We start from the raw sequence: 57671 nt of genomic DNA on the forward strand, positions 1-57671 counted from the left end.
GAGCCGGCGATAGCCGTTGACACCCATGTTGAAAGAGTAAGTAAGCGTCTTGGTATATGCAGATGGAAAGACAGTGTACTGGAAGTAGAAAAAACACTGATGAGAAAAATCCCCATTGATGAGTGGTCCGTTTCCCATCACCGCTTTATTTTCTTCGGTCGGTATCATTGTAAAGCCCAGTCCCCAAACTGCCCGGAATGTCCCCTTTTGGAACTGTGCCGGGAAGGGAAAAAAAGAATGAAAAAAAGGGGATAGAAGAGTGACGTCAGAAAATACTCCGCCAAAAATGAAAAGGACTCCCTTTTACGAGGGCAGCAGTTCCAAAGAAGCTGCCTTGTTCCATGAAGACATTACCCGAGACCTGCAGCCGTGGACTGCTCCGAAAGATTCAGTCACAAAGATACTGAAGGAGTGGAAAGAAACTGGGGAGCCTCTTATAAGAGAAGCGTTTAAAAAGCGGGATAAAGAAAAAGCCAGACCGCTAATGGTTAATTATACAGCCCGTTATATACAGGCAATGATCTGGGCAAAAGGGGAACCGGTGACTGACCTTATTCATATTGAAAGAGACATAGGTAACCTTCAGTATGCCCCGGTAAACATAGAAGAGAGACTTTCCTTTGTTATCAATACTCCTGCTCATCACCATGCTTTTATAACTCTCTCTCAGTTGTTTGATGAATCAAAAAAGAAATGGGCTGTCTACTTTTTGAAAAGTGGCAAATAAACATAAAAAAAGGTGCCTCCGTATGGGGCACCTTTTTTAATACTTTACTGATCTTGATCCTGCTCAGTGTCATCAGTATCCTCGTTATCATCAGGAGGGCTTTCTTCTTCCTCACTCTCATCATTTTCTTCTTCGCTGTCATCCTCATCCTCATCCTCATCATCAGGAGGACCGTTCCCCTGACCGGGTCCGTTCCCTTGTCCCGGACCGTTCTCCTGACCAGGACCGTCTCCGTCTTCGGAACCGTTGTCCTCATCAGAACCGTCATCATCAGGAGGACCATTACCTTCGCCGGGACCTTCTTCATCTTCATTTCCTTCTTCGATTTCATCTTCGTCTTCAAAGATTTCATCTGGAATGTCTTCTTCAATTTCCTCTTCTTCCTCAGGTATGGTTACTTCTACTGTACCCGGTTCACTGCGGAGGTCTTCATCCTCATCAGAAATGGCAGTTACCCGGATGGAATAGGTTTCACCGTATTGAGGGTTGTTGAGAATATATTGTGTGTCATCTGTAATCGCCATTGTCTCGTAATCGCCATCAGGACCACGGACTTCCAGTTCGAAGCTGAAGTCACCAGGAACATCGGTGTCAAAGCTCCAACTTGTATAAATCGCATGTTCCTCTTCATTATATTCAGCACTTACACTTGGAACCGGCAGGTCATCAGCGTCTACTTCATACTCTTCAGAGACGCTGGATGGTTCAGTTCCTTTTACGAAGTACTCATTGATAATTTGGTCTTCCGGAGTAAAGTCACTCGGAAGAAGTCCGGTATCACGTTCGATCGCGACTCTTACAACTGAATCAGGCTGATTAAAGTCCGGGGTTTCTTCACCCTCATGAACGTGCTGCATCACTTCACGGAAGAGCTGGCGTGCAATGAGGTTGGACCCGTTATCCTGTCTGATCACGCCCTCAGAAGGGGAGTTGTAGCCCGTCCAGACAGAAGCTGTATATCTCGTAGTGTATCCTGCAAACCAGGAATCCCGTACTGCTCCTACATTTTCAGGAATAGAGTGTGTCTGTCTGTCTTCCTCAGTAAAGTTGGTTGATCCGGTTTTTCCGGCAACAGGAAGTCCGGAAATGGCCGCCTGCTGCCCTGTACCGTTCTGAACAACTGATTTAAGCATGTCTGAGATCATAAACGCCGTGTAGTCTTCCATTGCCTTTTCAGGTTCAGGTGCAAGATTGATGGTACGGCCGTTGGCAAATTCCACACGCTGAACGGTATGAGGACGGTTGTATTCTCCTTCATTTCCGAAAGCAGCATACGCACCTGCAAGCTGGAGAGAGGAGATTCCCTCACTGAACCCTCCAAGGGCATAAGTTTCACCCATCGTGTCCAGTGGAATACCGAGTGATTCACCAAACGCCTTTGCTTTTGAATCGCCCACTTCGTGGAATGCTTTCAACGCCGGTACGTTTAATGACTGCGCTAAAGCATACCGCATGGATACATCGCCTGAGTAGCCGCGTCCTGCGTTCCGGATGGTCTGGTCAATAGTTTTGTATTTATATTCCTCATCACGGATCTGGTGGTACGTAGACCATTTCAGGTGCTCGATGGCCGGTCCGTAATCAAGAATAGGTTTAATTGTTGATCCGGGCTGTCTTTTTGGCTGTGTTGCCCAGTTAAATGTCCGCATTTCCTGCGTCTGCTGTCTGATACCGCCAAGAGCGGTAATCTGTCCGGTCTGAGTGTCCATCAGTGTCAGTCCGGCTTTCATTTCTTCATCAGGCCAGTTGATGTAGTCGTTTGACTGCATAACCGTTTCAACATGTTCCTGTGCGCCTGTATCAAGGTTCGTGTAAATCTTCATTCCCGAAGAGTAAATATCATTCATCTCAATACCGTCTATGTTTTCCACTTCAGAAAGGACACGGTCAAGGTATGCCTGATACGGATATGGATCGCGCTCGCTCTGCTGGAGCTGGTCTTCAACCGGAGTGTTCCTTGCTTCTTCTGCTTCTTCGGCAGTAATTTTACCGTAACGCTCCATCTGGTTAATGACGACGTTACGACGCTGTTCAGCAAGCTCCGGGTTATTAAACGGGTTGTATGCATTAGGACGCTGTGGAATACCAGCAAGAAGAGCGGCGTCTGCAACTGAAAGATCGTCTAATTCTTTGCTGAAGTAGTAATCCGCAGCTTCCACGATACCGTACCGGCCTCCGGACAGATAAATAACATTAAGGTACATTTCAAGAATCTGATCTTTTGTATATTTTTGTTCCATGCGGACAGCCAGATACTGTTCCTGAACTTTGCGTGTCAGGCGTTTGTCAAAATCAAGATACAGGTTTTTTACGACCTGCTGTGTAATGGTACTTGCCCCTTCAGCCCCGAAGCCGCTTCTTACATTGGCTACGACAGCTCCTCCGAGACGGCGCATATCAATACCAAAGTGATCGTAGAAACGAACGTCTTCAATGGAGATAATGGCATCTTTCATTCTATCGGGTACATCATCGATGTCTGCCATCCGTCTGTTCTCGGAACCGGAAAGGGTGGTTACCAGTTCGCCGTCTATATCGTAAATTTCAGGGTTGTTACTCATCATAAGTCTTTCTTCATCAAGTGGAGGGGCGCCGGCAATCATCGCTACTGCTGTGATGGCACCTGCTGTTACCATAATGATAAAAATGATCATTAATGCGGTGAGGATTTTCTTGAAGCGTGATTTCCCTCCGCCTCCGGATCCGCCTTTTTTTGTTTTATTTGGCTTTGATGTTTGCTGCATCGCTTTTTTACGTTCCTGTCTGGAGCGATATTCTTCTGACATCTTTCATCTTCCTTTCATGAACCTGTGATCAGCTTATCCACAATTTTTAAGTAATCAATTCTCGGATGAAACCCAAGAGGGATAAGGTAACCGAAATGTTCTATGTCTTTCTTTTTCATGGATTTGCGGGTATGGTCCCGTTCCTCATAAAACCTGATAAGGTGAGTTGCCTCCAGTAAAAAAACTTCATCAGTATAAGAAAATCGTAAAATTGCAAAGGCGATTCCACCTTGATCGAGAACCCGTTTCATGTGCTCAACCTGGTGGTCGTGAAAGTTTTTAAACGGAAATGACAATTTGTTTTTTGTTTCTTTTGCTTCAAAGTCGATGTGCCTTCCTTTATAAACCCCATTGTAATCTGTGGTTGAAGGTTTCTGGAAGTATGCCTCAGTCACTACGGCTGCACTGCGTGACGGGTAATGCACGTTTACAATCTGAAGCGGAGTCGGTTTTTTATGAATGACTGCAACCTGGTGGGCAAGATAATATTCGTTTGTTTCGTTAATATCCTCCTCAAGGGTCATTCCACGGTTACTGAAGCGGGCATCTTTATTGACGCTCTTCTTCGTCATTTCGTTTCGTTTCGGCTCAAATTTTCTGCCGTCAGGGTAGCGGAATGCCACGGTAATCCCCCTCCATTCAACACTTAAGTTCTCCAGCCATCACTATATATTACCATAGTTAAATCGGGAAACCATAGTCTTTGTGACTATTTTTGCGGCCATTAAACCATATTAAGAAGGGTGATGGCACATGCTTGAACAATCTGATCAAAAGATAATCAGAATGATTGAAAAGGAAACAGAAAAAGGGAATCTGGATAATATTTCACGTACCGAATTTTATCAAAAATATTATATTAGAAACCCGGAAATAAAATGGGCATACCTTGCAAGCTTCGTTTCAAGAAATGCAGGGTGGGCGATGACTGATCTTAAGAGCAGACCGTTCGCCGTTCTTCTTGACGAAAAATTAAGGAACGACCTGTTTATGACTTATGAGAGAGCCAATTGGCTGATCTTCAGCGATGCCTTTCCGCAACTTCTCATTTATCAATGGTCAAAGCGACAGGGAAAGCCTTATTTTCATTTATTGCCAAAATTCGGTGTAAGCAACTGGATTTCAGAAAAATGGCTGGAATTTTGGCAAAAAAAAGATGAAGAGAGGCTGATGATTGCTTTAATCGTTAACGAACAGCATTTGATTCAAAGGCCTGTCCTGGATCAGACCTTTTACAAAAAACAGGTGTTTAACTCAGCAGCATTCAAATGGCAGGACCGGCTTCACTTTAGTACCGTGTTGTTCCCTGATAAGAAAGGAAGACTGACCGGTTCGTCCGTTTCTGATTTTACAAAAACGGACAAACGCATTGAACTGGGGAAAAAACTGGCGTGGATTTTGTTTCATTCAGACCAAAAAGAAGAGATGGCCGATTTTCATCAATCAATTCCCCACACTGGTTCCAGGAAGGATTACCAGCGTTTTCTGAAAAGACGTTATCCTAAAACACCGATGGTAAGGTCCAGCTATCCGGTCATAACCCACCACAGGGATTTTAAGTTCGACTGGTCAATACACTTATTGAAAAATCCTGACCGTTACCTTAAACAGCTTAAACCTGTGAAGCGTTTCAACCTTACGGAATGGTACGAAGAGAAACTTCATCAAATGGAGGTCGCTGTCAGGATTGAGGAATTTTATAAATCCACAATGAAGCAAAAAGGAGACTCTTACCGGTAATCTGCCGGGAGTCTCCTTTTTCATGGTTTAGGCTCATAAACGTTTAGTTATGTGCATTACTTTTTCGTAAATCTTTTCACGTCCAGCTTCAGCGCCTGCGAGCTTGAGGTCATTTTATTCCATTTAATTAAGCCAAAAAGCGGCTTAAATTTGATGGCCTCCTTCAAATGCTTGTACTAAAGCACTCGCCGTCATGGCGAAAACCAAGTTTTCTTTATCGCTCGTGACCAAGGCGCTTGTGCATTTGTTCTTAAGTACTTGGCTGGTCGGGGCCTTCTGTTTTCTTATCACCAAAGCCTGTTTTAGACTGCTGGGCCTGGCGGTTTTTTGCCTGCTGTTTTTCCTGTGCAGGGTTTTGGGACTGTTTTTTCTGTGGCATCTCTTTCACTCCCTTCAAATAATTTCACAGTTAGTTTTGCATTCCTGAGTCGAAATCATGTGGCGCCTACACAAACATACACTTTCTTTGGCGAAAGCAAACTAGTTTTGTCAGGCATGAAGGAAGTCAAAAGGTGAAGGGAGAAAGGTATGAGCAAATGAAAGCGAGGGGGAGAAAAAATGGTTACAGCTTTCAAAACTAAAACAGTGGCGGATGAGCTTGGTGTTAACCCGACAACGGTGCAGCGGTGGATAAAGTTCTTTAAACTTGATTGTGAAGTCAATGATCTCGGGCACTATGTTCTTACAGAGGATACAGTAAAAACGCTCAAGTCTATTCACCATCAGTTAAGTGAAGGAAAAAGATTAAAAGATGTGACGGTTGAAGGCATCAGCCATAAGAAAGAAGAAACAGATTCATCCGGGATCGTCTCAAGCCAGATCTTTAATGATCGTTTCGGTCAGATTCTTGTTCATGTGGATCAGCTTGAGAAAAAGCTTTCGGAAAAGGCAGACGAGGTCGTTGAATATCAGATGCTTCAGCACAGACAGGAGATCGATGACCTTTCGGAAATGTTAAGGACAGTTGATCGGAGACTGAAGTCCTTGGAGGACAACCTTTCTGAGAAAGAGAAACAGGTCGTATATATGAATAAAGGGAAAAAGAATAATAAACCACCTAGAAAGAGAATGCTGGCAAACATTTTCTCTTTTATGGTTAAATAGCGATTTGCCTTTTCCCCCTCTTTTGTTACGATAGTGTAGGAGGTGGAAAGATGGGTTCACAACACGATAGACTTCATACCCTTACAAAACAGGTACTTGAATTAAATGTTGAAGCATTTCAGTCATTTGAACAATATGCCAAACAAAAAGAAAATGCTTCCTTTAATGATTACGTTAAACCATTTGCGGATCGTGTAAGGGAAGTGAGTGACGAGTGGCTGCCACTGGCATCACAGTACGTTACAGAAAATAAACCAAAATATATTCATTTGAAACAGATTGAAGCAGCTCACGAGAACATCAATATTACTGCAGTAACGTGTTTTCAGGCTGATACGAAAAAGAAGCGGTTTATCGAGACGAATAAATCAATTCGTTATACGGCAGAAGCGTTAAAAACGGATATTGAAAAAAGAGGCGATTCATAAGGCCGCACTATTCCTTATGAGTCGCCTTTTTACGCATTGTGCAAGCTGATATTTTCTTATCAAAAACGTAACGGGTGATTTTCCCGTATATGCACGTATAGAGCCAAGCCATTGCCGGTATGATTTGGCACCTTTAAAACACCCTCATTTTTATTTCATAGGGCGGGTTAAAGGTCATTGTTGACCATAAACAATGTTGATTGCAGCGAATCGTCGACACTTCTGCGGGAGCTATGAACGTTTACTTACGAATCAGCTTCGGGTTGCTTCGACACAGAAAGCTGCGTATAACTGGCAGAGTAAGAAACAGGGGTTCTGTTTGTGCAACGAAACGCCTCTACGGAAGGGAGTACGATGAGCGTAAATTAACACCTGAGTTTAACAGAGCTATTTCAAAAACTGCAACGTAGCACTGGGCTGTTTTTTTCGCTATACTTGACACTGGAACTGAAAGAAAAGAGAAAGAGGGACGTTATTTTGCAAAAAAGGTTTATTACACTGACTCTCACATTAATCTTAATTGGTTTGATTGCAGCCTGTGACGACCCGGAGTGGTCTGAATCAAATGAGGAAACAGCTCTTAAGGTAGAGGAATTTATGAGATCTTTTAAAGACGCCTGGTATGAAAGCCTGACCAGTCAGTCCTTTCGTCCAATTGAAGAATACCTTTATCCAAATTCACAGTTTTTCCATATGAAACGAAGAACACATCAGCAGTATTCTACACAGAGGGTCATCGAGGAGACGGTACGTTTGGATATTTCAGAGGTTGAAGAGACTGAAGATGGAGAGATACGCGTTACTGTTGAGGAAGAAATTGAGCAATCTGGCGGGCAGACGGGAGTGGAAGAGAGAATCCGCACCTATTACCTTCATCCATACCAGGACACGTACCGCGTTACATCGATGGAACGGCATAGTGAAGAATAAGAAAGAGGTTGACCCAAAAGGTAAAAACCACCTTTTGAGTCAACCTCGAAGCCATTGTAATTTATTTTATTCTTTTGAAACGGCCTCTGAAGCACGGAAAGAACGATTCCCGCGGCTACTTTTGGATTGCAGAGTTGCCCTCTTTAACATGTCTGTGAGGAAGCTGCCATCTATACTGAACGCTAAGCATTCGGAGAGTAACAATTGCAAAAGCCAGCAAAAGCAGCTGCCAAGTGGTTGCTGCAATTCCAAGACCAATAACAAGCCCCCCGAGAATTGCCCATAAAACATAGATGTCACTTCTGAATACGAGTGGTTTTCTCCCGGCAAGTATATCCCGGATAATACCACCTCCGGTTCCTGTCAGAACAGCTGCAACGATGATTGCACTTAACGGAAGCTCCATCCCTTTTGCGAACAGAGCCCCTTGAATGGCGAATGCTGCCAATCCGATTGCATCAAAAAACATTCCCCATTTCAGCCATTTATTTATCCAGATAGGTGTTATAAAGGCGAAGGTCATAACAATAAGGGCTATCGTAAACAGGGTTCCCTGTTCCCACAGAGCAGTAACAGGCAGCCCGATAAGCAGGTTGCGGACCGCGCCGCCCCCAAATGCAGTAACAAGCCCCAATATATAAATCCCCATAATGTCATAATCTTCTTCCATTGCTACGATTACGCCACTCAGAGCAAAAGCAATTGTACCGATTACGTTAAATAAATCCCATGTCAAATCGTTTCATCCTTTCTGTCCTAAAATAAAGTATCACGTTTATCAACATGTGCCAAGCAATTTTTATTCTGTCGGATAAAACGAATGGGAAGGAAAAATAATAGGTACAAGACAGAAGGCAGAGGAGCAGAAAACTTGACGAATTATAATCAGATGGACCAATTCATTACAGAAATAAGAACAGTGATGGAAGAAGCGGAAACCCAGCTTGATAACTCCAGGAGAGTAAATCCCGGTGATCCGGCAGATTTTGCAGATGCCCAGAGGCACCTTCAGGAAGTTCACCTTGAACTCGAGAAGATGATCAGAAGTGCAAACCCTGAGCAGCGTGATCAGCTGATAAGGGTAGAACAGCAGATCCATCAATTACAAAACAGGATGATACTGGGAATGTAGGGAATAAGATTGTTTTCGCAAAAAGGAAGTAACAGCATAAGTAACGGGACTTCATCAAAACTGCGAGAGCAAAGGGTACATTAAAGTTTCAGTAAATACGAAAAACAAAGAGGCGACTGATAAGGTATAAATTGCCACCTTATGAGTCGCCTCTTTTTCATTGATGTAACCTTAGCAGATGTAGGCTGAACCCACGATTACAAGGAGAATGAAAAGCACAACAATCAGTGCAAACCCATTGTAGTATCCAGACATGAAACAACCCCTCCTTTGTTTCATTAGTTAGGTGTTCATTTACAACATATGTATAAGAGACAAAAGTGTATAGGCTGTTTACCTCCATTGTGTAAAGAGGAAGTTCCATAGTCATCAAGTTAAGGTGTGGCTCTATTTTCAAAAGCTGAAGGTTTCAGGATGTAGCCGGAATGTCCTTCGCTTTCCGTGGTGGTCCGGTGAGCCTCCTCACTTCGATTCGGGGTCTCACCTTGGCCCCGACTACCACAGGAGTCTCGGCTATTCCGGCTGCATCCTCTTTCATGTTCAACATAAAAAGCGTATATCATGAGGTCGCTTAATGTTTTTCACATGCGGGTATCCTCCGTTTACAAAAATTGTTTCTACACCTGATCTTTATTCTATATATTCATTCGTTGGCAGATTGAATTGATGTTTAAAACATGTAAATCAGATTATGAAATTCATAAGGTGAAAAACAACAAAAAAGGAGCGCTTTGAATGTCACCTGTATGGCCAACTCATCGCTCTTTTAATCTCCAGTATGATTACATTTGAGGGGCGTAGTGCGTTGTTTGAGAGGGAAGAGATTGAAATCAGTCAGATGAAATGCATGAAAGAGTTTCGTGAAAGTGCAGAAGAGTTCTTTCGACCATGTACATCACCAAATGATGCGATTCGCAGTCGATGTAGAAAGTGTAAAAAGAAGATAAGAGAAACACCAATTGCGATTTTGAAAAACACGATTAAAAAGAAAGAAGACAACTTGTCTCGTGTGAATCCTTTTTGATAAAGAGAAATGGAGCGAAAGGCGGCGACTCCAGCAACGAGCGTTTACATCACGAATAATCATCGAGTTGCTTCGACGCAAATACTTCGAAGCATACGCTAGTAGAGGAAGAAGCAGGAAAAACCCACCCGAAGACCCCAGGACGCTTTTCCCGAGGAGACTGAGACGATGCCCGCGGAAAGCGTCCGCCTGTAGCGGAATTCATCCTTGTTCAAAAAATCTTCCGAAAGGAAGCTTCCATGTGTGAATGTAGGAGCGTTCCTAAGGATTCCGTAAAGAAAAAGAGAAGAAGCCGCCAAGTTTTGCTCAACTTGACGGCTATGGAGGAAGTTCTTTTATCTGCACTGTATCTAAAGGTACTGTTATAATAAAAGAAAACAGAGGAGGAGTTTTATGCGCGCACTGATTGTCATTGATTATACTTATGATTTCGTGGCAGACGAGGGCCGCCTGACGTGCGGAAGGCCCGGACAGTCCATAGAAAACAGAATCACATCGTTAACCGAACAATACCTCACAAACGGGGATCTCGTTGTCATGGCAGTTGATGTACATGATGAAAATGATACTTTACATCCTGAAAATAAACTTTTCCCGCCTCATAACATTAGAGGGACAAAAGGGAGAAAATTATACGGACAACTGGGTGAAATGTATGACAGGCTTATTAAAAACGAGAACCATAATCTTATGTGGATGGATAAAACGAGGTACAGTGCTTTTACCGGAACCGATCTTGATTTAAAGCTTGGCGAAAGAGCCATAAAAGAAGTACATCTCGCCGGTGTATGTACCGATATTTGTGTTCTCCATACTGCGGTGGACGCTTATAACAAAGGTTTTCGCATTGTCATCCATCAGGATGCTGTACAAAGCTTTAATCAGGCGGGGCACGAATGGGCTCTCGGTCATTTTAAAAATGTACTCGGTGCAGAGGTACTTGAAAATTCACAACCGGTAAACGAATAAGGAGAGGGTTGCTCATAAGATGAGCAGCCCTCTTCTTTAAATGATTTGGTGTTTAACAAAATTTGTCGTCACTTTTGGGGTTTTTGAGTCCAAACAAAGGACGGATAAACAATGCAACGTAGGTACCCAGCATAGCAAAGATCATCCATACCCAGCCGTGAACGCTGAATGAAGCAATACCCCCGAAGTAAGCACCGATGTTACAGCCGAATGCCAGTCTTGCACCATATCCCATTAAAAGTCCGCCTGTAATGGAGGCCATAGCAAGCTTAAATGGAATATTCTTTGCAAAGCTGAACATCCCTCCCGCGGCAGCAGCCATAAAGGCACCGGCCATTACCCCAAAGTTCATCACGCTGGTGGAATCATGGAAGACCGACTGCTCAAGCTGTTGTGCGTTTTCACCTGACCAGTAACCCCACTGTGTCACATCAATACCGATAAGCTGAGCTGCTTTTGATCCCCAAAGAGCAAAGGCACCCGTAATACCCCAAGGCTGGCCTCGTACCATAAGTGTAAGGGCATTGAAAAGTGCAAGAACAATAGCTGCAACCCAGATCGGCCATGCGCCGCGGATGATACGCTTCCAGCCGCTGGTGGTTGGAAGGACCGCCATTGAAGGGGGACGGCGTTTTTTCCTGACAACATAAGTGAGGAAGATAATACCTCCAAAAATAATCATCTGCAGAATCCATGCACCAAGATAGCCGAGTCCTGTATCTTCGGCAAGGCTGATGGGAGCAAGAGTTGGCATATCTTCCGTCCAGAATGCAAAATGCCATGCACCGATAACAGAGCCGACAATAAAACTAATGAGTACGAGAATCATGGAAGATCGTCCGCCGCCGATCGAGTAAAGTGTACCGGAAGCACATCCGTTTCCAAGTTGCATCCCGATTCCAAATAGAAACGATCCCACAATTACACTTGTACCAACAGGGGACACGAACCCTTGAGGATCCGCCCCGAAAAATCCGATACCAAAATGAAGAATTGGAGCAAACAGTGTTATAGCTACAGCGAGCATAAGCATATGAGCACGAAGAGCCTGACCGTTACCGACAGCCATAAACCGCCTGAATGCTGAAGTGAATCCGAAACGTGCGTGAAATAATGTGTAGCCGAATATCAGGCCAAAGGTTAACAAGATTACCATATCAAGCCCTGAGACCATATAACTCACGAGAGCGAGTAGTACAAACGCTCCGGCGCCAAGAACAAAATTTCCTTTTTGCATAGGGGGCAAAGGGGTTGTTAACGGTGTTTCTGTTGAAGATTTATAATTTACATTACTCACTTAATCACCTCGTTATTAATCCCTATAAGTACTATCGGGATTGTAGTCTTTTTGTATAATAACTTATGATGAACGCTTTGTAAAACCTTATGCGTTAAATGGAAAATGTATCATACTTGTTGTTTTTCTTTTAAGGCGAATCGTTCCGGAGCTGGCAATGACCAGTCTTGATCCTCTCCGAAAAATTATAACTGTGATAAATAAAAAAGATTTCTATAAAGTAATGGTTAAATCATGGTCAAAGCGGGAAAAAAACAAATCAAAGGAGGCGTTACATATGGAAGATTTGAGAATGATAAAAAGAAAACTAAAAGACTTTACCCACCAGGGCTCGGAAGTGAAAAATGAATTCAGAAGACTGGATGATGAAAGTAAGAGTGAATTCCTGAGAGGGTATGAAAATGAACAGGATTTTGAGTCACTGATCAATTCTCTCATGAACTGGATGGATGAGCAGGCGAAAAGATAGATTGGAGAAGGGTGTAGGAACTGTGTTCCTGGAGAAAGACACCCTTCTTTTCTTTTGTTAAGATGGAGAAAAGAAGACAGAGGAGTGGTGATTAAATGAAGTTTATTGATATTACACAGACACTTAGAGAAAATATGAACGTCTGGCCTGGAGACACTGCGTTCAGCTACGAACCAATGCTGGAAACGAAAAAAGGTGACAGTGTAAACGTAGGCAGAATCACCATGAGTTCACATACAGGAACCCACATTGATGCTCCTTTTCACGTGAATGGAGAGGAAAAAACCATGGATGAACTTTCATTGGATCTGTTTACCGGAGAGGCCATGGTCATTGAACTTGACAATATAAAGACAATCGATCCGTCGTACATAGAGTCCATCCCTTTAAATGGGGTAAAAAAAGTTCTCTTCAAAACAACTTCACGTCCGGGCGGTCATTCTTACGAGGACTACCCTGAAGTAGCTCCGGCGTTGGCTGACTTTCTGAAACAAGCAGGAGTTCACATGATCGGGGTAGACTTTCCTTCAGTTGACCCCCTTACGTCAAAAGAATTGAAGGCTCATCATGCCTTGAACAAGGCAGGTATTATCATTTTAGAGGGTCTTGATCTGAGTCAGGCTGATCAGGGGAGATATGAATTATTTTGCTTCCCTCTGAAACTTAAGCATGGGGACGGGAGTCCGGTTAGAGCTGTACTAAAGCAGCTTCGTTAAAGGTTGGTGTTAATACTGGACCGGTCAATAAAGAAAGGCAGGAGAATTAAGGTTGATTGAATGCAGTAATGAAGAGAATTTAATCAAAGGGATTGAACAAAATAAAGCTATCGTTTACTTTTATACACCTATGTGCGGCACGTGTGCTCTTGCAAACCGGTTTCTTGAAATGACAGAGCCCCTTGTAGAGGAAAACATTACGATTTACAAAAGCAACATTGCCTTCTTTCCAACCATTTCAAGAGCATTTAAAGTGGAGAGCGTTCCATGTGCTGTTTTTATAGAAGATGGAAAACCAGTAGAAAAAATGTATGCATTTCAATCGGTTACAAATGTGTATGAGCAGATCCGGTTGTTCTCAAATAGGAGGGATACATCATGAAAGCACCTGAACTAAATGTATATAACCCCGAGACAAACGACGCAATTATATTAAAGGATTATGAGGGAAAAGCTTTACTCCTTACATTCTGGGTGTCCTGGTGTCCAGACTCAAAGCGGGACTTCCCAAACAAAGAGCAGTTATACAAAGCCATGGAAACCAAAGAGCTTGATCTGCTCATGGTGAATGTAAAAGGGAGGGAAGGTGAACCTGATGCAGGTATGCGTTATTATGAAGAGAACGGCTTTACGGTTCCTATGGGGGTTGATAATGGAACGAAAACCTATGATTCATACAGGTGTATGAGTGTTCCAACGACCTTTCTATTGAATAAAAATCATGAGATTGCAGCCAGCTTTAATGACAAAGCAACGTTTCAGGATATATTAACGAGTCTCAGCAGAGTACTTTAATAACGAAGGCTCATAGCTTGGGCCTTTACATGCTCTGTGATAGGATTTAAAGAGGATGAATTTGAGAGGAGTGGACACATATGAGAATTAAGGATATTGAACCTACACCCAGCCCGAATACAATGAAACTGACTCTTACAGAATCATTGCCACAGGGGAAGAGTAACAATTATACACCTAAGAATATCGAAGGCGCCCCTCAGTTTGTTAAGGAACTTTTTGAAATTGAAGGCGTAAAGGGGGTTTACCATGTTGCCGACTTTATCGCGGTTGAACGAAACGGGAAAGTGGACTGGCAGCTGATTCTTCCAAAAGTGAGGGAAGTTTTCGGGGAAGAGGGGCAGGTTACCGGCGGACAGGAAATGCAGCTCGATGAACATTTCGGGGAAGTCAGCGTTGCAGTACAGATGTTTAAAGGCATTCCAATGCAGGTGAAAGCAACGGCCGGGGATGAAGAAGTACGGGAAGGTTTGCCGGAAGCATTTCAAACAGCGGTTGCTGATGCTCAGCTGCCGGATGACAACGTTGTGTTTCAGCGTAAATGGGCTGAGCAAAAACCCCGCTATGGTGATGTAAAAGAAGTGGCGAAGGAAGTTGTGGAGGAACTCGAAGCGGCTTACACGGATGCCAGGCTCGAGAAGCTTGTAAAGGCTGCTAAAAATCCAACTCCGGCAGGCACGGTGAAAAAGAAAGAGTGGATTACGGTTACTCCTGAGATGATGGACGAGCCTGACTGGAGAAAACGGTTTGAATACTTTGAGCAGATGAATCCAACGATTGACGATCTTCCGGTAATTGAGAAAGCGTTGGACGATGAAAAAGCATCCATAAGAAGACTGGCAACGGTGTATCTTGGAATGATTGAAGATGAGAAGGTACTTCCACTGCTGGAAAAAGCACTTCAGGATAAGTCTGTAACAGTTAGACGAACTGCAGGGGACTGCATGTCGGATATTGGCAGTGCAAAAGCTATTCCGGCAATGATCGAATCTCTTAAAGATAAGAATAAGCTCGTTCGCTGGCGTGCTGCCATGTTTCTATATGAAGTAGGAGACGAGCGTGCTATCGAAGTATTAAAAGACGCACAGGAAGACCCGGAATTTGAAGTAAGCATGCAGGTGAAACTTGCACTTGCCCGTATAGAAGGCGGGGAGGAAGCAAAAGGATCTGTCTGGAAACAGATGACGGACACGATTCAAAAAGGTTAATTTTTTCTGTTGCAATGAGCACACCTCTGCCGGCTCTGTTAAGCCTCGCCGGCAGCGGGCTGTGGCATTGCTTTTTTGATGCATATTCACTTGAACGTGCAAAAAAGCTTATGATAGGATAGAATTGGTAAATCATCCGTATGTAAAGGAGCATGACAATGACAAGACAGGAACTGATTACAGAACTGGAAGAAAAAAAATACACAGAAATTCTGGAACTAATTGAAGATGCGGAAAAGGGCCGTATTGATGAACTGGAACTTGCCGAATCACTCGGTCTTTTGTACGACACAAGGCTGAATGATGCAGTCATTGCTTATCTTAAAGAGCAAGGCGTAGAGATCATCTACGTAAATGAAGATACGCCGTTGGAAGAGGAGTAGGGCCATTGAACGAATACGAACCAAGGACTGTTCCGGATCAGAAGATTGCACCAGGTGCTCTTACGGTATGGCGTATTGCCTCGCTGATTGAGCTATTATTGTTTGCCCTTGTTCCATTCGCTTACTGGTGGCTGTCTGCTACATTTGCCTTTTTACCGTTTTGGATTATCTTTCTCATTATAGGAGCATGGGTATTGTACGGTGTGTTCAATGTTATTCTGCTGCCCAAATGGCAGTGGAAACGCTGGCGGTACAAGATATATGAAAATGAAATTGAATTGTTGTATGGTGTACTCGTTATCAGAAGAGTTATCATTCCGATGATCCGGGTGCAGCACGTGGATACTGAGCAAGGGCCGCTCCTTAGAAAGTATGGACTTTCTTCGGTTAAAATTTCGACAGCAGCAACTGTTCATGAGATCCCGGCTCTTGAGGAATCAAAAGCTGACTATGTACGGGACCACATTGCCCGCCTTGCAAGGGAAGCGGATCCAGATGAGTGATTTTAAAAGACAGCACCCCATTTCAATTTTTGTTTCCTTTTTCGGTAATCTTAAGCAGATGATCATTACGTTGATTGTCTTGTTTTTTTTCGGCTCATCCCAGACCCGTGGACCATGGTTTTATTTCCTCGTGCTGGGGGCTTTGCTCGTCTTTTCGTTTTTATCGGGATTTTTGCACTGGCTTACATTCCGTTACCGCCTCGATGAACAGGAATTGCATATCCGCCAAGGCCTCATATTTCGTAAAAAACGCTATATCCATCAGGACAGAGTACAAAGCATTGATTTAAATGCCAAGCTGATTCAGCGGATGTTTAACCTCGTGGAAGTCAGGATTGAAACCGCAGGCGGGGGAGATGAACCGGAATTTCGGATTATTGCTTTAAATAAAGAAGAAGCGAATGATATCCGGAATGAATTGTTGTACGGAAAGAAAAAACGTGAAACCGAAGCCCCTGATTCAGATGGAAATTCGGTTCTGTCTGAAGAGGAGATTGACGAGGAAACCGTCAGCAAAGAACCTGACTATACGTGGAAATTATCCACAAAGCGTTTGATTACTGCTGCTTTGACCTCCAGCGGAATAGGAGTAGCCGCAACTTTTGTAGCGGCGTTGTTTTCACAGGTTCAGCAGTTTATACCGGAAACCTGGTATGAAACAGCCATTGGGTTTGTCGTTGAATCATCTGTCTTGTTTATTCTGTCATTTTTGATTCTTGTTCTGGTTATTGCATGGCTGATAAGAATTGTGAGTACGGTATTAAAATACGGAAACTTCAGTATTGAAAAGACAGGAAATGACATTGTGATTGCAAGAGGACTTCTGGAGAGAAGGCAGTTAACACTGAACAGACGAAGAATTACAGCTGTCAGGCTCGTTCAGAATGTCCTGAGACAACCGTTTGGGTATACCTCTGTATACGTTGAGAGTGCAGGGGGAGGAACGAAGGATGAAGATCTTTCAACCATTTTAATTCCATTGTGTAAAGAAACAGAGGTCAAAGCGCATCTGGAAAAAATTGTGCCCGATTTTGCTTTTGAAAGACCACTGACGGGCCTTCCTAAAAAAAGCATGAAAAGGTACATGGTCCGCCTCACAGTTCCGGCAGTGATTGCGGCTTCAGCCATTACGTACTTTTTTGATTATGGTGCCTACAGTTTTGCTGCTATTATTGTGGCCCTTTTAATGGGATACTGGCAGTATAAAGACGCGGGAATTGGTGTAAACGAACGCTTTCTGTGGATGCGGATGAGAAAGTTTGCAAGAACTACCGTAATCGTACCTAAAAAACGAATTCAGACCGTAGAAGTAACAAGCAATCCACTTCAGCGCCTCAATCAGCTGACTACACTTGAAGTATCTATTCTTACGAGTATTACGGGAAAGACATTCTCCTTAAGACATCTTTCTAAACAGCAGTCCATGAATTACTATATGTGGTATTCGTATGAACACTCAACCAAATATAATGAAGAAACAAAAAGTTAAATAGGAGCGTAATATTATAAGGGTTCAGCCGGAGTGTCCTTCGCTTTTCGCGGAGGTGCCGGCGAGCCTCCAACAACCGCCATGAATCTTCCGAACATTCCGGCTGCATCTCTTCTCATTTACAATATAACCAGATTAAAAACAGGAAGTGAGAAGCGCATCCTTCAGTATGTGTAAGTGGCTCTTAGCCATTCCTTACCTAAAGATTGGGAGACGACACCAGCAGAACATCCTGCTGGTTGTTTCTACGCATACGCTTCGAAGGTTATGCCAGTAGAGGAAGAAGCAGGAATAACCCGTGGTAAGTCTGCCTGGAGCGTTCTGGTAAAATGCAAAACGTTGCTAATGCATTCTAACTGATAGGAAAGAAAAATTATGGGATATACCGCAGGCATGAGTCAAAAACAGCGCAAAAAAAGAGATGACGATACAGGGCCGGTTGAGCCTTTCGTCATCTTTTTTTGATGTTAAATCAGTCCTTGGAAAGCTGTGTAGCATAGGTTGTGATTAACCGTTCACCAGTATCTGATGTAAATTCAAACCGGTCGTAAGCGATGTCCGGTTCTTCCTCAAGAATCTCACGTTCATAATGGTGCTGGATCATATACTGGTGTTTTTCTGTTGAGTAGGAGATAAAATTAACACCTTTAAATGTCGCCTGTTCGACAGTGCTCAATAGCTGAATAAGAAGGGAGTTATGGCAGTAAACACTGTTTTCATGGAAAATACCGAGCTTTCTAAGCCCACGCTCCAATGCGTGGAGAGCCGGTTTATCAAGCTCATTAATAAGAATCCGGTAAGGATCAAATTGGGATTTATTCAGTCTCAGGCGATCGCCGTGTGACAGATCCACCTGTTTTCCGTTTTCCAGTTCAAAGGTTGGACCTGAAATGTTATGTGCCCGTTTCCACTTATCTTTAACCTTGATCTCAAATTCAAAAGGACAGCCGTCGAGAGAAAGAGCTTCTTGTTTCTCTTCGTCGTATACATAATAGTGGCGTGCTTTTTTCACAAGACTGTAGTATACGAAAACGTCTCTGTAAAGGAGATGATCGGCTTTTCTGCGCTTTAATTCCTGGTGAATCATGGCAAGGACAGATTCGTTGTTTTCTTTTTGATCATCTACTTCGTTCCACATACCTGCCAGCGCGTAATTTACAGACTCCTTGTAAGAGTGTGGAAAGTCCTGTTTTAAAGGCGATATTTTGTTTCCGGTACAAAAAACTTTCTCTCCTTCAGAATACAAAGGGGCAGGGAGTTGATCCGACTCGATGTTAATCTCGGGATAGAGCAAAATACCGGATATTTTTACAATGCCACTCCATATTTTCTTAGGTTTGGTTTCAATTTGTTCCAAAAGACCTACATACCGTCCATTTTTACCTTCATTAATAATCACATGCTTTCCAGCATAAGATCTGGCTGTTTGTCGATCCATGTTCATCCCCACTTTAAAGAGTATATTTCCATTATTTTGGATGGACCTTATTCACTCCATTATAATATACTTTTGTCGTAAAAAAAAACAACTTGAGTATGGATTACTGTCTGCTTTTCCGCTTGTAATAGTCGAGAATACCCATAGAACCAATGAGTAAATCAAGTTCTATAGATTTATATGCCTCATCCGGTATATCATCAGTGAAATTCTGTAAATACTCTTTAACCTTACTGAATAGAGCGTCTTTCAGCTGTTCATGAGTACCGTCCTGAAGGAAGTGCTCATGCCCTGTTTCCATAAATAAAGGCAGCCAGTATGTGATCTGACTGTACACTGCACCGGGGTCTTCTCCGAGTCCGAAGTGACCAAAAGCAATCCGCCGTGGTCCCACCTTTTGAACAAGCTCCATGGATGCAAGCATACAGTCGGGGTCGAACTGATTGGGGGATGCTGAGGGAAGAACAAGTTCAATTCCGGTTCTTTTTAAGGAAGGGTAAATGACGCCAAGTGTGTCCCCGGAATAAAATATTCCACTCTTTTCATCAAATATACCAATATGATGGTTTGCGTGACCTGGGGTTTCAAAAAATGTAAGGGCTGCATCTCTCCCGATTGAAAGTGTTGAATTGTGCCGTGCAACCTTAATCACATCCGTGTCCACTGGAAGTACAGGATCAAATAAACGGTCAAATTCATCTTTATAAACCATCTTGGCACCCTGGATAAGCCGTCGTGGTTCACAGAGGTGACGTGCCCCCTTTTTGTGAACGTAAACAGTAGCATATGGACATTCCTGAAGTAAAAGACCTAATCCGCCGGAGTGATCCAGGTGAATATGAGTAACAATAATATTTTTTATGTCTTTTGACTCAAACCCGAGGTGAGAAAGTCCTTCTTTAATAAACGGGACAGACAGCGACGGTCCTGTTTCTATCAGTGTCAGATCCCTCTCGGCTAGTACATAAGAACCGGTCCTTTCTGCCATACCTAAATCGAAGCCGTCAATAAGATATCGATCTTTGTCGAGTGTTAGAATGTGTTGTAACAAGGATTTACCTCCTTTCCTTTAATTGGGTGTAGCTATATTTTAATTCTTCGTAATATAACTGTAAACCGTGTATTACTGAAATGTAATTGATAGTTAGGTCGAAGGTCCACTGAATTTGTAAAAAAAACTCGTTAAGATATGAAAATGACCCCTAAAAATAATCTGGAATGGTCGAATACATATGAATACGCACAAGCGAGGTGCTAGTGGTGCTTAAGCGCTTAACGATTGATACAAATAAACCTTTCGATATAAACGAGACAGTAATGGAAATTCAGCGCGGTAACGTCAGACTGGAAAATGATTTGATTGAACAGTATATTCCCTTTATAAGAAAAACAACCGCCAAAGTCTGTAAGAGGTATATTAATACATCTGAAGATGATGAGTATTCGATTGCCCTCATTGCTTTTAACGAAGCCATACATCAATATTCCCCTGATAAAGGCAGTTCCTTTCTTTCGTTTGCAAGTCTTGTAATCAGAAGAAGGGTGATTGATTTTATCAGGCAGGAACAGCGGCGAAAAATACCCCTGTCTATTGATTACCACGATGATGATAATGAAAACATGGAGAATGTTGCTGAAATTCATGCGTCATTCCACGAATATCATGAAAAACAGGAGAGAGAGTACCGAAGAGAGGAAATCCTCCACCTTAATGAGCAGTTAAAAGCTTTTAAGATTTCCCTGTCCGATGTAGCGAAGCAATGCCCGAAGCATCAGGATGCACGTGAGAACATGGTCAAGATTGCGAAAACCGTAGTTGAAATTGAAGGATTACGATCAACTTTGATGACGAAAAAGCGTCTGCCCATCAAAGAACTCACTAAACATATTACTATGAGCCGGAAAACAATAGAGAGAAACCGGAAATATATTATAGCGGTATCCCTTGTTTTAATGGAGGATTATCGTTATTTAAAGGATTATCTTAAGGAGTGGTTAGGGTGAAAAAAGGGGTCGTCATGGAGAAGCATAAACGATTCATGATCGTTTTAACGAAAGAAGGAGAGTTCGTTAAAGCTAAACGGTCAGCTGGTGCCAGAATAGGTGAAGAAGTGCCCTATAAACCGGCGAATACGTTTCTTGTTTCGATGCTTTATGAACATAAATCCATGACACTGCCTGTGGCGGCTGTTTTGTGCTTTATCGTCTTTTTTGCACTGCCTTTCCCGGATGATGAAAGAGCATATGGTGTCGTTGCTTTTGATATTAATCCCAGTATCGGAATCACCCTTGACCGGAAATACGAAGTTGTTGATTTGATTTATTATAATGAAGACGGGAAAAAAATACTGGACGAACTGCACCCCGGGGATTATATAGGGGAATCCTTTGACATAGCAGCGTATCTAATTTTAAAAGAGAGCAAAGCTCATGGATACCTGGAGGAAGAAAATAGTATATACATATCCACCTCTACTGTGTTTTACGAAGACCAGAAGTGGCTTGCCAGATACGAAGGCTGGACCACATCCATAAAAGAAGAATACTCCATAAATATTATCTCTTTACTGATTGATCAGTCTACCTTGGAAGAAGCGAAAGCGAGAGCTGTTTCACCAGGGAAGATTGCCTTGTCCCATACATACGATTTTGAGCTGGCCGAGGTCGAGGAGCTGAGAAGTTTTTCAATGAGTCAGCTCGTATCCGAAGCAGGCCCGGAAATGTCAGATATACTTCACAGCGGTTCCGGTGAACAGGACATGGATGAAGTCACCCTCTCTTCAAAACAGGAACAGGAAGAAGAAAGTCCTTCATCTGTAACGGAGAAAACTGAAGAGAACAAAGAAGCAGGATCTGGATCATCTCAGGTCTCTAACAGTGAAAGCGATATTGATGAGGAAGCACCGGTAGATAATATAACCGACGAAGACTCTGAGCCGGAAGAAAAACCTGCTGATTATAAAGACGAAAAAAAACAGACTAAGAAGAGTAACGAAAAGAAAGATAAAGATAAAGAAGAGAAAAAAGAAAAAAATGAGAAAAAAGGTCATTCTGAAAAAAATGACACTCGCGGTAAGGGGAAGAAACAAGAAGGTAACGCACAACGGAGAAAAGGGTGCTCTCCTCCTGGTTTAGCAGACAAAGAGGAGGGACACCCCTCCGGTAATGGCAGGAAGAACTGTGATTCCCCGGATAAATAACGTATATTAAAACACATAAAGATAATCAAACGTTACGATAATTAAATAAAGCTGCTCAAAGGTTGATACTTTGAGCAGCTTTTTTCATTTATTTTCATCATAACGCATTTTATTGACTCTGAGCAGATGATTCAGTCTTTCCATCCGGTTGTGGTCGAGTGAGGACGCAATTTTGCCTACGAACCGGTTCATTTTTTCAAGTGCGTGAATGACATCCTCTTCCATTTCCTTCTTCTGGGAGGGGGTCAAGCTTTGGTAAGTGTCAAGGAGGTCGGGGATTTCTTTTATGAGCATCCGCTTGAGCTGGTGGCGCTCTTCTACATCAAGAAGGTTAAACTCTTCAAGACACCGTTTCAAACTGGCGCTGACATTTGAAAAAACAGATGTAATTGAATTGTTCAGGTTTGCGTAACGCCTTTCAAGCTGCTTTAATTCCGCATTCAGCGTACTTTTCTCATCCGGTTCGTTATGATGAGCTCTTTGAAGCTCGACGGTTTCCTCACTCTCGTTTTGAGGAAGGAGGTTCTGGCCGGACAAGGAGCTGTCAAGCATATGAAGGTGAGTAAATACAGGTCTGAACAATGGGTGATGCTTTACATTTCGTACGATGTTACGACCGTCTGTATGAAAGTAGATGGTAGCATCTATGCATTTGCCGAGCCCTTTTTCTGCTTTGACTGATTTTCTGTAAATTGTAATATAAATGCGTTTTTTTATTAAAGCCTGGGAACGCTTGGTATCGTGCATTTCAAGGTGAAGCTTCTTCGGTTTGATTTTCACTTTCAGCAGGAACCCTTTGATTTTACGTTTAAATGTTTTATTGAGCCTCGGAAGTTCCGACAGGGAAGCCAGATCGGAAAGGAACTCCTCAGTTTCGTGAACCATGAGGCTGGTAGCATCTTCCTCAATCCTGGGCTCGTGCAACGGTTTCATATAGTTTGGCAGAAAGGGCTGTATCCATTCCTGATGGAGAAGCTTTTCTTTGAAGGTCATTAGTTTCACCTGCCTGTATCCCCAACTGAAATCGGGGCGTTAATTTAAGAGCTTCTTTTCCATTTTTGTATTCAGTTCATCCATCTCTGTGATGAACTGTTTACTCGATTCGATAATCCGTTCGTTTGACTGCTCGGTCATTTCAATCGCTGCATATACATCCTCGTAAGCCTTTTTGAATGTTTCAATTGCAACAGACGGTTTTTCGAGGGTTTTAAGGGTTTCTTCTGTATTGGATTTCAAGAGCGATGCGTTCGATAGAAGCATTGCTTCCGTTGATTCATTTACATTTTGAACCGCATCAATGACCTTTTTCTGATTCCCGAGTGCAAGCTGAATGGAAGCTGTAACGGTGACGATGTTTTTCGTCATGGTAATAGCGTTAAATATAGCTTCTTCGAGTTTTTCGTTATTCTCGGCAATAATATCAACAGAAGCAAGAGACTGCTGAAGAACAAGTACAGCTTGCTGCATGTTTTTAACGCGGGAGAGGACTTTCTGCTGTCCTTTTTGTATCGGGACCGGATCGTTTTGCCATTCTTCTTTTTTCATCTCTTCTTCAAGCATTATGTTAAGCTCTTTCCCCATGACGATCTGTTCTTCAAGAGAAGCCATCCGCTCTTTCGCTACAACCTTAAGTTGCTGAAGCATTACAGTATCTTCCTGAAGCTTATCTTTACCGTGGAGAAGTGCTTCAATGATTGTTTCTACCTCTGATTCAATTGTTTGGTACTTTTTCGCGTACTTATCGAGAGGGCTTTTACGGACGATTTTGTTTACGAGTTTTTCCCATTTTCCTTGTTTTAAGTAATTTGGTTCCAGGTCCGCAACTACTTCTTTCAGCTTGGTCAGCTGTTCCGGCAGCTCATGATTCGGGTCGTTCATCATGTCGCTTACCGGTCTTTTCAGTGCTTCGAGAGATTCACCGGCCTTTTCCTGCTCTTCTGTTCCAATCCTGCCGATCGTTTCAAGAATTTTTTCAAGATTGCCTTCTGACCGGATCTGTTCTATAACTGTTTTGGCGTTTTCATCTTTTTTGAGTTCGTTTTTCTTTTCTGACATATAATGACCTCCTGAGTCGTGCTCGTATACAAACTTCTTGATTTATTTACGGTTTTACATGGTATAAGGTTCCGATTCTTTTGGATTGATTATATAACGGCAAATTCAATGTGGGCAACATATTCGTTTCTATTTTCCTCATACCCTGATCCCGTTATGGTTATGTACGACATTGCCCTTACTTTACCAAGAGCCGGTTTAAAGCTAAGATGATAATTAAGTATACATCATAGAAAAAGAGGGTGCACCTATGTGAGAACGGCTGCTTCAGCAAAAAATATAACAGTGGAAACCATCGGGCTTGACGCAGTTCCGAAGCATTTAAGGACCACCGGGGCATTAGATTACGTAAGAATACAGACTGCTGTGGCTGTAAACGCAGGAAATTTCCTTGTGCCTGCTATGGCGGTACTTGAAGGTGGACTGAACTTTTATGCTGCTGTTCTGTCTACTGTTCTTGGGGCTTGCCTGGCATTTTTATTTGTATCACTTCTGGCTCTTCCCGGCGCTCGTTATGGTCTTCCAGCACAGTTTGTCATCCGGTCCATGATCGGAACGAAAGGTTCAATGTACATAGCCTCACCCATTCGTACACTCACTTCATTATACTGGTTCGGCGTACAGACTATCGGTGGAACCTATATATTAAAGGAGATGCTGTCCAGAAGTTTCGATCTGGAAGTACCTTTCCTGTGGCTTTCCATTCCTTTGGCTCTAATAATGGCTTATCTCGCCTTGGTAGGTTTTGAAGCGTTGAAAAATCTTTCGAAATTTGTCCTGCCTCTTCTGTTTCTCTCGGCGATTGTCATGGCCTGTTTGTACCTGACAGGAGACTACGGAGGGAGGACAGCAAAGGATATCGTAAACGGCAGCGGCAACTGGTCTGCCTCTGTGATGATATTATTCGGAAGTCTCGCTTTCGTGCAGTATGTATCGGGAGCAGGTACTTCTTCAGACGTATCCCGCTATGGAAGAACACCGAAACACGCCTTTTACGGAATCTTCTTTGGAAATAGTCTGGGCTTTTTACTCACAGCCCTTCTGGGAGCATTTACTGCCACAGTGGCAGGTGACTGGAATCCGTTTGTTGTTTCAACCCGGATGACCGATTCCTTTTTTCTCATTGCCTTGATTTTTACAGCAGCTTTCATGTCGATGATTACGATAAACCTGAATAATGCCTATACCGGTGGCTACAGCCTGTTAAACAGTTTTCCTAAGCTTGGAAGGGTGAAAAGTGCGGTCATATTTGGAGCACTCGGGGTTATCGTAAGTGGTTTTCCGATTATTGCAGACCGGGCTGAACAGTTCATTTCTCTCCTGGGTACCGTTATCATTCCTTTAACTGCAGTATTTATCGCAGATTACTTGTTTGTAAAAAAGGGAAGGTTATCCAAAGAGGCAATCAACAATCTTGCGGCTGGAGTGTATTCTCTGAATGTTTCCGCTGCGTGGGCTGTGGGGGCAGGGGTGATCATTTATCTTTTGGTGCCCGGCGGGCTTTCCCCAAGCTTTATTACGTTTTTTGTCACACCACTCATTTATCTGGCCATCCTTCAGCGTAAAGGATGGAACAAGAAGGTGAAAAAATGTGCCTGATTGGAATCTCCATGAAAAAAAATACTAAATTTCCTTTCATTCTTGCTGCCAACAGGGATGAATTTTATGCCAGGCCCACAGAGTCCCTTCATCGCTGGGAGGGATACCCTGCTGTTTATGCTGGAAAAGACCTTAAAAAAGGCGGTACTTGGCTGGGTGTCTCTGAAACCGGCTGTCTGGGTGCTCTTACCAATGTCCGTGAACGGCAGGAAAGGGAGGCGCGGCATTCAAGAGGCGAGCTGATTGTCAATTTTTTAAGGAGAAAAGACACCGATGCATGCACCTTCGTAAAGCAGGTGAGTAAAGACGGGGGGCTGTACGATGGCTTCAATCTTCTGGTTGGCACACCTGACACACTTTGCTATGGGTCTAACAGAGTAAACGGCATAAAGGTACTTGAAAGTGGTATTTATGGGTTGAGTAATGCCGCATTGGATACGAGCTGGCCTAAAGTAGAAGCGGTAAAGGATGCCATGGACCGTGTGAGCGCCTGCGAAGATCAGGAAGAATTGCTTAATATGCTGTTTTCAGAGTTGGCTGCAGCTGAGCCGTTCCCTTCTGAGCTGCTTCCCGATACGGGATTTGTGGAGAAATTAGAACGGATGCTGTCTCCCGTTTTCATTTCTTCAGAAGACTATGGAACCCGCTGCTCTACGATTATTATCATGAATAGGAACAGAGAACTTACAATCGTTGAACGGCGCTATCATAATAAAAAGACCAGCGACACAAAATTTACACTGGCTGTCCCGTAAAAAGCATGGCTATTGGCTATCGTAACGCAAGTATGGTATACAGTAAGATATAGACCATGACGTATATGACAGGAGTTAACGGATATGACAAAAAAGCAGGTAATGTTAATTTCGGGATTAGGGATCTTCTGTATGGGAATCTGGGGTCTTTTGATCGTTGCTGTCGTGCCGCAATCTGATCATCTTGTTATGAATGAGCAGCCTGTAAAAGTGGAAGGGCAAAAACGGGCTTCATTTACATACATATCAGAAAGCCGGGGAGCAGAGGATATTTACATCGGAACAACCCCCGGAGCAGACCCGGTCGAGCGTATTGCAATGGAACCGGTAACCTGGGATAAAGAAGCGATTAATCTCGGTGCCGGGATTTCAATAGAAGTGGTTCTTGATTCCTTGTTTGCCGGCCGGAGTTTTGACGATTAGGTGAAGATGAAACAGTTTTACTCTACCTATAGTAAAATAACAAAAAACACTTTATAATAGAGTAGAAAATACACCGAGAATAAACATAATAAGCTTTCTTAAAGGAGGGTTACTTTCATGGGTTTTCAAAATATCGGTATCCCCGGTTTGATTTTAATATTGGTTATTGCCCTTGTTATCTTCGGTCCCAAGAAGCTTCCTGAAATCGGAAGAGCAATGGGGCAGACATTAAAGGAATTTAAAGCTTCTGCAAAAGATCTTACGAATGATGACGATGATCGTTCGTCTAAAAAGCAAAACACAAACGATACAAACCAGGGTCGTTAAAGCACTGAATAACGGATAGTCATAAAAAGGTGTGAGGCAGGAAGATTCCTTGCACCTTTTGTATGTTTACCGGACGCAGTTTGATTGAAGGAGCGTAAGTCATGGCCGAACAAAATATGGAGATGCTCGATCATTTAAGTGAATTGAGAAAACGCATTATTATTGTTCTCGGTTCTTTTATATTATTTTTTATTGTCAGCTTTATTTTTGTAAGAGATATCTATGAATGGCTGATTAAAGACCTGGATATGCAGCTTACAATTCTGGGGCCGATGGATATTATCTGGATATTCTTCAGTATTGCGGGACTAATTGCCTTTGCAGCGACGATTCCTATTCTCTTGTTTCAGATATGGCTTTTTGTAAAGCCGGCTCTGACAGTCAAGGAAACGAGGGTTACGCTGATGTATATACCGGCTTCCGTGATATTGTTCCTCGCCGGGCTGAGTTTTGGTTACTTTGTGGTTCTTCCTCTTGTGCTGAACTTTCTACTGACACTTGGAGACGGAATGTTTCAGACGATGTTTACCCCGGACAGGTATTTTCAGTTTGTCCTGAGGATGACGGTTCCTTTCAGTATCCTGTTTGAGCTTCCACTTGTCGTTATGTTCCTGACAAGCCTGGGGCTGATCACGCCTTACGGGCTGAGAAAAAACCGCAAGTACGCATTTTTTGCCATCGTTGTCATATCGGTATTAATTTCCCCGCCGGATTTTATCTCTGATATTCTGGTCATTATCCCTCTGGTGATTTTGTATGAAGTAAGCATTACACTATCCTCAATTATTTACAAAAGAAAGATTGCAGGCCAGAATAGTGAACAACTGTAAAAACATAAACAACCCCTTTGCATCGTGTAATGCAAAGGGGTTTGCTTTATTTCCTTACATTATTTATCTGCCGTTTCCATTGGTTCCAGCTTTAAATACTTCTTTTCCGGGTTTTCAATCAATGTACGTATACCATCCACAACCCGTTGAATAGATTCGGGATCTTTGCAGTCGTAAGCTTCGATATCCAGGTGGAGTACCGGGCATACATCAAAATCACGAATCCACTCCTGGTAACGGGTGTAGAGGTCTTCCCAAAAAGAACGAGGGGTCTTCGTTTCCATCTCACGGCCCCGTCTTCCTACACGCTCGAGAATCTTATCAAGGGTTCCATCTATGTAAATTAACACGTCTGGTTTCGGAAAGTAGGGTGACATAACCATCGCTTCAAACAGAGATTGATACGTTTCGTAGTCACGTTTGGTCATGTTATTGTTGTCGTACTGCATCTTTGCAAAAATGCCTACATCCTCATAGATACTTCGGTCTTGAACGTATCCGGTTCCGGTTTCATGCATTTGCTTTTGCTGTTTAAAACGCTCCGCTAAAAAGTAAATCTGAAGGTGAAAGGACCATGTTTTAAAGTCGGCGTAATAATCTTCGAGATACGGGTTTCCGTCCACTTTTTCAAAGGATGATTTAAAGTTAAGTGCATGGGCAAGTGTATTTGTTAGGGTAGACTTCCCGACACCGACCGTTCCTGCCAGTGTTATGAGAGCATTTTCGGGTATTCCTGCGCGGTCAATATTCATAAATTCACTCCGTTCTTTTACTTCAGGGTGGCAGCCGTTTTCATAGCATCATCCACCTTTTGGACAATCGCTCTGTAGTCCTCGGGCCGATGAACGAAGTCCATCTCATCTCCCAAAATGGTGATAACCGGGATGTCCGGGTGTGTTTCTTTAAATGTTTGTATAAACATTTCGTAATCCCTGGACAACTGTTCAAGATACGAAGGGTCTATCTGTTTTTCAATCGAACGGCCGCGGCGGGCGATTCGCTTTAACAAGGTATCCAGACTTGCTTTCAGGTATATGATTACGTTTGGTTTAGGCAGATCAGCTGCGAGAAGGTGATAGATCTGATCGTATTTTCTGAAATGGTCATCTTTTAGTGTTTGTTTTGCGAAAATCCGGTTTTTAAAGATATGATAATCACTAACGACCGGCTGATTCTGATTTAACTGAATCTGCTGGATATCTTCAAGCTGCTTAAACCGGTTGCAGAGAAAAAACATTTCCGTCTGAAAACTCCACTCATTAATGTCTTCATAAAACTTGCCTAAAAACGGGTTTTCCTCGACAATTTCTTTCAGAAGAAAGTAACGGTAATCTTCAGATAGTTTTTCTGCAAGTGATGTCTTGCCTACACCAATCGGTCCTTCAACAGCTATAAATGGTACATGGTTCATTTTAGTCTTTGTCCTCCTTTCTTTTATTCTTTTCTCAGAGGCTCTGTTAAATGACAGTGCGCATCTATCAATGATAATAAAATCACGTTTATTCTAACACATTTCAGCAAAGTTCTTTACAGTTTCGACATATTTTTGTGTGGTTTGCTGTGAGTCTCAATACAGCAAAAATTGGTTAATTAATGGTTTAATAGGTTGTGTGTATTATGTCCATTTGATCTGTCAGAATGAAGTGCATCAAGAGGACTTTCAGCAAACAGGGACCGGTTTTTCATATGTCCGGAGCAGGACTGGATTCCTGCCGGACGGGAAGTTGGAAATAGAAAAGACAGATACACAATGATTAGTGTAAAGAAGATTATCCGCTGTGACCTATAGTTGGCATCTGTTTTGCATTAATATCTTAGTTACAAGAAACCTTGTTTATGTAAACACTTTGCTTTTGTCATTATCGCAGCCTGGTTTCATGAGGATTGTTACCGGGTGAGACCTGTTACCCCTGAAGCGGCTCCCGGACCGCTGCGGGAGAGTGCAGTGAGTATAAAATAACACTCCATTTCTATCAGAGTTTATAGAGTATGCTCCCAACAGCAACGGTTGTTTACAAAGCATATATAAAAAGAGGAGAGATACCATGGAAAATAAAAATAAGCGGAAATTTCAAATGCCGGATACGTTCGTCATTATATTCTTTGTTGTTCTCGCTGCTGCCCTGCTTACATATGTACTTCCTCAGGGACAGTTTGAAACAGAAGAGGTAACGTTCACAACCGGTGATGGGGGAGAAGATACCCGGACTGTACTGGTCCCGGGAAGTTTTGAAACTGTCACTGATGAAGAAGGGGAGTCTGTACGTGATGGTGTAAACCTCTTCGAAGATGGCGGCGGGGCCGGGTTTTTAAACTACGTATTCGAAGGTCTCGTGTCTGGTGATAAATGGGGTTCTGCAGTCGGCGTAGTGGCTTTTATCATTATTATCGGCGGTGCTTTTGGAATCATTATGAAGACCCGTGCAATTGAAGAAGGGATCTTTTCTTTAATTAAACACACAAAAGGCCGTGAAAGCCTGATTATTCCAGTTATGTTTGTCATGTTCTCTCTCGGTGGGGCGGTATTTGGGATGGGTGAAGAAGCTATTGCTTTTGCCATGATCTTAATTCCTCTTGTTATCGCACTTGGGTATGATGCCATTACCGGCATTATGATTACATATGTAGCAACCCAGATCGGGTTCGCAACAAGCTGGATGAATCCATTTGGCGTAGCCATTGCACAGGGGGTAGCTGATGTTCCTGTGTTGTCAGGTGCGCCGTTCCGAATAGCCATGTGGGCATTTTTTACGTTAGTGGGTGTGGCATATACATGGTATTACGCCGCGCGTATTAAAAAAGACCCGACCCGTTCTGTTTCCTACGAATCGGATGAGTATTTCCGTAAGGATGTTAAACAGGAAGACATTAAAAGCAGGTTCGGACTTGGACACAGTCTCGTTGTAGCCTCGATTGTAATTGGTATTGTATGGATTGTATGGGGAGTGGTTCAGCACGCATACTACATTCCGGAAATTGCGACGCAATTTTTCACAATAGGCCTGGTTGCCGGTATTATCGGTGTAATCTTTAAATTAAACAACATGACCATAAATGATATTGCCCAAGGATTCACACAGGGAGCCCGTGATCTGCTGCCTGCTGCACTTATTGTAGGTATGGCGAAGGGGATTGTCATTATTCTTGGGGGCGATGATCCAGGTGAACCATCGGTATTAAATACAATAATGAACGCTGCGGGAAGCTCGATTGAAGGTCTGCCTGTTGCTTTGTCTGCATGGTTTATGTTTTTGTTTCAATCCGTCTTTAATTTCTTTGTGGTGTCAGGTTCAGGACAGGCTGCTCTTACAATGCCTCTTCTTGCCCCTCTTTCCGATATAGCAGGAGTATCAAGACAGGTAGCGGTTCTTGCATACCAGCTTGGTGATGGATTTACAAACATGATTGTTCCGACCTCCGCTGCTCTTATGGGTGTACTTGGGGCAGCCAGACTTGACTGGGGGAAATGGTTTTTGTTCATCATAAAATTTCAGGTTTTAATCTTTATTCTTGGATCAGCTTTTGTTATTACTGCTGCATTAATTGGCTTCAGCTAGTTGACGTTACTACATTGACGAGAAAAGAGGTACATGTACATGGCGGTGTGGGAGGTATTGGGGAGTCAGGCTCACATGCAGAACAACGCCCAATGCCCCTTAATTCGTGTCTTAACAAGGAACGGGGCTTGTAGTATGATAGAAAGAGCATTTTAGTGAGAGGAAAAAGGGGTGCTCAAATGAGTAAAAAAGTTAAAATCGTTACTGATTCAACAAGTGACCTTCCAAAAGAAATGATGGACGAACTCGCAGTTACAGTTGTTCCGTTGTCTGTTACGGTCGATGGTGAGTCCTATATTGACGGTGTGGACATCACGCCGGATGAATTTTTGAATAAACTTGTTGCAAGTGAAAATATCCCGCAAAGCTCACAACCTTCCGCAGGTTCATTTGCTGAAATCTATGACAGGCTCGGTGAAGATGGAAGTGATATTCTATCTATACATATGACATCAGGTATGAGCGGAACCTACAATTCCGCGCGGACGGCTTCAACGATGACTGACAGTGAGGTAACAGTTGTTGATTCGGGTTTTATTTCTCTTGCATTGTCCTTTCAGGTAAGAGAAGCTGCGAAGATGGCTATGGAAGGAGCTTCCCTTGAACAAATAAAAGATAGAATCGAAAAGATAAAAAAAACGTCATCCTTATATATCATGGTAGATACTCTTGAATATCTATCGAAGGGTGGAAGGATCGGCAGAGGGAAGGCCCTTATGGGTTCACTCCTTAAAATTAAGCCTGTTGCCTCTCTTGCAGACGGTGTATATACTCCAGTTACAAAAGTGCGGACTCATGTGCAGATGATGAACTTTTTCAAAAAACAGTTTAAGGAAGAAACTGCGGGAAAAACAGTGAGAGGAATCGGGATTGCTCATGCTGATGCCCTTGAGCTGGCTGAAAAGGTTAAAAATAATATCATGGAGCTTACGGATTTTGAAGATTTCCAAATCCGTCCGACGACACCGATTATCAGTACCCACACAGGACCCGGTGCCATTGCCCTGATGTATTATACAGAACCTGAATAACTGTTAGGAATAATGTAAGGCTGGCTTATGAGGTCCTTTCCTCGTAAGACAGCCTTTTTTCCTGAACTGAGAACCCCGTAATAAACAACAGACTATTTTCAGTGGTGTTCAGTCGGGGCAGTTCTGCTGTTTAAGTATGAAAATATTTGTAGTAATCTGAGGAATTCGTTAAAATAGAATCAGTATATTTGTTGAACACCTTAGTATTAAGGAGGAAGGGACGTTGCATCAGGCAGATAATGTCGGTTTAGTTTTGGAAGGCGGCGGTATGCGCGGTATGTATACAGCTGGAATATTAGAATATTTCTTGAAAAAGGATTGGCATTTTCCTTATGTTATAGGTGTATCAGCAGGGGCATGCAATGCAGCATCCTATATCTCCAAACAATTAGGGCGGAATGAGAAAGTTACGATTGGCTACTGCACGCATCCTGACTACATCTCCTACAAAAGGTGGTTCTCCAAAGGGGAGCTTTTTAATATGGATCTGATCTTTGATAAAATACCCAACCAGGAAGTATTTTTTGATTTTGATGCATTTTTCGGTTCGGATCAAAAGTTTCTCGTTGGAACAACCGACTGTGCGACCGGTGAAACCATTTATTATGAAAAAAACGAAGTCGGGGATTCATTTCTTAACATATTAAGAGCATCAAGTTCACTCCCTTTTGTGGCCCCGGTTACCAGATATAAGGAACGTGTCCTTATGGATGGGGGGATCAGTGATCCCATCCCATTAAAGAGATCCATGAAAGACGGGAACGAAAAACACATTGTCGTTCTTACCCAGCGCGATGGTTATATTAAAAAACCTCTTACGAGAGGGAAATGGGTATTCAAGAGGAAGTATAAAGGTCATCCCGGACTCATAAAAGCAGTAGAAGGCCGGTCGGTTGTATACAATGAAGCGATCGAGGAGGTCAGAAAGGCTGAGAAAGACGGGAGAGCGTTTGTATTCAGACCGGATGAGTTAATGGGTGTATCAAGGGTGGAAAAACGTGAAGAGCGCCTGCGGAGTCTCTATGAGCATGGCTACGAGCATGCAAAGAAAAGAGCAGATGAGCTCGAAGCTTTTCTTTCTTCTTAGACATTTTGGAGTAAAGAACCTGGTGGAAACCGGGTTCTTTCTACTTTTTAGCTTCAATTGCTATAAGAAAACAACTTATGAAAAAGAGGTACTTTATGATCAGATTCAGGGTCGTTTTTTTAAGCTTCCTTTTATTTATATTTTTAATTTTGAGTATCGTTTCGCGTTCAATAGTATACATTCTTTTTACTTCTTTATTGATTCTTTCTTTATTTATTGCTGCTGGTTTTCTGAAAAAAGGCACAGGAGCTAAAGAGAAGCGCTTTTCCCGGCAGGGGGTTCTGTATTATCTGTTCATAGCAGGTGGAATCCTGCTGTTTTCCTACGGATTTGCAGGAGCATTTTCAACGCAGTCCATGTTTCACTATCTTGGTACAGCACCTTCAGACGAAGTCGTAATCGCGGGATGTATGATTACGGGTTCATGCCTTTTTACGGCTGGGGTTACGGGGAAAATGGTGGACTTTTTACGATGAAAACAGGGGTTCTCTTTGTAAAAGAATTTCGCTATACTTCTATTTAGTAAGTCGAAATAAATGATCAGAAGAAGGTGTTTACCATCCGTAGAGAAACAAGGAACTTAGTGATCATGTGGATTGCTAACTTCAGTGTAGCGGCAAGTGCCACGATGGTGTTACCGTTTCTCTCTCTTTATATAGAAACGTTTGGAAACTACTCCCCGGCTTATGTACAGCGGTGGTCGGGGTTCGTGTTTGGTATTACTTTTCTCATTGCCTTTCTCGTATCACCCTTGTGGGGAAGATTTGGCGACCGCTTCGGCAGGAAGAAGATTCTTCTAGTTACCGGTTATGGGATTGCGATTTCGATTTTCTTAATGGGATATGTTGATTCGGTTTTGGAATTATTTTTCTTGAGAATGCTTATGGGGATAGTGACTGGCTTCATTCCCACGTCGCTTGCTCTTATATCTTCACAGACAGATAAAAAAAATGCAGGAAAAGTTCTTGGGACCCTTCAGACAGGCACTGTAGGAGGCGGGCTGATCGGTCCTCTGATTGGCGGGGCACTGGCGGATGGGTTTGGTTTCACGTATACCTTTATTATAACGGCAGTTGTCATTTCAACAGCTACAACATTTGTTGCTTTTTCCATTCAGGAAGTACGCAGTCACGGGCCAAAAAACAAAATGAAGCACCAGAGCATGGGAGAGGTATTCCGGTACATTTTCGGCAACCGGATGCTTTTTATGATTATGGTTGTTTCACTGATTGTTCAGACTGCCAACTTCAGTATCCAACCTCAGCTTGCCCTTTATGTAAGTTCACTCGTGACCGTGGAGAACATCGCTTTTCTGGCTGGTTTTACCTTTTCAGTTACCGGCCTTGGAAACCTTGTTGCAACAAGGTCCTGGGGAAAGCTTGGAGATGAAATCGGTCATGAGAAAGTTCTGCTAATATGTATTGGCTTAGGAGCCTTGTTCTTTATTCCACAGGCATTTGTGACAAACATCTGGCAGCTGATTGTTCTCCGGTTTTTATTTGGAATCCAGATCGGCGGTATTATTCCGTGTGTAACAGCTTATATAAGAAGAGTAGTGCCACTTGAAGTTCAGGGGGAAGTGCTCGGATATAATCAGAGCTTTCGTTTTCTCGGTAATGTTACCGGGCCTGTTCTTGGAGGAATTATTGCAGGGTATTATACAATCTCATCTATTTTTTATTTTTCAACCACGTTATTTGTTCTGGCAGCAGCCGGTATATGGTGGGCTATGAGAAAGAACGCGCGGACAAAAGAAGCCGCCGCCACTCACAGATGATGTGAATAGCAGGACAAATGCCACCAGGGGTGCTAAAATAATCCTGTGTGTTATTTCAGGAAATAGGAGTGAGGATTTTGCTACTGACAAAAAAAGAGAAGCAACTTCTCATCCGCGTCTTAAAAAAAGAAAGAAACCGGGTTTTTGGGATGAAAGAAAACAAAAATGAAGTCCGGGATCTTCTTGAAAAACTTGAACAGAATACAAGAAATGAGAAAGTAAATAAAGTGAAACCGTCGAAACTGTGACGAATGTATGAAAATCAGGTGACAAAAAGGAGAGAACAGTCCTTTTTGTCACCTTTGTCTTTTTAAGCAGCTTTTTTCATTGTATACTACAATAGTTAACGAAGTATGGTTTGGTGGGGGAATAAAGTGAATAATAAAATCAGCCTGACATTGTTGACAGTACTATTACTGTTCCTTGCCGGTGCATGCGGTGTGGATGAATTCACAGAGGGTGGACAGTCTTCTCATAATGAAGAAGCAGTCGAAGAAAAAAACAAAGAAGAGGAAACCAATGGTCCATTATCGGAAATGCCGAAGGGCTCTCTTGAAGTATCCTTTCTGGATGTAGGACAGGGGGATGCCACTCTTTTTCAAACAGAAGAGGCAGTGATTCTTGTGGATGCCGGCCGTCATGACCAGGATGAAGTAGTGCACTATTTAAATGAAAGAGGCGTCACTCACATCGATTTGCTTGTGGGGACACATCCTCACGCAGATCATATCGGACAAATGCCCCAGGTGCTGGATGCTTTTGAAGTAAAAGAAGTCTGGATGTCCGGCTCGGAAGCGGGTTCTCAGACTTTTGAGCATACACTCGAAGCGATTCTTGCTTCCGAAGCAGATTATTACGAACCGAGGGCAGGAGAGTCTTTTACCGTCGGTGATTTATCTGTGGAAGTCATCCATCCTGAAGAATTAACAAACAATTTGAATGATGATTCGGTAAGTATGAACATTTCATTTGGAGAAGTTCGTTTTATACTTACAGGAGATGCAGAAAACCGGGCAGAACATGAAATGCTCAGACGCAATAACCATATCAATGCAACCATTTTAAAAGCAGGCCATCATGGGTCTTCCACTTCAAATACTGCCCCTTTTATCGAAGCTGTTAATCCCGATGCCGCGATATATTCTGCAGGTGAGAATAATCAATATGGTCACCCTCACTCTGAAGTTATTGAATTGTTCCATCAAATGAACATTCCATTATTCGGAACTGCGGAGCACGGGACAGTTACAGTTAAAACGGATGGTGAAAGCTTCGAACTCCTTACGGAAAAATCAACGGATAACATAACTGAAAACCAACAGGAACGAGATAAGAGCAATAATCAGGAAGAGTGCATTGATATCAATGAAGCAGATCTTGAGGCGCTCATGACTATTATCCATATTGGAGAAGAACGGGGCAAAAGCCTGAAAGAGCTTCGTCCGTTCGAATCAGTAAAAGACTTGACCCGTATCAACGGAATTTCAGAAGGCAGGCTCAGTGAAATCAAAAGCCAGGGACTTGCCTGTGTGTCATCATATTGAATTGGAGAGATGAATTGTGTCAGTTTGGAATAAGATTAATGCCCATTATGTAAAGACCGTCATTATCGTAACGATCATTGTAAATGCTCTCGTAGTTGCCCTTTCTTTTCTCCCGGGTTATGACGGAGAACTTCCTTATGTTATCAGGCAGCTTCCTCTTTTAAATGCAACACTTAACAGCTTTACATTTATGTTTTTAATCGGTGCCCTGATTGCGATAAAAAAAGGGAATATTACAGTGCACAGAAGGTTTATTTACAGTGCTTTCACCACGACGTTCGTCTTCCTTCTGTCTTATGTGACATATCACTTTATGGCTCCTTCTACACCGTTTGGAGGAGAAGGTGCCATTGTAGCCTTTTATTACTTTATTTTAATTACCCACATCATTCTTGCAGCGGCCATTGTTCCTCTTGCACTGATGAGCTTCTTCAGTGGTTATAACGATCACAGGGACCGTCATCGCAAATGGGTTCGTTTCTCAATGCCGATGTGGCTTTATGTTAGCTTTACAGGTGTTTTGGTATATATATTAATATCTCCATACTATTGAAGGGTTTTATAAAGTGCCTGTCGGATTTCTATATCCGGCGGGTTCTTTTTTTAATCTGATAAACTTTGGTGGTGATTCGGTTCATCACAGCAGTCACTGAAAAAGTCCATCTTCATAAAATAGCTCGTTTAAAGGAGATGGAGATTTTCGCTATCGGTTTCTCCCAGAAACTCGCTTTTCCCGAAGGAGTGCCGTACATTCGCTCCAATCAACTATTTCTTATGAGCTGCTTTCGTTAAGATCGTTATATTTTCTGGAAAAGTTAATGAAGCCGAAGTTCCTGAGACTCCTGTGGCCGCGGGAGCCAGGCAAGACCTCTCAGAGCTTTAGTTTGAGGAGGCTTGCCGGCACCGTTAAGGAAAGCGAAGGTACGTAGGCTTCGTCTTTATTTTCTGTACTTTAAAAGAGAGAGGTGGCGAAACACGCACTCTGGTTCATAAATAAGCATCGAGATTCTCCGGCTCAATTGTTAAGCTTCAAAACGATGTTTCCCTGACTCGAATGGTATGGCACCTACCCAGAACTCGCTTTTCATGCAGGAGTGCGGCAGAGTGTTTATTAACAACCGCCTTTTTGTACTGAAAACTGTCTGGAATTGAATGAACTGCCGCGATGGGCGCATGCTAAGAAAGTGAAAAATTAACTGGAGGAACGAACATGAGACGAATCATAGGACTATCTGCTTTCTTTTCCATTGCCCTGCTGACTGTTCTTGGGGTTTGGTTTTTTTCTGAACATCAGCAAAAAGACCTTGCACAGGATAAGCAGGACGGACTGCAGGCACATATGGATCAAGTATTTGCTGATGATGTATCTTACACTGTAAGAATGTTTATGGACAAAATGGAAGACCAGCTTATCAGGTGGGCTGAAAGTGCAACTCAGGAAGATAATTTATCAAACCTTCAGGAAGAAATTCATGATCACCCTCACTTCCACGGTTTCGCAGTTGTTCATGATAACGGTGAAACAACCAAGGTCGGGAAGGTAACTGAGAATCCTGTGGAAAGGCTGACCAAGGAGAAAAAAGAAGGGGTATATATTTCCGAACCCTATGTTGAGAATGGAACACAGAAGCTTTTGATGGGTACGAAAGATGATCAAGCCTGGTGTATTGGAGAAATGGATTTATCCTTTGTAAGTTCATTTGTAAAAGACCTGGCTGTAATTACAGGGGAAAATGGCCAGTTTTTCCTCGGTGCAAGCAATATGGCTGTCGATTTTGATGCTCAGGAAGCAGAAGCTCCTTATGTAAAAACATCCATACCTGATCTGGACTGGGACGTGTTTGTTCACAGTGAGCCTACTAAAGAGCTGGATACGCCATTTAAACAAGGTGAAGTTGTTGTAAGGATCAAGGATGGAGCCGATGCAAAGGCGTTGGCTGAAGCTCACCAGGCTGCGCTTCTTCATGAAGAAGGGAACGACTGCTTATTCCGGGACAGCAGCCGTTCAACAGATCAGCTCGTTTCGGAATTTGCAGCAGACCCGGGTGTTATTTTTGCAGAACCGAACTATTCTGTTGAAAAGCAGACCTCATTCCATAAAAAGCGGTCTCATCCGGCTCTTGAAAACAAACCAAGTTTGTTCGAACCGCAGCAGCAGGAGGGGAAAGCCCCGAATGACGAGCTTTATGATCCTTACCAATGGAACCTCGAGCAGATTACAATTGAGGAAGGATGGCAGATCACTTCAGGAAACGCAGAAATTCCTATTGCGATTATTGACAGTGGTGTAGATCCTGAACATGTTGACTTAGAGGATAAAATAACCGGTGGTTATAATGCTTTTGAAGATAATGGAAATTATTACGATGAACATGGTCACGGAACACACGTTGCAGGTGTAGCAGCTGCAATAACAAATAACGTGGAAGGAATTGCAGGAGTATCCTGGGAGAATCCGATCCTGGCTGTCAAGGCTCTCGATGCAAATGCGGAAGGGAATTCTTTTTCCATTGCAGAGGCAATCCGGTGGTCAGTTGATAACGGAGCGAGGGTCATTAATATGAGCCTGGGGGACAGTCATGACTCCGAGGTTATGAGAGACGCGGTCCGCTATGCTTATGAACAGGATGTTGTTCTGATAGCGGCTTCGGGTAATGAAGCAGTTGAGACACCGATGTATCCCGCTGCCTATCCTGAAGTTTTCACTGTAGCTGCTCTGGATCCTGAAGGACAGCGGGCTGCATTCTCAAACTTTGGAACCCATGTGGATGTATCAGCTCCAGGTGAACATATTCCAAGCACGTACATCGGTAACGAATATGTAGCGATGAGCGGAACCTCCATGGCGTCTCCCCACGTTGCAGGTCTTGCCGGCTTGATTTTAAGTATAAATCCTGGTTTGTCCAATGAGGAAGTGTATGATATTATGCGTAACTCTTGTGATGATATCGGGAACAGTGGTTTTGATGCCTATACCGGACACGGTGTCATTAATGTAACCCGTGCAATTAATATGGCAGGCGGAGAATAACAAGCAAGGGGCTGTTTCAAAAGACTGGTTGGTCTGAAACAGCCCCTTGCTTTAGTAATTATCTAATGCCTTAAACCGGGCAAACGGTTTTCCTGATAGGCGATTATGAGCTCGTCTAATTCAATCGAACAGGTCAGTGTTTCTTTAGCTCCGAAGCCATAGTGTTTCGCTTTTAACAGAAGTTCAGCCCTCTTTTTCTCTATGCTTTGTTGTAACATCGCTAATCACTCTCCAAAAAGTAACATTAATATTTTTTCATTATCTACGATCTTTGTGTATATGAATAGTCTTTCGGCCAAAAAAGTCAAAACTTCCAAGAAATCGACACCATTAATAATTCATATCTTCTTCTTCTTTTGGATGTGGTGATCTTTTGTCCTGGATATACACCTGGTAATGTAATTTTCTGTCATCCGCCCGGCCCTTTTCCGTCTTCTTTTGTTTCTTTTTATTTTTATCTTCCATAGCAGGCACCTCCGATGATGTTAGTTTGACCATCAGCTTCGATGTCATTCAAATACTATGTTGAAAATAACCGTGGGAAATTTTAGTAAAACGCTTTCTTTTTTGGGGGAAGTGTACTAGAATAAGGATGGATAATATAAGCACAGACAAGGGAGAATCGGGTTGGCAGGTGAGTTGAGGCCAGGTCCGGATCCGGTCCATCAGAGTTGGACATTAACAAACTGACAGAAATACCGTTAAAACAATTGAACCTGTTTTAATTTTTTTATTTAAAATAGTGCAAACGGTTGCATCGAAAAGGGGAATTATAAGATGAAACAGTATTTGAAACTGGACGATTGGTCCGTTATTGAAGAAGACTTTAACCCTGAACATCATGAAATTTCAGAAAGTGTGTTCAGTATCGGGAACGGGCATATGGGGCAGCGGGCAAACTTTGAGGAGACCTATTCCGGTTCTTCGCTTCAGGGAAGCTATATGGCAGGTGTCTACTACCCGGATAAGACCCGGGTAGGCTGGTGGAAAAACGGTTACCCGGAATACTTCGCAAAAGTGCTTAACTCAACCAACTGGATCGGCCTGAAGGTTGTAATTGATAATGAGGAACTTGATTTGAATATTGCCAAGGTTTCTGACTTTGTTAGAGAGCTGAATATGAAGGAGGGGTACCTAAAACGATCCTTTACAGCGGAACTTTCAGGCGGGAAGAAAATTAAAGTGGCCACTTGCCGTTTTGTAAGTATGAAGGTTCGCGAAGCAGGGGCTCTTCGATATGCCATTACACCTCTTAACTTTGACGGAGAACTTACGCTTACGTCCTATCTTGATGGTGATGTGAAAAATACGGATGCGAACTATGACGAAAAGTTCTGGGATCCTGTTGACGAGACAGTCTCAAATGAGAGTGCGACGGTAATTATAAAGACAAAGAAGCTGAATTTCCATATGGCTTCCACTATGATCAATGAGTACTTTCAGAATGGACAGAAGTTAACACCCGAGGTAAAGGTCGCGAAAAGAGAAAAATACACTTCTCAGGAAGTTGTACTACCGTTAAAACAGAACGAGGAAACTTCGGTTGTAAAAGTTGCAGCCAATGTCACAAATCGTGACCATGATACCTCCTCCCTGGGAGAAGTCGCACAAAGAGTCTGCCGGTCAGCAATGGAAAAAGGGTTTGATCGTCTGTTAAGTGAGCAGAAAGAGGCATGGGCGAAAAAATGGGAAACGAGTGACATCGTCATTGAAGGAGACGTCAGTGCACAGCAGGGCATCCGGTTTAATATCTTTCAGTTGAATCAGACATACACCGGGGAGGATGACAGATTAAATATCGGTCCTAAAGGCTTTACCGGTGAAAAATACGGCGGAAGCACCTACTGGGATACAGAAGCGTATTGTCTTCCGTTCTACCTCAGTACATCTGATCAGAACATTGCACGTAACCTTCTTGTTTACCGTTATAAGCATCTGGAAAAGGCAAGAGAGAACGCCAGAAAGCTCGGTTTTACAAAAGGGGCTCTTTATCCGATGGTGACAATGAATGGGGAAGAGTGTCATAACGAATGGGAAATTACATTTGAGGAAATTCACCGTAACGGTGCAATTGCCTACGCAATCTATAACTATGTAAACTATACAGCAGACCGCGACTATCTGGGCGAATACGGAGTAGAAGTACTTGCTGAAATATCAAGATTCTGGGAAGAACGTGTTCATTTTGTGAATCCCAAGGCCGTTTACATGATGCATGGTGTAACCGGACCTAACGAATATGAAAATAACGTGAATAATAACTGGTACACAAACAGAATTGCAGCCTGGACCCTCGAGTACACGCTGGAGGCACTGGCCCACGTTAATGAAACAGACCCGAAGAGATACGAAGCTTTAATTAACAAGCTTGACCTGACGGAAGAAGAAACATCGAAGTGGTCTGATATTATTGATAAAATGTATTATCCTGTGGACGAAGAATCAGGGATTTTCCTTCAGCAGGACGGATACATGGACAAAGAACAAATACATGTCAGTGAACTTGATGAAAAGCATCTTCCACTGAATCAGAACTGGTCATGGGATAGAATTCTAAGATCCTGTTTTATTAAACAGGCAGATGTTTTACAGGGGCTTTATTTCCTGAATAGTGAGTTTGATATTGAAACGAAAAAACGCAACTTTGATTTTTATGAGCCTCGTACGGTTCACGAATCCTCATTGTCACCATGTGTGCACAGCATATTGGCATGCGAACTTGGATATAGGGAAAAAGCGTATGAAATGTACCTGAGAACAGCACGTCTTGATCTGGATAACTACAACAACGACACAGAAGACGGCTGTCATACAACGAGCATGGCGGGAACATGGATGAGTGTTGTTCACGGGTTTGGAGGTCTTAAAGTTCAATCAGACCGACTGGTGTTAAACCCGTTTATTCCGGGACAGTGGAACGCATTCTCGTTTAAAGTTCTTTATAGAAAAGCGAGACTGAATGTCCAGGTAACGAAAGAGCAGGTAGTTGTGAGAAACGAAACAGACGAGAAAGTTGATCTGACAATCGGGGAGGAACAATTTACTCTGGAGGGAAAAGAAGAGATTAGGACAGCAATGAAAAAATAAAAAAGAAGCTGTTCAGAGAGATATCCACCTCTTTGAACAGCTTTTTTAGGAGTTGTTAAACCCAGCTGTTGATCTGTGCTCCCTTTCAAAGTGAGGATGAGCGAACCCCAATTATCACAGGAAGAAACATAATCTGTGTTTCAGGATATACGGCTCATGCTCTTAGCGTTGTCAGAAAGGAACAGCGGCTTTTCAGCTCCCCGTTCTTCAAGTTCCCTAAGTAATAATCTGTAGGTATCAGGTGTAATGAACTCGCTGAGATAGCACCAGGTTAACAGGTCCATCAGGTCATCTGCCTGAACGGGAACCTCGTTGAAACGGACACGGTAAAAATCAATCAGCACTTGTAAAGTCATACAATCCCCTCCTCAATGTTTGCGCTTGTAGTTTACCATGAAAAGTGAAGAGAGGAATAAAATTGAAATTTTCAATCTTCAGACAAAAATCGCGAGAAACTGTAGTGTTTTGACGAAATTAGGCAGATGAGTCCGCCTGGGAAAATTTATAAGCCATTACAGCAAGGTGCAGGTTCAGACGGTCGCCTGCTGAATCAATATTCAGTCCGGTTTTTTTCTCGATCTGTGTCAGTCTGTACTTTAATGTATGGCGGTGGATGTAGAGCTTCGCAGCAGTCTGCTGAATATGACAGTTGTGTCCAAGATACGTTTCCAGTGTAAGGATCAGATCCGTCCGATGCCTGTCACCTTTGACAAGATCTCCGAGATAATCACTGTAGAACTGCTCAAGTGGTACCCCGGATTCCTGCATCTGAATGAGGAGGTGGTAAAAGCCCAGGTCATCATAGTGAATAATATCCGTTTTGCTAAGAAGGAGGGAAGAGTAGGAAACGGCATATTCTGCTTCCCGGCCGCTGGTGGAAAGGTTCCCTATGCTCTGGTACGGCCTTCCGATGCCAATTGTTAACGGCTCACTGTAATGAAAACGCCAGTGTTTTAATATCCCCTCTGCGTATGTTCTAAGCTGCTGTTTATCTTCTGTTTTGGACGGTCCATTTGTTTCAATCAAGGCAACGAGGGCATCTGTTTTCGGAAGCAGGATGCTCTGGCTCGTGCTTTTTGATAATTGCTGGGATGCGATATAGTGAAGTTGCTTACCAAAGTCCTGGTGCTTTTTGGTGAAGAGGCTCTGCATTTTGACTTTTGCATAGAGAACAGCCTGTTTTTTTGAAAGATCAAAACCGAGCTTGAATCCTCTGCGGAGAGCGGTGTTTTCATCAATGTCCTTTTTTTGCAGTACTTCTTCTACAAGCTCTCCCTGAAGCCGGACCTCTGTTTCCTCAATCGCATATTCCTTTACGAATTCAATACCAATTAAAGTAGCTACATGCTCAAGAATAACCTCGTCCATTTCTGAGGAATACGTTTTTTCGTTAATCATCAAAAGATACCCGTAAATAAACTCGCCTGTTTTAACAGGTGTTAAAAAGCATGGAAAATTGTGCCAGACATAGTGGTGAAACCTTTTTTCCTCTCTGCTCAGGACATCTACATAGTCTTTTAAAGAAAAAGGATCGTTGTTCATGTAGATTCCGTTTTTCTCCACCTGCATTTGACCGTGTCTTTTTACATAAGCGTGGAGCTGGAACATATCATCAAATACAAACATACTCGAATGGGTAAGTTCACTGAGCTTTTTTAATATCTGATCAAGCCCGTCGTTACTAAGGGCGAGTTTTGTCATTTCTTTATGGATGGATAGGGAATCCTCCAGTATCCTGATCTGACGGTTCGCCATCTGTTCCAGAATCGCTTTTGTAACAGTTGAAAAGTTGATCGAAGGTGGTATTTCGATCAGTGGCAGGCCGGCATCATCTGCAGCATCAATCAGTTCATCCGGAATATGGGGAATGTAAAACCCTGTATAAAGAGCCATCCCGGCGAGCTTCTTTTCCTTTATCAAAGAAATGAGTCTCTCTTTATAAGGTGTATCCTCATTCAAACCAAACCCCGTAGTAACAAGAAATTCCCCCTCCTGAAAACGAGAGATATCTTCAATAATTTCAACAGTTGTGACCCACTTGATTGTGTGATCAGTACCTGATTCTCCGGCTCTGATAATCGTTTCATGCAGTGCCGGAAGTTTTAATGCTTCTTTTATTGTAAGCATGGTCACACCCCCTGAATATCATTTATACACCATGTATAAAAAGGAGCAGAAAAGATCCTCTGTAAAAGCGAATAGTCATATAAAGCCTTTTTGAATAAGATGAAATAAAGAAGCGCTTACTCTAAGTGTAGGTGCAATTATCTGATTTTTCAATCTTTAAAAAGCTGCATGCAAAGGAGGGAGTAATAGTGAAGGAAAGTTACTTAATCAAACCCTTATTAGACGAAAATTACCCTGTTGCGGCTTATGGTAAAGGTATTTATTTATATGATTCGGAAGGAAAGGAATACATTGATGGCTCATCCGGTGCTGTAACAGCAGGAATCGGTCACGGTGTTCTTGAAATCGCGGCTGTCATGAAAGAGCAGGCGGAAAAAGTCTCGTTTGTATACAGGTCGCAGTTTTCAAACGAGCCGGCAGAGAAGCTGGCAGTAAAATTGAAATCGTGGGCGCCGGGAGACGTAAATTGGACTTTTTTTGTTAACAGCGGCTCTGAAGCAACGGAAACAGCTCTTAAAGTGGCCCTTCAGTACTGGCAGGAGAAGGGTAAGCCCACAAAGACTAAAGTTCTCTCACGCTGGATGAGTTATCACGGAATTACGCTTGGTGCATTATCCATGTCAGGCCACGTTGGCAGACGAGAGAGGTTCACGCCTCTGTTGGAAGACTTTCCTACGTTAAACCCACCTTATTGTTACAGATGTCCTTTTAACAGGACCTATCCGGAATGTGCCCTTCACTGTGCTAAGGAACTTGAAACCGCGATCAGAAGAATTGGTGCAGATCACATTGCTGCTTTTATAGCTGAGCCGATTATCGGCGCATCAGGGGCTGCAGTTGTCCCTCCTGATGGATATTATGAAACCATATCCGAGATATGTAAAAGAAACGATATTTTATTTATTGCAGATGAAGTGATGACCGGTATTGGGAGATGCGGAACCCGGTTTGCGATTGACCACTGGAATGTAACACCGGATATCATGGCTCTCGGTAAAGGCCTTGGAGCCGGATATGCACCTATTGCTGCTACAATGATCAGCGACCGTGTAATGGAGCCGATCTTTAAGGGGTCAAAGTTAATCATGAGCGGGCATACGTACAGTGCCAATCCTCAAAGTGCCGCTGTTGCCTTAACTGTACTCAACTATATCGAACGCCATAATCTTATTGAACAATCAAGAAATGTCGGAGCATACTTGAAAGATCAGCTAAAGGTCCTTCAGCAGAAATATCCAATGATCGGGGATGTAAGAGGAAGAGGGATGCTTACGGGCGTGGAATTTGTATCCAACATTTTTAACAAGCTTCCTTTTGCCTCGGAAATTCACGTCTCACGGACGATTATCGAGCGTGCGATGAAAAAGGGACTCATCGTCTATCCCGCTTCAGCTGGTGTGGACGGACTCGGAGGAGATGCTGTCATCATTGCTCCGCCGCTTGTAACGAAAAAAGAAGAAGCAGACAAAATTGTCCGCCTGTTCGATCAGACAGTAAAGGAAGTACAGGATGAACTGCAGGTTGGCGGTTTTTTCAGCTCAGTAGGGTAAGGGGGAACTTCGATGGATAAAGTCATGAAATCGATTAATAAAACGATGACAGTTGAAAAAGCCTTATCGTTCATGGAAGACGGGATGACGATTATGTTCGGAGGGTTCGGCGGTGTAGGAAATCCTCCTTCCCTTATCGAGGGCATGCTGAAAAAAGGGATAAAGAACCTTACACTGATCGGAAATGATGCCGGTTTTCCTGATATCGGAGTGGGGAGGCTTGTGAGCCAAGGGAGAGTAAAGAAGCTCATCGCCTCCCACATAGGCTCAAACCCGGTAGCAGGAAAGCTCATGACAGAAGGAGCCTTGGAAGTGGAATTCTCTCCCCAGGGTACTCTTGCAGAACGGATAAGAGCGGGGGGAGTAGGGCTCGGAGGAATATTGACCGATACAGGCGCAGGCAATCCGATTGTCGGAAAAGGTAAACAATCAGTAATTATACAAGGAAAATCGTACTTTGTTGAAACGGCACTCACTTCGGATATTTCCATCGTGAATGCAAAGAGCGCAGATAAGTATGGAAATCTTATTTATGATACGAGCGCCAGAAATACAAATCCTCTTGTAGCAATGGCAGGAAGAATGACATTTGCAGAAGCGGACAGCATTGTGGAAACAGGTGATCTCGATCCTGAAGCAATTGTAACCCCTGGCGTCTTTATTGATGGAATTGTCCAATCAGAAGGAGTGAACTGGAAATGGGCCTGGGAAGAGAAGTAAGAGAAAAGATTGCAAGACGCGCAGCTCAGGAAATTATGCCGGGAATGGTCGTTAATCTCGGTATCGGGATACCTACTCTCGTAGCAGACTTTGTTCCGACGGAAGTGCCGGTTATGTTTCACGCAGAAAACGGGGTGCTCGGGACTGGTCCAAGCCCCGAAAAGGGAAATGAAAATACTCTTTTGTGCAATGCAGGTGGATTTCCAATTACGGCAAGTAAAGGAGCTTCCTATTTCGACAGTGCCACAGCGTTTGCCATTATCAGGCGGGGAAAATTGGATATGACCATTATGGGTGCTTTGCAGGTAAGTGAACAGGGAGATCTGGCAAACTGGATCGTGCCGGGAAAACGGGTTCCCGGTATGGGAGGAGCAATCGAACTGGCTGAAAAAGCAAAACGAGTACTTATTCTCATGAACCATACAGACAAATACGGACAGCCTAAAATTCTCAGGAAATGCAGTCTTCCGTTAACTGCTTCACTGTGTGTAAATCTGATCATTACCGAAATGGCGGTAATCGAAGTAACAAAAGAAGGACTCTTATTAAAAGAAGTATTCAGCCCGTTTACAGTAGAAGAGGTCATAGCGTGCACCGAACCACAGTTGATCATAGATTTAGCCAGCTTGGATAAGGAGGAGCGTTATGGATCGTAAACAAAAAGAGGTCATTTCATGGATAAAAAAATCGGAAACAGAAGCGGTTGAGCTTTTGCAGCGCTTTATACGTGAACCATCCACCCAGATGAATGAAGCAGGTATACAGAACCTGGTAGCAAGTAAACTTGATTCCATCGGATGTACTGTGGACATGTGGGAACCGGGCGGTGAAGAACTTACCAACCATAAAGCGTTCATATCCCCCCGGGGTAACTTTACAGGAAGCCCAAACGTTGTCGGCGTGAAGAAAGGAAAAGGAAAGGGAAAGTCTCTCGTGTTAAACGGACATGTCGACGTAGTCCCTGAAGGTGACCTGAAAGACTGGCATACCGATCCCTACAGTGGAGAATTTAGAGATGGGCGCATTTACGGCCGCGGTGCCACAGATATGAAAGGTGGAAATGTGGCTATGCTGCTTGCCATGGAAGCACTCCATGAATGCGGTGTTCAGCTGAAGGGCGATCTTATTTTTCAAAGTGTCATAGAAGAAGAGAGTGGAGGGGCCGGAACCCTTGCTGCTATTTTGAGAGGGTATACAGCTGATGCTGCAATCATTCCCGAGCCTACAAATATGAAGATCTTTCCCAAACAGCAGGGCTCTATGTGGTTCAGGCTGTTCGTAAAAGGGAAGGCCGCACACGGAGGTACGAGGTACGAAGGTGTAAGTGCCATCGAGAAGGCCCAGTGCGTTCTCAATGAATTAAGAGAGCTTGAAGCCGTCCGTAACAAAAGGATAAAGGATCCTCTTTATTCGCAAATTCCAATTCCAATACCGATAAATGTAGGTGTTATTGAAGGTGGTGATTGGCCCTCCTCGGTATCTGACTTAGTTAAAATTGAAGGCAGGTGTGGTATTTCGCCTGATGAAACAGTAGAGGAAGTACAGGAAGAATTCTGTAATCATTTAAATAGACTTGCTGAAAAGGATCCGTGGTTTATGGATTATCCCGTGGATATTGAATGGTTTGGTGCACGCTGGCTTCCGGGGGCAATACCTCAAGATCATCCACTCCTGTCCATTCTGACAAAGCAATATGAGCATATATGCCAACAGCCTCCCAAAGTTGAAGCTTCACCATGGGGAACAGACGGGGGACTTCTTACAAATATTGGAAACACTCCATCGATTGTTTTCGGACCTGGAGTGACGCAGATGGCTCATTTTTCAAATGAATATATTGAGTTAAGCAGTGTGCTCGACTGTGCAGCGATTATTACCCTAACCATCATGGATTGGTGCGAACAACCAAAGGAGGATCAGAGTGATGAAAAAACAAGTGCAGGTTAAGTCAAATATTCCCGGCCCAAAAGGGGCTTCTCTTCTGCAAAGACGCGATCTTCATATACCGAAGGGACCGTTTAACACTGCTCCTACATTTGCAAAAAAAGGTGAAGGAGCGATTCTTACTGATGTAGATGGAAACAGGTTTATAGATTTTGCCGGAGCGATAGGATCATTAAATGCAGGGCATTGCCCGAAGGAAGTTGTAGAGGCTGTTAAAGCCCAGCTTGATGCCTACATTCACCCGTGTTTCCACGTCATGATGTATGAACCCTACGTTGAGCTTGCGGAAAAATTAAATGAAATAACCCCGGGGGATCATTATAAAAAGACGTTCTTTTTGAACAGCGGAGCGGAGGCTGTGGAAAACGCAGTCAAACTTGCCAGAAAATATACTGGTAGAAAAGCGGTCATTTCTTTTGAGAGGGGGTTTCACGGAAGAACGTATATGGCAATGAGTCTGACGAGTAAAGTGAAGCCGTATAAGTATGAATTCGGTCCTTTTGTAGGCGAAACATATAAGCTTCCTTACCCTTATTATTACAGAAAGCCGGAAGGAATGACTGACGAAGACGTTGACAGAGAGTGCTTAAGACGGCTCGAAACGTTCTTTTTATCAGATGTGTCCTACGAAGAGACGGCCGCTGTTATTCTTGAACCCATTCAGGGTGAAGGCGGGTTTGTGGCGCCGAGCCGAAAATTTGTCAAAGGTGTGAAGGAGATCTGTGAAAAATATGGAATAGTGTTTATAGCGGATGAAGTTCAAACGGGATTTGGCAGAACCGGGGAACTGTTTGCATGTGATCATTATGATATCGTTCCGGATCTCATGACGATGTCTAAATCAATTGCAGCGGGCTTTCCAATCAGTGCTGTAACCGGCAGGGCGGAAATCATGGATTCTGCAGGGATCGGTGAAATTGGCGGGACTTACGGCGGGAGTCCTCTCGGTTGTGTAGCCGCACTTGAAGTCATCCGGTTAATGGAAAGAGACCAGCTTCCAAATCGCGCAAAAGAGATTGGTAAAACGGTAATGGGGTACTTTCAAAAATGGCATGAAAAGTATGAAGAGATTGGTGATGTGAGAGGCGTAGGTGCGATGAATGCCTTTGAAATTGTCACCGACAGAGAAACGAAGGAAGCGAACAAAGAGCTCACACAAAAAATGATTCAGTCCTGCATTCAAAAAGGACTGTTGATTATGGGGTCCGGTCTTTACGGTAATGTTATTCGGACTCTCTCGCCCCTTGTCATTTCCGAAGAAGAACTCCATGAAGGACTACTTATCCTAGAGGGCGTTTTAGAGGATATGTGTACGTATCGTCAGAAGGAGTGAATGGATATGAAGAAAAAGTTATTTATTGGTGGTGAATGGGTGGAGGGATCCTCTTATAAGGATCTTTTATCCCCTTATGACAGAGAAGTCGTGGCTCAGATTCCATCAGCTACAGAGAAGGAAACGGAACAGGCTGTAGTTTCAGCTTTTAAAGCCAGGAAGGAACTTGGTAAACTCCCGGCTCATCAAAGAGCTGAAATTTTAGACAATGTAAGCAGGTTATTAGAGGAGAGGCGTGAAGAAGCAGCCCGCCTTATCTCACAGGAAGCTGCTAAACCGATCCAGACAGCCAGAACGGAAGTGGCAAGAAGTATAATGACCTATAAGTTTGCAAGTGAAGAAGCGAGAAGAATAAAGAATGAAATGATTAATATGGATGCTGCCCCCGGCGGGGAAGGACGAATCGCCTATGCTGTCCGTGAACCTGCTGGCGTAGTGGCAGCCATAACGCCTTTTAATTTTCCGATGAACCTTGTAGCACATAAGCTTGGACCTGCAATTGCTGCAGGTAACCCGGTTATATTAAAACCTGCCTCACAGACACCGCTCAGTGCATATTTTATAGCTGAGATCTTCGAAAAAGCGGGACTTCCAAAAGGAGCGTTAAATGTTATTACCGGGAAGGGAAGCGTGGTCGGGGAAAAGCTCGTCACTGATGACCGGATAAGTGTAATCACATTTACAGGAAGTCCGGAAGTGGGTATTGCTCTGCGGAACAAAGCGGGTTTAAAGAAGATGACATTGGAGCTTGGTTCCAACAGTGCCGTTATTATTGATGAGGGCGTAAATGTAGAAGAGATTGCCGACCGGCTCGTGTTAGGTTCTTTTGCTTATCAGGGGCAGGTGTGTATCAGCCTTCAACGTATATTTGTTCACGAATCACTGAAGCAGGAAGTAATTGATGCCATGAAAAAACGCACCGACCGTCTTATCTTCGGGCATCCTCTTGATGAAGCCACCGATATCAGTGCACTTATATCAGAGGATGACTGCAGCCGCGTTTTAAGCTGGATTGATGAGGCAAAGGACCGTGGGGCAGAAGTGGTCTGCGGCGGGACGCGTGAAGGCAATGGAGTACTGCCTACCATCCTGGCAGATGTTCCAACCGACAGTTCTGTTTCCTGTGAGGAAGTATTTGGTCCGGTTGTTCACATTAATTCCTTCTCAGACTGGGATCAGGCTATAATTGAAGTGAACAGCTCTGATTACGGACTGCAGGCTGGTGTATTTACGAATGATATGAAAAAAGCGTTCCAGGCAGCGGAGGACCTTGAGGTGGGAGGCGTTCTTATCAATGATATCCCTACATTTCGAGTTGACCATATGCCCTACGGCGGTGTGAAGAAGAGCGGCTTCGGACGTGAAGGAATTAAGTATGCCATTGAAGAAATGACGGAACTGAAGCTCGTATCGTTTAAAAAATAAGCTGTTTTCGGAAACATTGTTGTTTTGTCAATAATAATGATGGAGTGAAAGGCGGCGACTCCGGGAATAGCATCAGCTACGAGCATTACAGAATTAGCTGCGAGTTGCTTCGACGAATGTACATCGAAGACTAAGCTAGTAGAGGAAGAAGCAGAAGGCAACTTTTCCGAGGAGGCTGAAGCGATGCCCGCGGAAAGCGCCCGCCTGTAGCGGAATTTACTCGGCTCTCACAATGCTGATTCCCATAGAGTATTGCTTTTGATGAAAAAGATGATCAAGCCGGAGGGGCCGAGACTCCTGCAACAGCTTGGGCCGGGCAGGATCATGGAAAAGCGATAAATAATAATGAGGGTGTCGCATCAGGTCATTATAACCTTGAGGCACCCTCTTAAGCAGTTCAGGACATAACAGAAGAAAAGCAGGAAGGAGTTTTATATGATGAATAATAAATGGGATTTCGACGATGAGAATGACAGGCTTGTTGCTTATCTGCCTTCTTTTACATATAACGATTCGGTCAAGCTTAAAGAAGACATCAATAATGCTGTACGGGGAAAACGGATTGTTTATACACTTTCCGAACATACCGGTGCCCTGAAAGACTTGGGCTTTTCCGTTGAAGCGGAGACGAGCGGATTCTTTGAAGGGGAAAAAGCGATTATTCTGACTCAGTACGATAAAGAGGAGCGGAAAAATTCAAAAACAAAAACAGAAAATGAAGAAGTCCTGAATAGGGTAAGAGAAGATTCAAAGCAAATCTCACAGCCTTGTCTGTATCCGGTCGGACTTGTTCAGGACAGAGACCTTAAATCTCTTGCTGCTCTTTACAAAAAGGTTTTTCCTAAATATCCAACTAATATTTTTGATCCTGAAGCGCTGAAAAAAGCAGCCGAATCCGATTATCTATTTGCAGCTGTAAAAAATGGAGGCGAAGTCATTGCTGCTGCATCGGCAATGAAAACCGGATACAGAAGTGCAGAGATTACAGACTGTGCTGTTAAACCGGATTACAGGGGTAATCAGCTTCTTCATTATTTGGTGCTTGATTTAGAAGAGGAGTGCAGGAAAGAGGGGATTAACCATATTTTCTCTATAACCCGGGCTCGTTCTACTGGAATGAACATGACGGTCAAACGCCTTGGTTATCAATATGAAGGGACACTTATTAATAATTGCATAATTACAAGCGGGTTTGAGGATATGAACGTATGGAGTCAAGCCTTAAAGTAAATAAAAAAACCAAAGTAAAAGCGGCCGGATAATGGCAATCGTTGCGTGCCATAGGGGAGAGAGCGTCCAACCTGCTATAAAAGAATGCTGTTTAATATAAGTTGTTGCCTTTGCTGAAAAAGTAATTATGTTTAAGTCGAGGAAGCTTGCCGTCACAGCCTCGGAAGAGCCCAAACGGCAGGACCGGCCGTTTTAATAGTTGGCAATGGCTTCGCGCGGTGCGCGCCAGACGGGAAGAACGCCCATCAGAATGACAGCACCGGCTCCGCTCATTGCATTTAGCAAAAAGCCCAAACGGCAGGACCGCCCGTTTGGGCTTTTTGCTATCTGTCAAAGTTAAAGTAGTTTTTCTTCAGGAATTTTGGCTGGTTCATGAGTGTTTTGTAGGAGAAGGTCATATCGAGCTTTTTTGTATCGATCAGCATGAACTGATCTTCAATGTCCGCGATTTGTTCTTCTTCAATATATATCATTTCACAGTCTGAACATTTGATAGAGGGAACCTGCGTAATTTCAACGGCCCGGCTTCCATCCGGAAGCTCCCAGTAGGCTGACTCCAGACTGTGAATGGCTTTATCCGATTCGCACCATTTACATTTCATAAGAGCACCCCCTGCTTAAGCTTCTTCACTTTTATCAGTCTTTTCTTCATACATCTTTTGTTCTTTTAAATATTTGCGTTCTTTCATTTGATCCCGTTTATCCCTCTGGTCTTTGAGTGTCCGGTGGTTTTCATCCTGCTGGTAGGTTTTACGGCGTTCAATCCGCTGAAGTCCCTCCGGCATAATTGAACTTTTTTCGTCGTTCATTAAAGCAGAAATTCCGATGCGCTTTTCGTCTTTCTTCTCATAGTAATTAAAGAAATAGGCGTCTGCTGTACCTGGTGTATACTCTTTTGGTTCAGGATACGTGGTAATAACGCCTTCAAAGTTTCTTAACACGACTTTATCGTGACTTTGGGAGATCATGTAGTTTGGCTGAAGGGTGATTTTTCCTCCGCCGCCTGGTGCATCGACAACAAAAGCGGGTACAGCATATCCCGATGTATGCCCGCGAAGTCCTTCTATAATCTCCAGCCCTTTCGAAACCGGTGCTCTGAAGTGACCGATTCCTTCACTCAGGTCACATTGATAGATATAGTAAGGGCGGACACGAATTTTTACAAGATCGTGCATAAGCTTTTTCATAATCTCGACACTGTCATTAATGCCTTTGAGGATTACCGCCTGGTTGCCGACGGGCACCCCGGCATTAGCTAGCATTTCACAAGCCTTTTTCGATTCTTCCGTAATTTCCAGGCTTGTATTGAAATGTGTATTCAGCCAGATAGGGTGATACTTTTTAAGGATATTACAGAGATTCTCCGTGATTCGCTGTGGAAAAACTACAGGAGCCCGGGTGCCGATTCGGATAATTTCAACGTGATCAATTTCACGAAGGTTTTTTAGCACATACTCTAGAATCTGATCATTTATAAGAAGGCCGTCTCCGCCGGAAATTAAGACGTCCCGCACTTCAGGGGTCGAGGCAATATATTGAATGGCTCCGTCAAGTTGCTTCTTAGGGACTCCCATTCCGATCTGGCCTGAAAACCGGCGTCGCGTACAATAGCGGCAGTACATCGAGCACTGGTTGGTTACCAAAAACAATACACGGTCAGGGTATCGGTGTGTTAGGCCCGGGACGGGAGAGTCTTCATCTTCGGAGAGAGGATCTTCCATGTCATATTTGGATTTTTCGATTTCTTTGGATACCGGTACACTTTGCATACGGATCGGACAGCGCGGGTCATCCGGATTCATTAAGGAAGCGTAATATGGTGTAATGTTTAATGGAATGGTTTTTGTTGATATTTTCACTCCGGCTTCTTCATCGGGTGTAAGGTTAATAACCTTTTTTAAATCATCAAGGGTTCTGATGGTATTAGTGAGCTGCCAGATCCAGTCATTCCATTTTTCTTCGGGCACACCTTTCCACAATTCAATGTCTTTCCAGTGGCGTGCTGGCTTGTAAAGGTCCATTTTCATTTGTATTTCCTCCCGCAAAATATTCTCATGTAATAGTTAATGCAAAAACCGTGCCAAGTGTATCTTGTATTTAAATAAGTCCATAAACCTTTATCTGTAAGCATTGGAGAGTATGAAGGGGAAAGGATAAAAATAAGAGTGCCGGTTTTTTGGCACTCTTTACTGTTGTTTTGGAATCTATAGATTCTTATTTATTTGTATAACTTTTTCTTGAACCTTTTCCGCGTCCAGCTGCACGCCTCCGAGCTCCAGGTCATTTGATGAATTAAAATCCTTGTACGAGATCATAAGAGTAAATAAGGGTTTAAGCTATTGGAGGGGCAAAGCCAAGTTTTCTTTATCGCTCGTGACCAAGGTGCTTGCGCGTTTGTTCTTAAAGGTTGTATTTTGTTATCTTGTACTGCAATGTTTGTCTTGGCATCTGAAGCATTTTAGCAGTCTGTTTTACGTTCCTGCCTGATTCGTTCAGTACTTTTGCAATCATTTCTGCTTCGTAATTTTCTACCTTTGTTTTAAGCGCACCTGAAAAAAAACAGCCGTTTTCAGACCGATCAGGTTTAATGTGCAGAGGAAGGTGATCGGGTGAAATGATTTCATCGGTCATATTCATTGCTGCTTCAACAGCATGCCTGAGTTCCCGGATGTTGCCGGGCCAGTTATAATGCTTAAGGATTTCAGATGCCTGTTTGTCTGTACCGGAGACGAGTTTATTAAATCTGAAATTATACATAGACACAAAGTGATCCACCAATAATGGAATATCCGTACGCCGGCTCCTTAGGGGGGGAAGATGAAATGAAACCACGTTGAGGCGGTAGTAAAGATCCGGACGTAAAAGGTTTTTACTTAAAAGGGACGAGGGGTTTTCGTTTGTTGCAGCAATAATCCTTACGTCAGTAGAGAAGCTTTTATTGGAACCTACCCGTCGTATAATACCGTCTTCCAAAACGCGCAGTAATTTAGCCTGAAGATCCATGGGCAGAGTCTGGATTTCATCCAGAAACAGTGTACCTCCGTGGGCAAGTTCGAAAAATCCTTCCCGTTCTTCAGCCCCTGTAAAGCTCCCTTTCACTGTACCAAAAAGGATACTCTCAAGAAGCGATGCGGGGATAGCCGCACAGTTCTGGGAGATAAAGGGGCGGTTTCGTCTTGGTGAATGGTTATGAATCGCCTGAACAAGAAGCTCCTTACCAGTGCCGGTTTCACCGTAGACAAAGACTGGCGAGGTCGTTTTAGAGACTTTCTTACCCTGTTTAATAATCGATTCCATCTCTGGAGAACAGGTGAGGATATGATCAAATTCATAAGAAACGTGATTGTCCTTTACTTCCAGTGCTTTATTTGACCGGTCATCCATTTTTGCCTGAAGATCCATAAGTTTCAGGGAGAGATCCCGCACGCGGCTCATATCCTTGGCTATTTCAACCGACCCGATTAAGCTGCCGGACACTATGATTGGAATGGTTGTATTTACTGTATCGATAAGCTTTCCTTTTAAATTACGGTACGTTTGGTGCTGATTAAAAATGGGGTTGCCTGTTTTCATGACTTTTATAAGCGTGCTGGTTTCTGCAGAGAGGGAGGGGAAGACGTTCAGAAGTGGTTTTCCGATTACATCTGAAACATCCAGCCCATCATGGTCTGCGGCGATTTTATTATAATAGATCGTGATTCCATCCTGATCGATTACATGAATACCTTCATCAATACTGTTTAATATGGCTTTTAACATCTCATTTGTATCGGTGTTTGTAACAAACATAGGACAGAACCTCCCCTGTGCCGGAATATTGGTTAATGTGCTGAATATTCAGCACATTTTTATCGTACTAAGAATCTCTGCTGATTGCAAGATGATTTCCAGAAAATTGTTT

60 protein-coding genes (1 of these 60 cut by a window edge) are annotated in these 57671 nt (G+C 43.2%); 41 read left to right on the forward strand and 19 right to left on the reverse strand.

The annotated features are described in order from the left end of the window. Positions 1 to 255, forward strand: the final stretch of a protein-coding gene (gene nth / locus EBO34_RS04330) for an endonuclease III (RefSeq protein ID WP_122896704.1). 396 nt of this gene lie to the left of the window's left edge; 255 of the gene's 651 nt are visible here — the last part of the coding sequence; its start codon lies off the left edge, out of view; it ends in the stop codon at positions 253 to 255. Positions 256 to 259: 4 nt separating this feature from the next. Next, complete coding sequence (locus tag EBO34_RS04335; protein ID WP_122896705.1) at positions 260 to 727, forward strand: YpoC family protein; 468 nt, start codon at positions 260 to 262, stop codon at positions 725 to 727. Between the two features lie 44 nt (positions 728 to 771). On the opposite strand, the gene EBO34_RS04340 is transcribed toward EBO34_RS04335, so the two are convergent. Both EBO34_RS04340 and recU read right to left on the reverse strand, forming a co-directional pair. Further along, positions 772 to 3513 (reverse strand): transglycosylase domain-containing protein, encoded by a 2742-nt coding sequence (locus tag EBO34_RS04340; RefSeq protein ID WP_122896706.1) that lies wholly within the window; start codon positions 3511 to 3513, stop codon positions 772 to 774. A gap of 14 nt (positions 3514 to 3527) precedes the next feature. Further along, positions 3528 to 4136, reverse strand: a complete 609-nt coding sequence (gene recU / locus EBO34_RS04345; RefSeq protein WP_122896707.1) for a Holliday junction resolvase RecU — start codon at positions 4134 to 4136, stop codon at positions 3528 to 3530. Between the two features lie 130 nt (positions 4137 to 4266). Between recU and EBO34_RS04350 the strand changes: the two genes are divergently transcribed. Further along, the gene (locus EBO34_RS04350) at positions 4267 to 5253 is read left to right on the forward strand and encodes a DUF2515 family protein (protein ID WP_122896708.1); all 987 of its coding nucleotides are present in this window, start codon (positions 4267 to 4269) and stop codon (positions 5251 to 5253) included. A 250-nt stretch (positions 5254 to 5503) separates the two neighbouring features. Here EBO34_RS04350 and EBO34_RS21040 read toward each other — a convergent pair whose 3' ends face one another. Continuing rightward, positions 5504 to 5632, reverse strand: coding sequence for a hypothetical protein (locus EBO34_RS21040; RefSeq protein WP_272873234.1), 129 nt, complete (start codon positions 5630 to 5632; stop codon positions 5504 to 5506). Between the two features lie 179 nt (positions 5633 to 5811). Here EBO34_RS21040 and racA point away from each other — a divergent pair, with 179 nt between their 5' ends. The 3 genes from racA to EBO34_RS04365 all read left to right on the forward strand — a co-directional run bounded on the left by racA (position 5812) and on the right by EBO34_RS04365 (position 7715). Next, positions 5812 to 6357, forward strand: a complete 546-nt coding sequence (racA, locus tag EBO34_RS04355; RefSeq protein WP_122896709.1) for a chromosome-anchoring protein RacA — start codon at positions 5812 to 5814, stop codon at positions 6355 to 6357. Between the two features lie 50 nt (positions 6358 to 6407). Beyond that, entirely contained in the window at positions 6408 to 6785 is a 378-nt protein-coding gene (locus EBO34_RS04360) for a YppE family protein (RefSeq protein ID WP_122896710.1), read from the forward strand. Positions 6786 to 7262: 477 nt separating this feature from the next. Further along, positions 7263 to 7715, forward strand: a complete 453-nt coding sequence (locus tag EBO34_RS04365) for a TcaA NTF2-like domain-containing protein (protein ID WP_122896711.1) — start codon at positions 7263 to 7265, stop codon at positions 7713 to 7715. A gap of 115 nt (positions 7716 to 7830) precedes the next feature. On the opposite strand, the gene EBO34_RS04370 is transcribed toward EBO34_RS04365, so the two are convergent. Further along, a complete protein-coding gene (locus EBO34_RS04370) occupies positions 7831 to 8451 on the reverse strand; it encodes a trimeric intracellular cation channel family protein (RefSeq protein ID WP_122896712.1) in 621 nt (206 codons plus the stop codon). 135 nt (positions 8452 to 8586) lie between these two features. Between EBO34_RS04370 and EBO34_RS04375 the strand changes: the two genes are divergently transcribed. Further along, entirely contained in the window at positions 8587 to 8847 is a 261-nt protein-coding gene (locus tag EBO34_RS04375; RefSeq protein ID WP_183163702.1) for a DUF2524 family protein, read from the forward strand. Positions 8848 to 9018: 171 nt separating this feature from the next. Here EBO34_RS04375 and EBO34_RS04380 read toward each other — a convergent pair whose 3' ends face one another. Next, positions 9019 to 9102, reverse strand: coding sequence for a YjcZ family sporulation protein (locus EBO34_RS04380; RefSeq protein WP_035186236.1), 84 nt, complete (start codon positions 9100 to 9102; stop codon positions 9019 to 9021). Between the two features lie 550 nt (positions 9103 to 9652). Between EBO34_RS04380 and EBO34_RS04385 the strand changes: the two genes are divergently transcribed. Further along, positions 9653 to 9871 carry a hypothetical protein gene (locus EBO34_RS04385; protein WP_122896714.1) on the forward strand — a complete coding sequence of 73 codons (219 nt, stop codon included), beginning with the start codon at positions 9653 to 9655 and terminating at the stop codon, positions 9869 to 9871. A gap of 393 nt (positions 9872 to 10264) precedes the next feature. Next, entirely contained in the window at positions 10265 to 10840 is a 576-nt protein-coding gene (locus EBO34_RS04390; RefSeq protein ID WP_122896715.1) for a cysteine hydrolase family protein, read from the forward strand. 52 nt (positions 10841 to 10892) lie between these two features. Here the strand turns inward: EBO34_RS04390 and EBO34_RS04395 are convergent, their stop codons facing one another. Continuing rightward, the gene (locus EBO34_RS04395; RefSeq protein WP_122898527.1) at positions 10893 to 12077 is read right to left on the reverse strand and encodes a YeeE/YedE family protein; all 1185 of its coding nucleotides are present in this window, start codon (positions 12075 to 12077) and stop codon (positions 10893 to 10895) included. Between the two features lie 337 nt (positions 12078 to 12414). On the opposite strand from EBO34_RS04395, the gene EBO34_RS20450 reads away from it, so the two are divergent. From EBO34_RS20450 to EBO34_RS04435, 8 genes are all read left to right on the forward strand, one after another. Next, a complete protein-coding gene (locus tag EBO34_RS20450; protein ID WP_142996768.1) occupies positions 12415 to 12606 on the forward strand; it encodes a hypothetical protein in 192 nt (63 codons plus the stop codon). Between the two features lie 95 nt (positions 12607 to 12701). After that, positions 12702 to 13322, forward strand: a complete 621-nt coding sequence (locus tag EBO34_RS04405; protein ID WP_122896717.1) for a cyclase family protein — start codon at positions 12702 to 12704, stop codon at positions 13320 to 13322. Between the two features lie 52 nt (positions 13323 to 13374). Further along, the gene (locus EBO34_RS04410) at positions 13375 to 13704 is read left to right on the forward strand and encodes a thioredoxin family protein (protein ID WP_122896718.1); all 330 of its coding nucleotides are present in this window, start codon (positions 13375 to 13377) and stop codon (positions 13702 to 13704) included. After that, positions 13701 to 14117 carry a TlpA disulfide reductase family protein gene (locus tag EBO34_RS04415; RefSeq protein ID WP_122896719.1) on the forward strand — a complete coding sequence of 139 codons (417 nt, stop codon included), beginning with the start codon at positions 13701 to 13703 and terminating at the stop codon, positions 14115 to 14117. Before EBO34_RS04410 ends, EBO34_RS04415 begins: the two co-directional genes overlap by 4 nt. Before the next feature lie 80 nt (positions 14118 to 14197). Next, positions 14198 to 15325 (forward strand): conserved virulence factor C family protein, encoded by a 1128-nt coding sequence (locus EBO34_RS04420; protein WP_122896720.1) that lies wholly within the window; start codon positions 14198 to 14200, stop codon positions 15323 to 15325. A 158-nt stretch (positions 15326 to 15483) separates the two neighbouring features. Further along, on the forward strand, positions 15484 to 15708 hold the full coding sequence (locus tag EBO34_RS04425; RefSeq protein ID WP_122896721.1) for a hypothetical protein: 225 nt from the start codon (positions 15484 to 15486) through the stop codon (positions 15706 to 15708). A gap of 5 nt (positions 15709 to 15713) precedes the next feature. Next, a complete protein-coding gene (locus EBO34_RS04430; RefSeq protein ID WP_122896722.1) occupies positions 15714 to 16211 on the forward strand; it encodes a PH domain-containing protein in 498 nt (165 codons plus the stop codon). After that, positions 16204 to 17700 carry a PH domain-containing protein gene (locus EBO34_RS04435; RefSeq protein WP_183163703.1) on the forward strand — a complete coding sequence of 499 codons (1497 nt, stop codon included), beginning with the start codon at positions 16204 to 16206 and terminating at the stop codon, positions 17698 to 17700. Before EBO34_RS04430 ends, EBO34_RS04435 begins: the two co-directional genes overlap by 8 nt. Positions 17701 to 18172: 472 nt before the next feature. Here the strand turns inward: EBO34_RS04435 and EBO34_RS04440 are convergent, their stop codons facing one another. After that, complete coding sequence (locus EBO34_RS04440; RefSeq protein WP_183163704.1) at positions 18173 to 19138, reverse strand: DUF2777 family protein; 966 nt, start codon at positions 19136 to 19138, stop codon at positions 18173 to 18175. 103 nt (positions 19139 to 19241) lie between these two features. Beyond that, positions 19242 to 20189, reverse strand: coding sequence for an MBL fold metallo-hydrolase (locus EBO34_RS04445; RefSeq protein ID WP_249413999.1), 948 nt, complete (start codon positions 20187 to 20189; stop codon positions 19242 to 19244). 266 nt (positions 20190 to 20455) lie between these two features. Between EBO34_RS04445 and sigI the strand changes: the two genes are divergently transcribed. Both sigI and EBO34_RS04455 read left to right on the forward strand, forming a co-directional pair. Next, positions 20456 to 21142, forward strand: coding sequence for an RNA polymerase sigma-I factor (sigI, locus tag EBO34_RS04450; RefSeq protein ID WP_122898531.1), 687 nt, complete (start codon positions 20456 to 20458; stop codon positions 21140 to 21142). Next, complete coding sequence (locus tag EBO34_RS04455) at positions 21139 to 22338, forward strand: anti-sigma factor domain-containing protein (RefSeq protein WP_122896725.1); 1200 nt, start codon at positions 21139 to 21141, stop codon at positions 22336 to 22338. The genes sigI and EBO34_RS04455 overlap by 4 nt, the downstream gene beginning before the upstream one ends. A gap of 84 nt (positions 22339 to 22422) precedes the next feature. Here EBO34_RS04455 and EBO34_RS04460 read toward each other — a convergent pair whose 3' ends face one another. Next, complete coding sequence (locus EBO34_RS04460) at positions 22423 to 23331, reverse strand: hypothetical protein (protein WP_122896726.1); 909 nt, start codon at positions 23329 to 23331, stop codon at positions 22423 to 22425. A 39-nt stretch (positions 23332 to 23370) separates the two neighbouring features. Next, positions 23371 to 24393 (reverse strand): toxic anion resistance protein, encoded by a 1023-nt coding sequence (locus EBO34_RS04465; RefSeq protein ID WP_122896727.1) that lies wholly within the window; start codon positions 24391 to 24393, stop codon positions 23371 to 23373. Between the two features lie 252 nt (positions 24394 to 24645). On the opposite strand from EBO34_RS04465, the gene EBO34_RS04470 reads away from it, so the two are divergent. The 5 genes from EBO34_RS04470 to tatC all read left to right on the forward strand — a co-directional run bounded on the left by EBO34_RS04470 (position 24646) and on the right by tatC (position 28327). Continuing rightward, positions 24646 to 25992, forward strand: a complete 1347-nt coding sequence (locus EBO34_RS04470) for a purine-cytosine permease family protein (RefSeq protein ID WP_122896728.1) — start codon at positions 24646 to 24648, stop codon at positions 25990 to 25992. Further along, positions 25983 to 26747 (forward strand): NRDE family protein, encoded by a 765-nt coding sequence (locus EBO34_RS04475; protein ID WP_183163705.1) that lies wholly within the window; start codon positions 25983 to 25985, stop codon positions 26745 to 26747. Before EBO34_RS04470 ends, EBO34_RS04475 begins: the two co-directional genes overlap by 10 nt. Positions 26748 to 26831: 84 nt before the next feature. Continuing rightward, entirely contained in the window at positions 26832 to 27170 is a 339-nt protein-coding gene (locus EBO34_RS04480; RefSeq protein ID WP_122896730.1) for a hypothetical protein, read from the forward strand. Positions 27171 to 27287: 117 nt separating this feature from the next. Beyond that, complete coding sequence (locus tag EBO34_RS04485) at positions 27288 to 27497, forward strand: twin-arginine translocase TatA/TatE family subunit (RefSeq protein ID WP_122896731.1); 210 nt, start codon at positions 27288 to 27290, stop codon at positions 27495 to 27497. 101 nt (positions 27498 to 27598) lie between these two features. After that, complete coding sequence (gene tatC, locus EBO34_RS04490) at positions 27599 to 28327, forward strand: twin-arginine translocase subunit TatC (RefSeq protein ID WP_122896732.1); 729 nt, start codon at positions 27599 to 27601, stop codon at positions 28325 to 28327. A gap of 59 nt (positions 28328 to 28386) precedes the next feature. On the opposite strand, the gene EBO34_RS04495 is transcribed toward tatC, so the two are convergent. Then, positions 28387 to 29079: a deoxynucleoside kinase gene (locus EBO34_RS04495; RefSeq protein ID WP_122896733.1), complete on the reverse strand. Its 693-nt coding sequence runs from the start codon at positions 29077 to 29079 to the stop codon at positions 28387 to 28389. Between the two features lie 17 nt (positions 29080 to 29096). Continuing rightward, entirely contained in the window at positions 29097 to 29738 is a 642-nt protein-coding gene (locus EBO34_RS04500) for a deoxynucleoside kinase (RefSeq protein ID WP_122896734.1), read from the reverse strand. A gap of 634 nt (positions 29739 to 30372) precedes the next feature. Between EBO34_RS04500 and yfcC the strand changes: the two genes are divergently transcribed. From yfcC to EBO34_RS04540, 9 genes are all read left to right on the forward strand, one after another. After that, entirely contained in the window at positions 30373 to 31884 is a 1512-nt protein-coding gene (gene yfcC, locus EBO34_RS04505) for a putative basic amino acid antiporter YfcC (RefSeq protein ID WP_122896735.1), read from the forward strand. Positions 31885 to 32063: 179 nt separating this feature from the next. Next, entirely contained in the window at positions 32064 to 32915 is an 852-nt protein-coding gene (locus tag EBO34_RS04510) for a DegV family protein (protein WP_122896736.1), read from the forward strand. 268 nt (positions 32916 to 33183) lie between these two features. After that, the gene (locus EBO34_RS04515; protein ID WP_122898532.1) at positions 33184 to 34002 is read left to right on the forward strand and encodes a patatin-like phospholipase family protein; all 819 of its coding nucleotides are present in this window, start codon (positions 33184 to 33186) and stop codon (positions 34000 to 34002) included. 95 nt (positions 34003 to 34097) lie between these two features. Next, positions 34098 to 34478: a hypothetical protein gene (locus tag EBO34_RS04520; protein WP_122896737.1), complete on the forward strand. Its 381-nt coding sequence runs from the start codon at positions 34098 to 34100 to the stop codon at positions 34476 to 34478. Positions 34479 to 34591: 113 nt separating this feature from the next. After that, a complete protein-coding gene (locus EBO34_RS04525) occupies positions 34592 to 35779 on the forward strand; it encodes an MFS transporter (RefSeq protein WP_122896738.1) in 1188 nt (395 codons plus the stop codon). Positions 35780 to 35847: 68 nt separating this feature from the next. Continuing rightward, positions 35848 to 36027, forward strand: coding sequence for a hypothetical protein (locus EBO34_RS20565; RefSeq protein ID WP_249414001.1), 180 nt, complete (start codon positions 35848 to 35850; stop codon positions 36025 to 36027). 126 nt (positions 36028 to 36153) lie between these two features. Next, positions 36154 to 37323 (forward strand): MBL fold metallo-hydrolase, encoded by a 1170-nt coding sequence (locus EBO34_RS04530; RefSeq protein ID WP_183163707.1) that lies wholly within the window; start codon positions 36154 to 36156, stop codon positions 37321 to 37323. Positions 37324 to 37339: 16 nt separating this feature from the next. Continuing rightward, a complete protein-coding gene (locus tag EBO34_RS04535) occupies positions 37340 to 37876 on the forward strand; it encodes a DUF420 domain-containing protein (protein ID WP_429699416.1) in 537 nt (178 codons plus the stop codon). 657 nt (positions 37877 to 38533) lie between these two features. Continuing rightward, the gene (locus tag EBO34_RS04540) at positions 38534 to 40354 is read left to right on the forward strand and encodes a S8 family peptidase (protein ID WP_122896741.1); all 1821 of its coding nucleotides are present in this window, start codon (positions 38534 to 38536) and stop codon (positions 40352 to 40354) included. 62 nt (positions 40355 to 40416) lie between these two features. Here the strand turns inward: EBO34_RS04540 and EBO34_RS04545 are convergent, their stop codons facing one another. Together EBO34_RS04545 and EBO34_RS21045 are read right to left on the reverse strand one after the other, a co-directional pair. Then, complete coding sequence (locus EBO34_RS04545) at positions 40417 to 40572, reverse strand: aspartyl-phosphate phosphatase Spo0E family protein (RefSeq protein WP_122896742.1); 156 nt, start codon at positions 40570 to 40572, stop codon at positions 40417 to 40419. Between the two features lie 112 nt (positions 40573 to 40684). Next, positions 40685 to 40819, reverse strand: coding sequence for a hypothetical protein (locus tag EBO34_RS21045; RefSeq protein WP_272873232.1), 135 nt, complete (start codon positions 40817 to 40819; stop codon positions 40685 to 40687). Between the two features lie 312 nt (positions 40820 to 41131). Between EBO34_RS21045 and EBO34_RS04550 the strand changes: the two genes are divergently transcribed. Beyond that, complete coding sequence (locus EBO34_RS04550; RefSeq protein ID WP_122896743.1) at positions 41132 to 43441, forward strand: glycoside hydrolase family 65 protein; 2310 nt, start codon at positions 41132 to 41134, stop codon at positions 43439 to 43441. A 140-nt stretch (positions 43442 to 43581) separates the two neighbouring features. On the opposite strand, the gene yppF is transcribed toward EBO34_RS04550, so the two are convergent. After that, the gene (gene yppF / locus EBO34_RS04555) at positions 43582 to 43797 is read right to left on the reverse strand and encodes a YppF family protein (protein WP_122896744.1); all 216 of its coding nucleotides are present in this window, start codon (positions 43795 to 43797) and stop codon (positions 43582 to 43584) included. A 118-nt stretch (positions 43798 to 43915) separates the two neighbouring features. Then, positions 43916 to 45568, reverse strand: a complete 1653-nt coding sequence (locus EBO34_RS04560; protein WP_122896745.1) for a PucR family transcriptional regulator — start codon at positions 45566 to 45568, stop codon at positions 43916 to 43918. Positions 45569 to 45756: 188 nt separating this feature from the next. Between EBO34_RS04560 and EBO34_RS04565 the strand changes: the two genes are divergently transcribed. The 7 genes from EBO34_RS04565 to ablB all read left to right on the forward strand — a co-directional run bounded on the left by EBO34_RS04565 (position 45757) and on the right by ablB (position 53770). After that, positions 45757 to 47118, forward strand: a complete 1362-nt coding sequence (locus EBO34_RS04565) for an aspartate aminotransferase family protein (protein ID WP_122896746.1) — start codon at positions 45757 to 45759, stop codon at positions 47116 to 47118. Between the two features lie 12 nt (positions 47119 to 47130). Beyond that, on the forward strand, positions 47131 to 47838 hold the full coding sequence (locus EBO34_RS04570) for a CoA transferase subunit A (protein ID WP_122896747.1): 708 nt from the start codon (positions 47131 to 47133) through the stop codon (positions 47836 to 47838). Continuing rightward, the gene (locus EBO34_RS04575) at positions 47817 to 48494 is read left to right on the forward strand and encodes a 3-oxoacid CoA-transferase subunit B (RefSeq protein ID WP_122896748.1); all 678 of its coding nucleotides are present in this window, start codon (positions 47817 to 47819) and stop codon (positions 48492 to 48494) included. The genes EBO34_RS04570 and EBO34_RS04575 overlap by 22 nt, the downstream gene beginning before the upstream one ends. After that, the gene (locus EBO34_RS04580; RefSeq protein WP_122896749.1) at positions 48484 to 49785 is read left to right on the forward strand and encodes a peptidase; all 1302 of its coding nucleotides are present in this window, start codon (positions 48484 to 48486) and stop codon (positions 49783 to 49785) included. Before EBO34_RS04575 ends, EBO34_RS04580 begins: the two co-directional genes overlap by 11 nt. Then, on the forward strand, positions 49763 to 51115 hold the full coding sequence (gene gabT, locus EBO34_RS04585) for a 4-aminobutyrate--2-oxoglutarate transaminase (protein WP_122896750.1): 1353 nt from the start codon (positions 49763 to 49765) through the stop codon (positions 51113 to 51115). The genes EBO34_RS04580 and gabT overlap by 23 nt, the downstream gene beginning before the upstream one ends. Next, positions 51116 to 52540: an aldehyde dehydrogenase family protein gene (locus tag EBO34_RS04590; protein ID WP_122896751.1), complete on the forward strand. Its 1425-nt coding sequence runs from the start codon at positions 51116 to 51118 to the stop codon at positions 52538 to 52540. A 438-nt stretch (positions 52541 to 52978) separates the two neighbouring features. Continuing rightward, the gene (gene ablB / locus EBO34_RS04595; RefSeq protein WP_183163708.1) at positions 52979 to 53770 is read left to right on the forward strand and encodes a putative beta-lysine N-acetyltransferase; all 792 of its coding nucleotides are present in this window, start codon (positions 52979 to 52981) and stop codon (positions 53768 to 53770) included. 323 nt (positions 53771 to 54093) lie between these two features. On the opposite strand, the gene EBO34_RS04600 is transcribed toward ablB, so the two are convergent. The 3 genes from EBO34_RS04600 to EBO34_RS04610 form a co-directional block, all read right to left on the reverse strand. Further along, the gene (locus tag EBO34_RS04600) at positions 54094 to 54372 is read right to left on the reverse strand and encodes a YokU family protein (protein WP_122896753.1); all 279 of its coding nucleotides are present in this window, start codon (positions 54370 to 54372) and stop codon (positions 54094 to 54096) included. A 15-nt stretch (positions 54373 to 54387) separates the two neighbouring features. Next, positions 54388 to 55797: a lysine 2,3-aminomutase gene (gene kamA, locus EBO34_RS04605; protein WP_122896754.1), complete on the reverse strand. Its 1410-nt coding sequence runs from the start codon at positions 55795 to 55797 to the stop codon at positions 54388 to 54390. 373 nt (positions 55798 to 56170) lie between these two features. After that, complete coding sequence (locus EBO34_RS04610; protein ID WP_122896755.1) at positions 56171 to 57559, reverse strand: sigma-54 interaction domain-containing protein; 1389 nt, start codon at positions 57557 to 57559, stop codon at positions 56171 to 56173. Positions 57560 to 57671 lie beyond the last annotated feature (112 nt).

This window comes from Alteribacter keqinensis, assembly GCF_003710255.1.
Lineage (GTDB): Bacteria > Bacillota > Bacilli > Bacillales > Salisediminibacteriaceae > Alteribacter > Alteribacter keqinensis.

Excerpts from the sequence above, each read along its gene's own strand:
- yfcC (WP_122896735.1), top strand. The coding sequence starts at position 30,373 with ATGGAAAATAAAAATAAGCGGAAATTTCAAATGCCGGATACGTTCGTC.
- EBO34_RS04495 (WP_122896733.1), bottom strand. The coding sequence starts at position 29,079 with ATGAATATTGACCGCGCAGGAATACCCGAAAATGCTCTCATAACACTG.
- EBO34_RS04390 (WP_122896715.1), top strand. The coding sequence starts at position 10,265 with ATGCGCGCACTGATTGTCATTGATTATACTTATGATTTCGTGGCAGAC.
- EBO34_RS04405 (WP_122896717.1), top strand. The coding sequence starts at position 12,702 with ATGAAGTTTATTGATATTACACAGACACTTAGAGAAAATATGAACGTC.
- EBO34_RS04500 (WP_122896734.1), bottom strand. The coding sequence starts at position 29,738 with ATGAACCATGTACCATTTATAGCTGTTGAAGGACCGATTGGTGTAGGC.
- EBO34_RS04380 (WP_035186236.1), bottom strand. The coding sequence starts at position 9,102 with ATGTCTGGATACTACAATGGGTTTGCACTGATTGTTGTGCTTTTCATT.
- EBO34_RS04485 (WP_122896731.1), top strand. The coding sequence starts at position 27,288 with ATGGGTTTTCAAAATATCGGTATCCCCGGTTTGATTTTAATATTGGTT.
- EBO34_RS21040 (WP_272873234.1), bottom strand. The coding sequence starts at position 5,632 with ATGCCACAGAAAAAACAGTCCCAAAACCCTGCACAGGAAAAACAGCAG.
- EBO34_RS04545 (WP_122896742.1), bottom strand. The coding sequence starts at position 40,572 with ATGTTACAACAAAGCATAGAGAAAAAGAGGGCTGAACTTCTGTTAAAA.
- EBO34_RS04560 (WP_122896745.1), bottom strand. The coding sequence starts at position 45,568 with ATGCTTACAATAAAAGAAGCATTAAAACTTCCGGCACTGCATGAAACG.
- EBO34_RS04395 (WP_122898527.1), bottom strand. The coding sequence starts at position 12,077 with ATGCAAAAAGGAAATTTTGTTCTTGGCGCCGGAGCGTTTGTACTACTC.
- EBO34_RS04435 (WP_183163703.1), top strand. The coding sequence starts at position 16,204 with ATGAGTGATTTTAAAAGACAGCACCCCATTTCAATTTTTGTTTCCTTT.
- tatC (WP_122896732.1), top strand. The coding sequence starts at position 27,599 with ATGGCCGAACAAAATATGGAGATGCTCGATCATTTAAGTGAATTGAGA.
- ablB (WP_183163708.1), top strand. The coding sequence starts at position 52,979 with ATGAATAATAAATGGGATTTCGACGATGAGAATGACAGGCTTGTTGCT.
- EBO34_RS04465 (WP_122896727.1), bottom strand. The coding sequence starts at position 24,393 with ATGTCAGAAAAGAAAAACGAACTCAAAAAAGATGAAAACGCCAAAACA.
- EBO34_RS04480 (WP_122896730.1), top strand. The coding sequence starts at position 26,832 with ATGACAAAAAAGCAGGTAATGTTAATTTCGGGATTAGGGATCTTCTGT.
- EBO34_RS04600 (WP_122896753.1), bottom strand. The coding sequence starts at position 54,372 with ATGAAATGTAAATGGTGCGAATCGGATAAAGCCATTCACAGTCTGGAG.
- EBO34_RS21045 (WP_272873232.1), bottom strand. The coding sequence starts at position 40,819 with ATGGAAGATAAAAATAAAAAGAAACAAAAGAAGACGGAAAAGGGCCGG.
- EBO34_RS04460 (WP_122896726.1), bottom strand. The coding sequence starts at position 23,331 with ATGACCTTCAAAGAAAAGCTTCTCCATCAGGAATGGATACAGCCCTTT.
- EBO34_RS04440 (WP_183163704.1), bottom strand. The coding sequence starts at position 19,138 with ATGGATCGACAAACAGCCAGATCTTATGCTGGAAAGCATGTGATTATT.
- kamA (WP_122896754.1), bottom strand. The coding sequence starts at position 55,797 with ATGAAAATGGACCTTTACAAGCCAGCACGCCACTGGAAAGACATTGAA.
- EBO34_RS04590 (WP_122896751.1), top strand. The coding sequence starts at position 51,116 with ATGGATATGAAGAAAAAGTTATTTATTGGTGGTGAATGGGTGGAGGGA.
- yppF (WP_122896744.1), bottom strand. The coding sequence starts at position 43,797 with ATGACTTTACAAGTGCTGATTGATTTTTACCGTGTCCGTTTCAACGAG.
- EBO34_RS04475 (WP_183163705.1), top strand. The coding sequence starts at position 25,983 with ATGTGCCTGATTGGAATCTCCATGAAAAAAAATACTAAATTTCCTTTC.
- EBO34_RS20450 (WP_142996768.1), top strand. The coding sequence starts at position 12,415 with ATGGAAGATTTGAGAATGATAAAAAGAAAACTAAAAGACTTTACCCAC.
- EBO34_RS04525 (WP_122896738.1), top strand. The coding sequence starts at position 34,592 with ATGTGGATTGCTAACTTCAGTGTAGCGGCAAGTGCCACGATGGTGTTA.
- EBO34_RS04420 (WP_122896720.1), top strand. The coding sequence starts at position 14,198 with ATGAGAATTAAGGATATTGAACCTACACCCAGCCCGAATACAATGAAA.
- EBO34_RS04610 (WP_122896755.1), bottom strand. The coding sequence starts at position 57,559 with ATGTTTGTTACAAACACCGATACAAATGAGATGTTAAAAGCCATATTA.
- sigI (WP_122898531.1), top strand. The coding sequence starts at position 20,456 with ATGGAAATTCAGCGCGGTAACGTCAGACTGGAAAATGATTTGATTGAA.
- EBO34_RS04580 (WP_122896749.1), top strand. The coding sequence starts at position 48,484 with ATGGATCGTAAACAAAAAGAGGTCATTTCATGGATAAAAAAATCGGAA.
- EBO34_RS04415 (WP_122896719.1), top strand. The coding sequence starts at position 13,701 with ATGAAAGCACCTGAACTAAATGTATATAACCCCGAGACAAACGACGCA.
- EBO34_RS04350 (WP_122896708.1), top strand. The coding sequence starts at position 4,267 with ATGCTTGAACAATCTGATCAAAAGATAATCAGAATGATTGAAAAGGAA.
- EBO34_RS04550 (WP_122896743.1), top strand. The coding sequence starts at position 41,132 with ATGAAACAGTATTTGAAACTGGACGATTGGTCCGTTATTGAAGAAGAC.
- EBO34_RS04520 (WP_122896737.1), top strand. The coding sequence starts at position 34,098 with ATGATCAGATTCAGGGTCGTTTTTTTAAGCTTCCTTTTATTTATATTT.
- EBO34_RS04510 (WP_122896736.1), top strand. The coding sequence starts at position 32,064 with ATGAGTAAAAAAGTTAAAATCGTTACTGATTCAACAAGTGACCTTCCA.
- EBO34_RS04360 (WP_122896710.1), top strand. The coding sequence starts at position 6,408 with ATGGGTTCACAACACGATAGACTTCATACCCTTACAAAACAGGTACTT.
- gabT (WP_122896750.1), top strand. The coding sequence starts at position 49,763 with ATGAAAAAACAAGTGCAGGTTAAGTCAAATATTCCCGGCCCAAAAGGG.
- EBO34_RS04340 (WP_122896706.1), bottom strand. The coding sequence starts at position 3,513 with ATGTCAGAAGAATATCGCTCCAGACAGGAACGTAAAAAAGCGATGCAG.
- racA (WP_122896709.1), top strand. The coding sequence starts at position 5,812 with ATGGTTACAGCTTTCAAAACTAAAACAGTGGCGGATGAGCTTGGTGTT.
- EBO34_RS04515 (WP_122898532.1), top strand. The coding sequence starts at position 33,184 with ATGCGCGGTATGTATACAGCTGGAATATTAGAATATTTCTTGAAAAAG.
- EBO34_RS04570 (WP_122896747.1), top strand. The coding sequence starts at position 47,131 with ATGGATAAAGTCATGAAATCGATTAATAAAACGATGACAGTTGAAAAA.
- EBO34_RS04575 (WP_122896748.1), top strand. The coding sequence starts at position 47,817 with ATGGGCCTGGGAAGAGAAGTAAGAGAAAAGATTGCAAGACGCGCAGCT.
- EBO34_RS04540 (WP_122896741.1), top strand. The coding sequence starts at position 38,534 with ATGAGACGAATCATAGGACTATCTGCTTTCTTTTCCATTGCCCTGCTG.
- EBO34_RS04425 (WP_122896721.1), top strand. The coding sequence starts at position 15,484 with ATGACAAGACAGGAACTGATTACAGAACTGGAAGAAAAAAAATACACA.